Here is a 57,671-nt window from a genome sequence, read left to right as displayed (position 1 = left end):
CTACCCGCCGGCACCTACGGCTTGTTCACCATCCCCGGCCCCACCGAGTGGACCATCGTGTTCAACAAAACCGCCAAGCAGTGGGGGGCCTTCAAGTATGATGCGGCCCAGGATGCGCTGCGCGTGAAAGTGAAGCCCAAAACCCTCGCTACGCCCGTCGAGCAGTTCACCATCACCGCCGATAAATCTGGCAAAGTAGCCCTGCTATGGGCGAAGACGGAAGCCGACTTTATGGTGAAGTAAGCAACACTGAGTTAGTAGCTAAAAAAGCTCCGACCACACTTGGTTGGAGCTTTTTTAGCTACTAACAGGTAGGCAGCAGTTATAACGGAGTGGCTTTATTCAATGTTGAACCTCCTGCCGAACCGGTCGAAGTACTTCTGCCGAATTTTATTGCTCACGCTTTGCAGAACGACTATCCTAGCTCCTCCAGTACCTTTTCAACCCAGCCCTTACCCCACTCCTCCAGCTCTTGGGCGCTCCAGAGCTGGGGATAGAAGATGCGGCGTTGAAACTTGGGCGGCAAGTAGTTGCGCCAGTTGGTGCCACCGGTAGCGGGCACATCGGTAGGGTCGCGCTGGAGGTAGCGCACGGCCGACTTGTAGTGCATAAGCGGCCAGTTGACATTCACGTTTACGTCGAGCTGCTTGAGGGCGCGCACCAGGCGCGGGTGGCGGCGGTCGGCCTCGGGTAGGCGCTGCACCACGGCCCAGGCGTTGCGGTGCTCGTAGTGGCGGGCGTGGGCCACGAGCTGGCCGGTGTACTTGCGCTCAAACTCAACCAAGGTCAAGGCTTTGGCGCCGGTTTCCTCCACGGTAGCGCCAGCCTGCCAGTAGATGCAGCCCATAAATTCTTCGTGGGTAGGGGCATCGCCGAGCAGGCGGCGCTTTTCTTCGGGCACCAGGTTTTCAAGGGCTGTGCTGGCTATTTCAATAAAGCGATACTGCACGCTTTGGAAGCCGGAAGCCGGCATTAAACTCAGCCGAAACTGTAGAAACTGCTGCTTGTCCATGCCGTCCACCATCACATCGAACGAGTCGATGAGGTTTTCGAAATAGCGGTTTACGCGGCCCAGGCGCAGCACTACTTCGCCCAGCGTGGGTTGCTCCAGGGAGCCCAACTGCTCGTATTCATGCAAGCAAAGCTTAAAATATAACTCCGTGATTTGGTGGTAAATGATGAATATCTTCTCGTCCGCAAACTTGGTGAGTGGGCGCTGCAAGCTCAGCAGCGTGTCGAGTTCGATGTAGTCCCAGTAGTTGACGTAGTCGGCGTGGTAGAGGCCTTCGAGGTAAGCGCTCAGGTCTTGGCCATCGGCGGTGTAGCGGGCTTGCAAGCGGCGCAGCTGGGCCAGCACGGCAGGCGAAAATTCGGCGTCGGGAGCAGGAGGGGGGGTAGGCAAATCGGCCATGAGGCGGGGAAGATGGGCGGGGCAAATATCGGCAGCCGGCTGCCGCTATTCGGGCATTGGCGCCCTACCCCCTACTTTTAGCCCCGCTAAACCGCCCGCCGGGCCGAAGGTTGGCAACTTACCCGTAACAATGGCCGAAAAATCCAGTATTTTTGATATGATTGGGCCCGTGATGATTGGGCCCAGCTCGTCGCACACGGCGGGGGTAGTGCGCATTGCACGGGCGGCCATCCGCATTTTGGGGGCCCTGCCCACCGAGGCCGTTATTACCTTCTACAACTCGTTTGCGCGTACCTACGAGGGGCACGGTTCGGACCGTGCCATTGTGGCCGGGCTGCTGGGCTACGCCCCCGATGATGTGCGCATCCGCACGGCCTTCGAGCACGCCGCTGAGGCGGGGCTGAAGTACACGTTTCAGAGTGTGGGCAATGCTTCGACGCTGCACCCCAACACGATAAAGCTCAACCTGACCGGCTCCGACGGCTACCGCGTCGAGGTTATTGGCCAGAGCCGGGGCGGCGGCGTCATCCGCATAGTGGAGGTCGATGGCTTCGGCTGCGACTTCTCGGGCTCGCTCCACACGCTGGTGGTAGATGCCGACGATGTGCCGGGCTCTATTGCCTTTATTGCCTCGGTTATTGCGCACGCCGACACCAACATCGCCACCATGTTTGTGTCGCGCAAGGGCAAAAACGAAGCGGCCCGCCAGTTTATCGAAATGGACAGCCCCATTGATGAAATCACCCTGGCCTACTTGCGGCACCTCAACTGGGTGCACCGCATCACTTACATTCCCACCTTGGAGTAAGCCGCTGGGCGGGGGGTAGGGCAAGTGAAGTCTTGCGCTGCACCTTGTAATGTCCTGGCCTACTTTTCGATAAAAAGAATGCACCTTTTAAAAGTAACTAGCCCGTGCTAAAATATCGGTGCGTTTCCCGCGTTTTTTGCGTGGCTACTTCTGTCTAAAATCTGAGTTTCTAGTCTTCTTTACCCACATTATGACTGCAAAAACTACCCGTCACTTGCGCGTTGCCGCTGGGGTGGCTTGCCTGCTAGCCGCGGGGCCACTGGCCGCCCAGCCTACGCAGCCAGCGCGCCCGGCCGCGCCCCCAGCGGCGGCCCTGTCTACTCCAGCGGCGGCCGCCACCGGCCCCTGGTCGCTGCAACGGGCCATCGACTACGCCCTGGCCAACAACTTGGGCGTGCGCCTCAACCAGTTGCAAGCCCAAAACAACGAGCAGGTGCTGCGCCAAAGCAAGGCCGCCCTGTTGCCCACGGCCAACATCAACGCTACGCAGGCTTGGCAGTACGGCACCAGCGTAAACCCGCTCACGTTTGAGTTTCAGAGCCAAACGGTGCGGGCAAACAACTTTTCGGGTGTCTCGCAGCTGGTGTTGTTTCAGGGCTTTCAGTTGCGCAACACCATTAAGCGCAACGTGCTCGACTATCAAGCCAGCGTGCAGGACATTGAGAAGTCTAAAAACGACTTGAGTTTGAACGTAGCGTCGGCCTTCTTGCAGCTGGTACTGGCCCAGGAATTGGTGCGCGCCAACCAAACGCGCGTGGCCAGCGACCAGGCCCAAATAGAGCGCTCGAAGCTGCTGCTGAAGGCGGGCAGTATCCCGGAGAGTACGCTGCTCGATAGTGAATCGCAGCTGGCGACCGACGAGCTGAACGTGACCACCGCCCAAAACCAGGCCGACCTGGCGCGCCTCAGCCTGCTGCAACTCATGAACATCGACCCGGCCACGGCGCAGGGCTTTGCCATTGAGGTGCCCGTGCTGCCCGACCCCGACGACGAGGCGCCCTACGTCATCGACCTCAACCAAACCTTCCAAACCGCTGCGGCTCGGCTGCCCGAAATCACGGCCGCCGAGCTGCGCGTGCAAAGCGCCCGCCGTAGCATCGACTTGGCACGCGGCGCCTACTACCCCCGCTTCGCCCTGACGGGCCAAATTTTTACGGGTTACTCGTCCTCGTCGGTGTCGCGCGTGGTTACCGGTACGTCGGCGGGCACCAACTACCCCCTCACTGTCATCGACCCATCGGGCGCCACCGTGAACACGGGCTATACGGTCATCCTGCCGGGGCAGCCCACCTACGATGCGCTGCCTGTGCGCTTCTTCGACCAGCTGAATAACAACCTGGGTAAGTCCATCCAGTTTGGCTTGTCGGTGCCGATTCTCAACGGCTTGCAGGTGCGCACCAGCGTGCAGCGCGCCATCATCAACGAGCAGGCCAGCAGCGTACGCGCCGACCAGGCCCGCCTTACCCTGCGTCAAAGCATCGAGCAAGCCTACGCCGATGCCCGTGCCGCCCAGTTGCAATACTCGGCCGCTAAGCGCCAGGTAGCAGCCCTCACGCTCACGCAGCGCAACTCCGAAATCCGCTTCAACAATGGCTTGCTCAGCGGCACGGAGTTTAATATTGCCAAAAACAACCTCAATTTCGCGGTTTCTAACCAGCTTCAGGCTAAATACACGTTCATTTTCCGGCGCAAAGTGCTGGACTTTTACCAGGGCCGCCCGCTGGCACTTTAATCCGATTGGGCGGTAGGTGGTAGGAGTTATAAGCTGGCCGTTCGGCCATTTTGCAACTCCTACCGCCTGCCGCACAATTCCTAATTCTTTTATGAAGAACAATCGTTTACTCTACATCTTGCTGGCTGTGGCCGTTGTGCTCATTGGCGGTTTTGCGTTGGGCAAAAAGAAGGGCTGGTTTGGCAAGCCCACGGGCACCGAAGTGACTGCTGCCCAGGCCGGACCGGCCACCATTGTCGAAAAAGTAAGTGCGTCGGGCAAAGTGCAGCCCGAAACCGAGGTGAAGATTTCGCCCGACGTATCGGGCGAAATCACCGAGCTGTACGTGCAGGAGGGTGACTCCGTGAAGAAAGGCCAATTGCTGCTGCGCATTCGCCCCGATAACTACCTGGCGATGGTCAACCAACAGTCGGCCGCCGTGGGCACCCAGCGCGCCAACGTGGGCCAGGCCGAAGCGCAGCTTCAGCAGCAAACCGCCAACGCCCGCCAAACCGAACTGACGTACCGCCGGCAAGCCTCGCTGTTTAAGCAAAAAGTGATTTCGCAGGCCGACTACGAAGCTGCCCAGGCTGCTTACAACGCCTCGCAGGAGCAGCTGAAGGCCATTCGGGCTCAAATCACGGCCGCCCAAAGCACCGTGCGCAGTGCCCAGGCTGGCTTGCAGGAAGCCCAGAAAAACTTGAACAAGACCACCATCTACGCCCCGGTAAGCGGCACTATTAGCAAGCTGAACGTGAAAAAAGGTGAGCGCGTGGTGGGCACCACCCAAATGGCGGGCACCGAAATCATGCGCATTGCCAACCTCAACAACATGGAGGTGCGGGTGAGCGTGAACGAAAACGACATTATTCGGGTGCAGCTCGGCGACTCGGCCGACGTGGAAGTGGATTCCTACACCACGCAGAACGAGAAGTTTAAGGGCATCGTCACGGCCATTGCCAACACGGCCAAAGACGCCCTCACGGCCGAGGCCGTAACCGAGTTTGAGGTGCGCGTGCGCCTGCTGCCGACCTCGTACCAGCACCTGGTGAAAACGGCCGCTAATGGCCGCGCCACCGTGCCGTTCCGCCCCGGCATGACGGCCTCGGTTGATATCATTGCCGAGCGCAAGGCCGGCGTGCTGAGCGTGCCGCTCGCCGCCGTGACGACCCGCTCCGACTCGGCCAGCGTCAAGGCCAATGGCCAGAACGGCTCCAATGTGGGGGGTAGCGGCCGGCGCGGCGGCTCGGCCGAGGTAGTGGACCAAACTAAGCCCGCTCCCAAAGCCAAAATTGAAGAAGTCGTTTTTGTCATCAAAGACGGCAAAGCCGTCATGACGCCCGTAAAAACCGGCATCAGCGATTTTCAAAATATCGAAATCTTGAGCGGTATCCCCAGCGGGGCGCAGGTGGCCAGCGGCCCATTCCGGGCCGTTTCCAAAACCCTTAAAGACGGCGCGTTAGTCGTGGTGAAAGACGCAGCCAGCCTCAGTAAAGAAGCGTTAGCCGAGGCTAAATAACTGAGTTGGCGTTTGCAGCGTTTACGTACAGAATTGCCACAACGGGCGAGCGCAGGCTCGCCCGTTTTCTTTATAGCACGATGGCTTATTTTTCTCTCTCTTTTTGGCGGGCGCCGCTGCTTGCTGCAAGCTTGCTGCTAGTCCCCGCGCTGCCAAGCCGCGCCCAGCAGGCTACCCCCCCCGCACCCGCCGACACCACCCTGCGCAAGTACCAAACGCCGCCTGGCACGCCCAAAAAGGCCTGGTACAAGGGCAAGTTGGTGCGCGCTAGTATTGTGCCCGCCGTGCTCATTGGCTACGGCATCAGCGTGGTGGATGGGCACGGGTTTTATTCGTCCTACGATGCCAAGCGCGACATTCAGCGCAACTTCCCAAACTTCAACAACCACCTCGACAACTACCTCCAGTGGTCGCCCTACCTGGAGCTAGGCGGCGTGCTGCTGGCCGGCGTCGATAGCCGCAACGACCGCGTGAACCTGGCCCTTATTCTGGTCAAGTCGGAGGCCCTGATGCTGGGGTCGGTCTACCTCATCAAAACGGCCACCCAGCACGAGCGTCCCGATGGTTCCGACAAGCTTTCCTTCCCATCGGGCCATACGGCGCAAGCCTTTCTGGCCGCTAGCATTGTGCACACCGAGCTGCGCGAAAAAAGCCAGTGGTACGGCATTGGCGCCTACACGCTGGCCACCACGGTAGGAGCTTTTAGAATGCTGAATAACAAGCACTGGGAATCCGATGTCTTCGCCGGAGCGGGGGTAGGCATACTATCGGCGCACTTGGCCTACCTGTCGCACCGCCACCGCTGGGGCCGCCACCCCGCCGACCGCGGGGGGGTAGGGCTAGCCGTGCCTAAGCCAGCCAAGGCCGACTGGCAGTTTAGCCCTACCCTGATGCCCGGCGGCGGGCTCGGCGTATTCGTAAGCTGGCGCGCCAAGTAGTCCGCTCGCAGGAGCAACGCGTGCCCTATCGCTTAGCCAAATATCTTTACCTGCTCGCCCTTGCGCTTGGTGCGCACGTACTGGCGGATAATCTGCTGCACGTCCTTGTTATCGGCGTAGGGCTTAACTGCCTGCCGAAAATCGGCCAGCTTGCGCGCCGTAAATGTCTCGTCAACGTAGCCAAAGCCTACGTAACGCCCATTCTCTACCACCACTAGCGACTTCTCGTCGGCGCGGCGGCCGGGGCCGATGACCACGAATGATTCATGCTCGTAGGTGATGCTATCGATGGCCTCGTCTACGCGCTGGTTGTAGGTTTCGGGGGCTTCCTGGCCCACGCAGGCACCCTGGCACTGGTGCACTTGGTAGGCAAAGCACGAGCCCTCTGTTTTGTACAAGCCACAAAGCTTTTGGCACAGATTGTACTTGGCAACTTTATGGTACAGAAAGCCTTGCGCCTTGTATTGGTTGCCGAGTGCAATAATCGGAATCTCCGAATTGCGGGCATCGGCGCGGCCGTAGTAGAGGCGTTTGTAGCCCTGCTCGTCGGTTTTGAGGTAAATACCGGCCGGAAACACCGAGCGCCGCTGCGCGCGGTTATATGCCGGTTTCAACTGCTTGATTAAGTGCGACTCATACAGCAGCGCCACCAGCTCCGAGCCCATCAACTCGTAGGTAATATCGGCAATGGAATTTTTGAAATCCAGGCTCTTGCGCGACTTCACATCCACTGCGAAGTGCTGCTGAATCCGCTTGTAAATGTTAATGCTCTTCCCCACGTAAATGACCTCGCCCGCCTCGTTGTGGAAGTAGTATACCCCCGTTTCCTGGGGTAGCGAGGCAACTTTCTCCGGCGTAATAAGGGGGGGTAGGAGGGCCGTTTTAATGGCCTGCGCCATCGAGGCTACGCGGCGCGGACTGGGTTTTTTTTCGCCGCTGGGCGTTCGGCCGGCGGGCGCTAGCGCATCTACACGAGCCAGGGCGTCGGCCGCGGTGGCTTCCTGAGCATCACTTTCCTGCGTGATTTTTAGCAGGCGGCCAAATAGGATGGCCGTGGCCTCGGCGTCGCCGGCAGCGCGGTGGCGGCCTTCGAGCGGAATGCCGATATTCTGACACAGCTTGCCCAAGCTATAGCTTGGCTGGCCCGGAATAAGGGAGCGTGACAGACGCACGGTGCACAGCGTTTTGCGCGAGTAGTTATAACCCAGGTCGGCAAATTCCTTCTTGAGAAAGGAATAGTCAAACCGCACATTGTGAGCTACAAACACGCAGCCTTCCGTCATCTCCACTACCTTGCGGGCTACCTCGTGGAAGCGCGGTGCACCGGCCACCATGTCGTTTGTAATACCAGTGAGCTGCGTGATAAAAGGCGGGATAGCCCGGCCCGGATTGACCAGCGTAGTGTAAGAATCGATGACCCGCTCCCCGTCGTGCACAAAAATGGCAAGCTCGGTGATGCGGTCGTTAGCGGGCTGGCCGCCAGTAGTTTCAAGGTCAATTATAGCGTACAAAGCAGCATAGTTTCGAGGAGCGGAATGCTAACAAAGTTAGGGCCGCGGTTGGTTGCCTGTCGAGCATAAAAAAGCCCGCCGGATATTTCCGGCGGGCTTTTTTAGCAGTTAGTCTGAAAAACTACTACTTGTTTTTGTTTTGCGTCAGCCAGTTTTTGGCTTGCAAAATAGCGTCGTGCTGCTGCTGGAATACCGACTTGGCACCGGCCGGAATATCCTGGGCCGAGAGGGCAGTTTCGTAAGCTTTCAGGGCCGTAGCTTCACCGGTTTCGGCCGCTTCGAGCACGGCCGAATCGTCTTGGCCCGTGATAGCCGACTTAATGTTAATCCAGCCGCGGTGTACTGCTGCGGCCGCGTCCGTGGCTAGGCTTTCTACCGTGTTGGTTTCGCTGGCATCAATGCCATATTGTTTGGCATAGCCTTCCAGGTCCGATACGAAGCCGGCGCGCTGCTGCGAAAACTGGCTGAGTTTCGATTTCAAGTCAACGCTTTTTACTTCTTCGGCAGCTTCCTGATAGCCTTTTACCGACGTGCGGTTGAGGTTGAGGATATCGGTAAGGGCGCGGGCGATGGTTTCGTTTGCCATGATTTCTAAGTTTGTGCGGTGAGTTAGCGTGAGGAGCAGCCGGTTGCTAATGCGGTGGCTGCTTGCCTGCATTGTACGGCGGGGGGTAGGGCAAGGGTTGCAAAAAAACTGCTAGTGTTCCTTGCTTACCTCACCCGCGGCGCGTCGTTGACATTGAGGGCAGCTTGGGCTCGGGGGCCAGTGGTGGGCGCTTGCCGCGCATTTGGTCCCAGAACTTGGCCAGAAAGCCGCGGTCGTCGCTGGGGTCTTTTTTGGTGGCTTCGCCATCACTTACGTCGCCGAGCAAAAAGCCCCACGGCTCGGTAGACTTGTTGGCATCGAGCACTACCTTGATAACCGCCGACAGTGGTACACTCAGAATCATGCCCGGTGTGCCCCACAACTGCGCGCCCAGGATAAGCGCGATGATGGCCGTGAGCGGGTTGAGGCTGACCTTGGAAGCCGTAATGAGCGGTGCCAGAATGTTATCCGAAATAAATTGCACCAACATAAACACCCCCACTACCAGCAGCCCGTGGGTGAGTGAGCCAGTCTCGACGTAGGTGATAAGCGCCGGGATAATAGAGCCCACAATAATGCCGATATAAGGAATAACGGCCAACACCGAAGCGAAAATGGCGAAGAAAATGGCGTATTTCACGCCAAGCGCCAGTAGGCCGATGGCGTTCATGATGGACACTACCACGATAACCGTAAACAGGCCCGACATATAACCCTGCACCACATTTTGGATATTATCCACGGTGTGCAGCACTACCGTACGCTTATCGGGCTCCACGAAGCGGAACATGAACTGCCGCAAGTGGTCGCGGTAATACAGAAAGCAGAAAATGTAGATGGGCACCAGCGTCACGGTGCTCAGCACGCCTAGCGTAGTATTGAGGGTCGAGCCCAGGTACTTGCTTGATTGTGCCTGAATGGCTGTGAGCGACGAGTCGATTACCTCATCGTGGCTCATGGGCTGGAAGTGAAACCGTTGGCTCAGCGCTTGTTGCTGTTGGTCGAAAAGAACTACCAACTTGCTTTGGATGAGGGGTAACTCACTGCGCAGGCTGATAATCTGCGAACCAAAAAAAGTAAACAACCCCGCAATAGCTAGAAAAACCAGTAGGATAGAGACTGCAATGGCCAGCATGCGCGGCCAGCGCCATTTTTCGAGCCGCGTCACGAGTGGCATTAGCAGCAAACTCAGCAGGATGGCGTAGACGAGCGGCAGCAGCAAATCGTCGAGCTTGTGCAGCACAAACACGAGCAGCGACAGCCCCACGAGCAGGAAGGTGTAGTGCACCACCGGCGACTGCTTTATCTCGGTCGGGGCATGGTTGAACGACTGGCCCGGCAAGTTGCGGGGTTGGTTGAACTGGTTAGGAGGGGGTAGCATTTTCAGAATGATAGGTTATTGAAGGTTGCGATTTGAGGACTGAAATCTGGCCGGTTGCGACTGAACCTTGGCGCGCCGCCTAGGGTTAAAAAACCAACGGCATTGGCACACCCGGCTAAAAAAGCTGGCACGCCTGCCATTGATTTAACGCAGTTTACTGCGTTATTTTACTCCCAAACTGCCCCGCATACGGATTTTTTCTAATGAACGACGAACTACAAGCCCTTGCTCCCGCCCACGGCTACACCGAAGACAGCATTCGCTCGCTCGACTGGCGCGAGCATATCCGCCTGCGGCCGGGGATGTACATTGGCAAGCTCGGCGACGGCTCGAGCTACGACGACGGTATCTATGTGCTGGTCAAGGAGGTAATTGATAACTGCATCGACGAACACGTAATGGGCTACGGCCGCACCATCGAAATCAAAATCTCGGATAGCAAGGTGCAGGTGCGTGATTACGGCCGCGGCATTCCACTGGGCAAAGTGGTGGATGTGGTAAGCAAAATCAACACCGGGGGCAAATACGACAGCAAGGTTTTCCAGAAGTCGGTGGGGTTGAATGGGGTAGGGACCAAGGCCGTGAATGCGCTCAGCAGCTACTTCGTGGTGCAGAGCGTGCGCGAAGGCCAGCTCAAGTCGGCCGAGTTTTCGCAGGGCCAACTGGTGCAAGACCCCAAGCCCCAAAAAACCAGCCAGCGCAACGGCACGCTTATTACGTTTCAGCCCGACGACACAATTTTCAAGAACTACCGCTTCATTCCGGAGTACCTCGAAAATCAGATGTGGAATTACGCCTACCTCAACGCGGGGCTGACGATTCACTTCAACGGGCAGAAGTTTTTTTCGGAGCACGGCTTGCTCGATTTGCTAGCCCGCAAAACCGACCCCGACACGCAACGCTACCCCATCATTCACCTCAAAGGGGATGACATTGAGTTGGCCCTCACCCACGGCAACGACTACGGCGAGGAGTACTATTCGTTCGTCAATGGCCAGTATACTACGCAGGGTGGCACGCACTTAGCCGCTTTTCGCGAAGCCGTGGTGAAGACCGTGCGCGAATTTTACGCTAAGACGAATAAGACCAAAGAGTACGACGCGGCCGACATCAGGGCCAGCATTATTGGCGCCATTTCGGTGCGGGTGCAGGAGCCGGTATTTGAGTCGCAGACCAAGACCAAGCTCGGTAGCATCAACATGGGCGAGGACGGCCCCTCGGTGCGCGGCTTCATCCTAGACTTCGTGAAGGAGCACCTGGATAATTACTTGCACAAGAACCCCGCAGTGGCCGAGGCGCTTAAAAAGCGCATTGAGCAAAGCGAGCGCGAGCGCAAGGACATGGCCGGCGTGAAAAAGCTGGCCAACCAGCGCGCCAAAAAAGCCAACCTGCACAACCGCAAGCTGCGCGACTGCCGCTTCCACCTGGGCGAAAACGCCAAGGACGGCGCCGAGAAGGAACCCCTTACCACCCTCTTCATTACGGAGGGCGACTCGGCGAGCGGTAGCATCACCAAGAGCCGCAACGTGGAACTGGAAGCCGTGTTCAGCCTACGCGGCAAGCCGCTCAACTGCTTTGGCCTCAAGAAGAAAGTTGTGTACGAAAACGAGGAGTTTAACTTGTTGCAACACGCCCTCAACATCGAGGAAGGCCTTGAAGGCCTGCGCTACAACCGCGTAGTCGTGGCCACCGATGCCGACGTAGATGGCATGCACATTCGATTGTTGTTACTCACGTTTTTCCTCCAGTTTTTCCCCGATTTGGTACGCAACGGCCACGTGTTTATCCTCGAAACACCGCTGTTTCGGGTGCGCAACAAGAAGGAAACCATCTATTGCTACTCCGAGCAGGAAAAGCAGGATGCTATGCGCAAGCTGGGCCGCAACCCCGAAGTGACGCGCTTCAAAGGCCTAGGTGAGATTTCGCCCGACGAGTTTGGCCGCTTTATCGGCGAAAACATCAAGCTGGAGCCCGTCATTTTGCAGTCAGACCGCAGCATTCAACAAGTGCTGGCCTACTACATGGGTAAGAATACGCCTGCCCGCCAAGAGTTTATCATCGACAACCTGCGGCTGGAAAAGGATTTAGTCACGAGCGACGTGCTGCCGGTGGCCGAAATCGCGCTAGCCTAGGGTAGATAGGGTAGCGACAGAATAAAACACCAAAACCAAGCCTGCCGTAAATACCCAACATGCAGCTTCATCACCTCATATACGAAAGCCGGGCTACTCATCCTTTTACGGAAGCCGAGCTAGCGGATTTACTACGCCAAGCGCGCGCGCACAACGAGGCAAATGGCCTCACCGGCCTACTGCTTTATGCGCAGGACGGCCGTTTTGTGCAGGTGCTGGAAGGCGCAGTAGATGCCATCCACAACCTCTACTTCCTGCACATTGCCCGCGACCCGCGCCACCACCGCTTGCAACTGCTGGCCGATGGTACCCTCAACCATCGCCGCTTCGGCGATTGGCGCATGGGCTACCGCCCCGCTACCCCCGAAGCGCTGGTGGAGCTAACCGGGCATTTTAGCACTGCCGATGCTACATTCTTGCTGCCGGTGTTGCCCAATTTACCAAGCCCGCTGCTCGATAAACTGCTCGATTATGTGCAGTATACTACTGCTAATCCGGTGTTGGAGGAAGCTGCCGGTTAGCCTTATCCAAACCTTGCCTACCTTGCCCTCATCCGCCCGCCGGATGGGGGCTTTTGTTTGGGTGTGTTATTCATTTGCCAGTCAGATTAGTGGCGGGGTTTTGCGGGCTGGCTAATATTATTGGGAACTTTCTGGGGAGGCCAAGCTTTTTAAAAAAGGCGTTTTGCCCCATTTTTACGGTACTTTTGACGGCTGATTGCCGATTATTACGTTTTCTCCCGTGGCTCTTTTTGATACTCCTGCTTCCGACGCTTCCGAACCTGACTACTTGCAGCCCGGCGATTCGCTGGATTTTGACCTCGGTAGCGGCGTCAATTCGACGCTAGATGCGGCGGCCGAAATGCCAACCGTTGAAGTTGATGCCGAGGCCCTGCAAGCGGTCACGGCCACGCTATTTGGAGTTGAAGCCGAAGACAGTGACGATGCCGACCTAGCGGAAGAGACGGTAGAAACAGAGCCCGACTCGCCCGTTGAGGTGGAGGAAGATGATGCCAAATTTGCGCCGGGCGAGGTTATTCACGACGTGAATAACGTGCGGGGCATGTACCAGAACTGGTTTCTGGATTACGCTAGCTACGTGATTTTGGAGCGCGCCGTGCCCGCCGTGGAGGATGGCCTCAAGCCCGTGCAGCGCCGCATCTTGCACGCCATGAAGGAGATGGACGATGGCCGCTTCAACAAAGTAGCCAACGTCATCGGCCAAACCATGCAGTACCACCCGCACGGCGATGCCAGCATTGGCGATGCCATGGTAAACCTGGGCCAGAAAGACCTGCTCATCGAAACGCAGGGCAACTGGGGCGACGTGCGCACCGGCGACTCGGCCGCCGCGCCGCGCTACATCGAGGCTCGCCTCTCGAAGTTTGCCCTCGAAGTCGTGTTCAACCCCGACATCACGGAGTGGCAGATGAGCTACGACGGCCGCAAGCGCGAGCCCACCACGCTACCCGTCAAGTTTCCCTTGTTGCTGGCGCAGGGGGTAGAGGGCATTGCCGTGGGCCTGAGCACCAAGATTATGCCGCACAACTTTCGTGAGTTGTGCCAGGCAAGTATCTCCGTGCTGCGCAACCGCGAGTTTCAACTCTTTCCCGACTTTCCGACCGGTGGCCTGGCCGACATCAGCAATTACCAGAACGGGCAGCGCGGCGGCCGCATCCGGCTGCGGGCCACGATTGAAAAGGTCGATAAGACGCTGCTCGTCATCCGCGACATTCCGTACGGCACCACCACTACGGCGCTCATGGAGAGCATCGTAAAGGCTAGTGAAGCCAATAAAATCAAGATTAAGAAGGTAGTAGACAATACGGCCGCCGACGTCGAGATTCAGGTGCAGCTACCTCCCGGTATCAGCCCCGACCTCACGATTGACGCGCTCTACGCCTTCACGGACTGCGAAATTTCGATTTCACCTAACACCTGCGTCATCATCGACGACAAGCCGCGCTTTGTGGGGGTAGAAGAAATGCTGCGCCTGAGCACCGGCAAAACCGTGCGCCTGCTGGAGCGCGAACTCGAAATCAGGCAGGATGAGCTGCAAGAAAAGTGGCATTCGGCTTCTCTGGAAAAGATTTTCATCGAAAACCGCATTTACCGCAAAATTGAGGAGTGTGAAACCTGGGAGCAGATTCTGGAAACCATCGACGCTGGCCTCAAGAAATTTGTGCGGGTAGAAGGGGAGAAGCTGAAAAAGGATGACACGCGCCTAGTGCTGCGCCGCCCCATCAACGAAGACGACCTCACGCGCCTGACCGAAATTCGCATCAAGCGCATCTCGAAATACGATGGTTTTAAGGCCGAAGAATACATTCAAAAGCTCGATGCCGAGCTGGCCGAAGTAGCCGACAACCTGGCTAACCTCACGCGCTATGCCATCAATTACTTTGAAGGCTTGCTGAAAAAGTATGGGGTAGGGCGCGAGCGCAAAACGCAGCTACGCACCTTCGATGTAGTTACGGCTCAAAAAGTTGCGGTAGCCAACCAGAAGCTCTACGTGAACTACCAGGACGGCTTCGTGGGCTACGGCTTAAAGAAGGACGAGCAAGCCAAAGCGGTGGCCGACTGCTCGGACTTGGACGACGTGATTGCCATTCGGCGTGATGGCACATTTGTGGTATGGCGCATCGCCGAGAAGACCTTCGTGGGCAAGGACATCCTGCACGTGGGTGTGTACAACAAGAACGACGACCGGCTGGTGTACAACATGGTGTACGTGGATGGCGCTAGTGGCATCAGCTTCGCCAAGCGCTTCTTGGTCACGGGTATTACCCGCGACAAAAGCTACGACCTCACCAAGGGCACCAAGGGCACGAAAGTGTTATATCTCACGGCCAACCCAAACTCGGAAAGCGAAACGGTTACCATTCAACTCTCCGACAAGGCGCCGGCCCGGGTCAAGCAGTTTGAATTTGACTTTGCCGAGCTAGCCATCAAGGGCAAAGGCTCGATGGGCAACATCGTGACCAAGCAGCCGATTAAGAAAATCACCCAGAAGTCGGTGGGCGACAGTACACTGGGCGGCCGGGAGGTATTCTTCGACAACGTAGTGGGCCGCCTCAACCATGCTGGCCACGGCCGCTACCTAGGCGCCTTCGACACCGAGCACTTGGTGCTGGTAGTGTACAAAGACGGCACTTATGAACTGAAGTCGCCGAGCCCAACGCTGCACTTCGACGTGCCCAACATCGTGCTGCTGCGTAAGCTGGAACCCGACACCGTGGTGAGCGCCGTGTACGTAGATGGCGAAACCAAGCTGCACTACGTCAAGCGTTTCCACATCGAAACCACCACGCTCGACAAGCCTTTTACCTTTATTGCCGAAACCAAGGGTTCGAAGCTACTGGCCGCTACGGCCTTTGCGGAGCCCGAAGTGGAAGTGAAGCTGCAACGCGATAAAAAGGCCGACAAGGAAACCGAAACCATCCGCCTCGACCAGTTTATCGAGGTAAAAGGCTGGAAGGCAATGGGCAACAAGCTTAACTACTTCAAAATCCACGCCCTCACGCTGCTCACGGATGAAGGCCCTGAGCCCGCGCGCCGCGAAGCCAAGCGGCGCGGTGCAGCGGCTACCCCCGCCCAGCCGGAGGAGGCCGTTGTGGCGGAAACGCCCCCGATGGTAGACGTGACGGACGAGGAAGTAGCGCAGTCGCAAGCGCTATTGCGTCGGCCCAAAGCGCAACTAGGTCTTTTTTAGCTGCCGATGTTTTACTAATTCATCACCCATGCCCGCGCTGCGCCCCCCGCTTAAGCCATTGCTGCTGACGCTGGCCCTGGCTGGCGCGGGCTGCGGCATGGCACGGGCTCAGCAAACAACTACCTCGCAGCCCTCGCCCCCGGCTACGCCGGATGCCGCCGCGCCTACCCCCCAACAAAAAGCTAAGGCTTCGCCTGCGCCTGACTCGGTGGCCCTGCGCGTGCACCTGCGCCAAGCCGCTACGCTCCAAAGCAAGTACAAAGACTCGGAGGCGCTGGCCGAGTACCAGGTAGCCCTCAAGCTAAACCCGCAGCACTACGAAAGCCTGTGGCGCGCCGCCGTGCTGAGTGTGAGCATCGGCAATCGCTACTCCGACGAGACCCGTAAGAGCGCCTACTTTGCCGCCGCCCACCAGTACGCCGACCGGGCGCTGGCCATTCAGCCCGAAGGCGGTGAAAGCAATTATGCCATGGCCTTGGCTCTATTTAGCGAGGCTGGGTTGATGACCGCCCGCAGCCGTTTAGCCATTTTCAAGCAACTGCGTTCGCACGTGTACCTAGCCGCCGAGCGCCGCCCCGACATGCCCGAAGCTTGGCAATTGCTGGGCCGCTGGTACTACCGCGTGGCACACTACAACGTGTTAGAAAAAGCTTTTTCGCGGGTTGTGCTGGGCGGCTACCCCCAGGGCGCAAGCTCAAAAAAAGCAATGGAAGCCCTCGAAAAGGCCCGCCAGCTCGACCCCACCCGGATTCAGTACTACTACGACTTAGCCCGGATGTACAAGTACCAAGGGCGCCGGCGCCGCGCCATTGCCGTGCTGCAAGAAGCCATTAAGCTGCCCACCTACACTAGCGAGGACTTGACTGTAAACCGCCTCTGCCAGCAACTACTACCCCCCCTGGTGCGGGCCGCCGCCCGGCGCGACCGCTTGCACGCCCGTTGGTATAGCCAGCTGAAAATGGATAGCAGTAAGCCGCCATCGGCAAAAGAAAACGGTACGGACTAATCTGGTTTGGCTTACTTTTAAAAGAAATTGAAGCTGCTCCCCATGGCTGCGTCTGTATTTACCAAGCTCATGCGCCGCTGGCTCCTTGGCTCTTTGCCGCTGCTGGCTGCTTGCCACGCTACCCCGCCCGAGCGGCCCGACACCTTTGTAAACCTGGCGACCGTGCAAAGCGGCCCCCGCGTGCAGGCCGATGAGCTAGACGGCGCCATTCGCCAGCAGCCGCAGAATACGGCGTTGCTGGCCCGCCGCGCTACCCTGCGCCTGGCTGCCGGCCAGCCCACCGCCGCCCTGCGCGATGTTGAGGCAGCACTGGAAATTGATGACCAAGAGGGCGAGCTGTACTTTTTGCAGGCGCGGGCGCTGCGCGCGCTGGGGCGCCTACCCCAGGCGCTGGCCGCCGCCCGCCAGGCAGCTGACAAAGGCTTTAACTCGCCCGAACTGCCGTTGCTGGAAGGCGAAACTCACCTTGCTGCTCGGCAGTACGATGCCGCGCTCGAGAGCCTCGACCGCACCCTGCGCCTCGACCCTAATCAGCCCGCCGCCCTCTTTTACAAAGGGCTGGCGTACGCCGCCACCGCCGATACGGCACAGGCCCTCGACTACTTGCAGGCGGCACGGGCGCGCGACCCGCATCAGCCCGAAATCCTGCACCAGTTGGCTTTCCTGCTTAATGCCTACCGCGTGCCGGCTGAAGCGGCCACTTATGCCACCCAGGGCCTGCGCCTCGATTCGACTTCGGGCGCGCTAGCCTACGATTATGGCCGCCAACTAGAGCTGCTTGGCCGCCCCGACAGCGCCTTGCGCTACTACCGACGCGCCCTGCGCCTCGACACCACGCAGTATCGGGCCGACTACCGCCTGGCCCTAGCAGCCGGTACGCAGGGGCGCCGCCCGGCCGTTCTCATTCCGCATTTGCAGCGGGCTTTACGCCGCAACCCGCGCCTGCCCCAGGCGCGGGCTCTGCTTGCCGAAGCGCTCGAAGCCCAGCAGCGCCTGCCTGAGGCGCTCGCCCAGTATCGCCTGCTCGTGGCCGAAAACCCTGGCAACCAACACTGGACCTATAAAGCCTGGAAAACCAGCGGCCAGGTACAAGCCCTGCTGCTCGACAGTCTGCGCACTTCACCGCGCTACTACTACCACCGGCCTGCCCCAGCCACCCGGCCCGTAGAGGCCGTGCGCCCGCTTCCCATGCGGCCCCTGGGGCAGTAGCCGCGAGTGTGCATTGCTTATGAAGTCTGCTTGCTTGGCGTGTTTAATTGATTATGGTGCTCGCTAACTGCGCTAATAGCCCTCTTAATCAAAAAAATAACGCAGTAGTTTACTTGCGTGAGCTGGCCTGGGTGGTAGCTTGCAGGTTCGTTGTCAGTGCCAGCCCCCGTGCCCATTCAGCTTGCTATTATTGAAGACCAACCCATCGTTCGCAAGGTGCTCAGCACATACTTTTGCGAACAACCCGAATTCATTTGTGGGCTGGTAACTAGCTCAGTAGAGGAATTATTAGCTGCCTTAGCCAATGGGGCTGCTCCGCCCCGGCTGGTGCTTTCTGACATCAACCTGCCGGGCGGCCGGTCGGGCATTGCGGGTATTGCCCTCATTCGCGAGCAAGTACCCCAGGCTGATGTAGTGCTGCTCACTATCTACCAAGAACCCGAGTTGGTATTTCAGGCCTTGTGTGCTGGCGCAGTGGGTTACTTGCTCAAAACTACCCCGTTGCCGGGTATCAAGCAGGCGTTGCTCGATGTACTAAGTGGGGGGGCACCCATGTCGCCGGCCGTGGCCCGGCACGTCGTGCGCTACTTCCGGCCAGCCGAGCCTCAAACTGCGCTCACTGCCCGCGAGCAGCAGGTCGTCGAAGGTATTGAGCAGGGCCTGAGCTACAAGCAGATTGCCGAGCACCTAGGCGTGTCGCTCAACACGGTGCGGGCCCACATCCGCGCCGTGTACGAAAAGCTGCAAGTCAACTCTAAATCGGCCCTCATGAAGCGCACTTGGACGAAATAAGCCGCAGGCTTAGCACGCCAAGTGGGGGTAGGAGCAGGCCCCACTTCTTTCTTCCTCATGCGCCGAAGCGTAACTTGCACCTGCTTTGCGCTCATCGCAGGCACTAGTTATGCTCCACATTACCCTCCCCGATGGCTCCGTCCGCCAGGTCGAGCCCGGCACGACTGGCTACGACCTCGCCGCCAGCATCAGCGAAGGCCTGGCTCGCAATGCCTTGGCCGTAAAAGTAAACGGCGAAATTCGCGACCTGCACCGTCCCCTCACCGAAGACGCTGCCCTCGAAATCCTGACCTGGAATGACGCGGGCGGCAAGTCAACCTACTGGCACTCCTCGGCTCACCTCATGGCTGAGGCGCTCGAAGCACTCTATCCCGGCGTAAAGCTAGCTATTGGCCCGGCCGTCGAAAATGGCTTCTACTACGACGTGGACCTCGGCGAAGGCCGTACCATCAGCTCCGACGACTTTCCTGCCATCGAGAAAAAAATGCTCGAGCTGGCCAAAAATAAAAGCCGTTACGAGCGTCGCGAAGTTCCGAAGGCCGAAGCCATTGCGTACTTCACCGAAAAGCAAGACCCCTACAAGCTGGAGCTGATTGATGGCCTCGAAGACGGCCAAATCACGTTCTACACGCAGGGTAATTTTACCGACCTCTGCCGCGGGCCGCACATCCCCGATACCAGCACCATCAAGGCCGCCAAACTCATGAACGTGGCGGGCGCCTACTGGCGCGGCGACGAAAAAAATAAGCAACTGACGCGCCTCTACGGCATCACCTTCCCTAAAGCCAAGGAGCTCACCGAATACCTTGAACGCCTCGAGGAAGCCAAGCGCCGCGACCACCGCAAGCTGGGTAAGGAGTTGGAGCTGTTTGCCTTTTCAGAGCGGGTAGGCGCGGGCCTACCACTCTGGCTACCTAAGGGCACGGCCCTGCGCGAGCGCTTAGAGCAATTCCTGCGCAAAGCCCAAGTAAAGGCTGGCTACCAACCGGTTGTGACGCCCCACATCGGTTCTAAAGAGCTGTACGTAACCAGCGGGCACTACGAGAAGTACGGCGCTGATTCGTTTCAGCCCATCAAGACGCCGAACCCCGGTGAGGAGTTTTTCCTCAAGCCGATGAACTGCCCGCACCACTGCGAAATCTACCGCACCAAGCCGCGCTCCTACCGCGACTTGCCAGTGCGTCTAGCCGAGTTTGGCACTGTGTACCGCTACGAGCAATCGGGCGAGCTGCACGGCCTCACCCGCGTGCGCGGCTTCACCCAAGACGATGCCCATATCTTCTGCCGCCCCGACCAAGTGAAGGAGGAATTCCAGAAGGTAATCGACTTGGTGCTCTACGTATTTAAGGCACTAGGTTTTGTCGATTTCACAGCGCAGATTTCGCTCCGCGACCCCGACAACAAAGCCAAATACATCGGTACCGACGAAAATTGGGCCCTGGCCGAAAGCGCTATCCAAGAAGCTACCGCCGAAAAAGGCCTCACCACGGTAACCGAGTTGGGCGAAGCGGCCTTCTACGGCCCCAAGCTCGACTTCATGGTACGCGATGCCCTAGGCCGCCGCTGGCAGCTCGGCACCATCCAAGTAGACTACAACCTGCCCGAGCGCTTTGACCTGGAGTACGTAGCGCCCGACAACACCAAACAACGTCCGGTGATGATTCACCGCGCCCCCTTTGGTTCTTTGGAGCGCTTTGTGGCCGTACTCATCGAGCACACAGCCGGTAACTTCCCGCTGTGGCTCTCGCCCGAGCAGTTTACGGTGCTGCCCATCTCGGATAAGTTTGCCGACTACGCCTACGAAGTCAAAGCTCGCCTCGAAGCTGCTGACCTGCGCGGCACCGTTGATGCCCGCGACGAGCGCATTGGCCGCAAAATTCGCGATGCCGAATTGGCTAAAACGCCTTACTTATTGGTAGTTGGCGAAAAAGAAGCGCAGGATGGCCTCATCAGTGTGCGCCGTCACGGCGAAGGAGACATTGGCTCGATGCCGATTGATAGCTTCATCCAAAGCGTCAATACTCAAGTGGCCGAAGCAATGGGGTAGGAGGGCCCAGTTTCTACGGCTTTACCCCCTTCATGCATAACAAGCGAGCCGGCTGTCAACAAAAGTTGTGGGCCGGCTCGCCTTATTTGCGAGGGGTAGTAAGCTTCAGAGAGAGCCCTTTAAAGCTTTCTGTATCGCTTACTTGGCAAATGATTTTGATTTGCCAATAAAATAACCGATATTTGCCCCCCGAACGCGTGGTCAAAACCTGCGTGTTCAACCCAACAGACTCATATTCCGCCACTTTTAGCAGGAGGACTTTCGCCATAGCTACCCCGAATCGTCGGTACGTGCCCCGCCAGCAGGTGGAGGAGCCGTTCAAAATCAACCAGAAAATTACCGCCCGCGAGGTTCGTCTCGTCGGCGACAACGTCGAGCAGGGTATTTACCCTACCGACCAGGCGCGCAAAATGGCCCAGGACCAAAACCTGGACTTGGTGGAGATTTCGCCCACTGCCACCCCGCCCGTCTGCCGCGTCATCGACTACTCGAAATTCAAGTACGAGCAGAAGAAAAAGACGCGCGAGCTGAAGGCTAAACAAACTAAAGTTGTCATCAAGGAAATCCGTTTCGGCCCCAATACTGATGACCACGACTTTGAGTTCAAGCTGAAGCATGCCCGCGAATTCCTTAAAGAAGGCGCTAAGATTAAAAGCTATGTGCACTTTGTAGGTCGTAGCATCGTCTTCAAAGAGCGTGGCGAAATCTTGCTACTCAAGTTCGCCCAGGCCTTGGAAGACATTGCCAAAGTAGAGCAGTTGCCTAAGCTTGAAGGCAAGCGGATGTTCCTCTACCTAGCACCTAAAGCTGCTGTTGTAGCTCCCAAGCCTACTCCTAAGCCTGCTAGCGACAAGCCAGCTGCCCCCAAGGAGAATAAGGCTCCCAAAGAAAAAGAAGAGGCTCCGGCCGCTACTGAATAGCTCAACCCCGTTTGTTGATGGCTGCCGTTGCCGACTAAACCAGTCGTTCAGCGTCAGTACCTAACAATCAATAATCAACCACAACCCATGCCCAAAGTAAAAACCAAGTCGGGTGCCAAAAAGCGTTTCAAGCTGACTGGCACTGGCAAAGTGAAGCGTAAGCACGCTTTTAAGTCGCACATTCTGACCAAGAAGAGCACCAAGCGTAAGCGCGCGCTCACCCACAGCGGCCTTGTTAGCTCAGCTGACATGAACCGGGTAAGCCAAATGCTGAATATCTAAATTATCACCAGGCTTCCGGCTTAAGCTTCAGTATTTTATTGAGCGCCGGCTGCCAAAAACAACTTAGGTTATGCCAAGGAGTGTAAACCACGTGGCCTCGCGCCACCGCCGTAAAAAAATAATGCGCCTCGCCAAAGGCTACTATGGCCGGCGCAAGAATGTTTGGACCGTTGCTAAGAACGCCGTAGAAAAGGGCTTGCTCTATGCCTACCGCGACCGCAAGGTGAAAAAGCGCGAATTCCGCGCCCTCTGGATTCAGCGTATTAACGCTGGTGCCCGTGAGCACGGTCTTTCGTATTCGCAATTGATGGGTGGCCTAAAGCGGGCTGGCATCGACCTCAACCGCAAAGTTTTGGCCGACTTGGCCTTGAACCACCCCGCTGCTTTTGCGGGCATCGTTGAGAAAGCGAAGTAATGTAGGCGGAGGCTACTAGTTGCTTCCACCAGTCGACTGAACCTGAAAAGCGCTTGCCCCCATTATGGAGGCAAGCGCTTTGTCGTTTAGGCACAAATAATCTGATTAAAAATCTACTCCGACGGCAGGCTACAAAAAAACCGTTCCAGCCAAGGCCAGAACGGTTTTTCCAAGTAGCGGGGACGAGAGTTGAACTCGTGACCTCAGGGTTATGAATCCTGTGCTCTAACCAACTGAGCTACCCCGCCAAGTCGGTTTGGGAGTGCAAAGGTAGCAAAAAACTGCTTCTTTGCAAATCTCACTGCAAAAAAATGTTGTTCTCTTGCCCGCGGAGCCGCTTTTAACCAGCGGTTGGCTCGGGCTCATCCACCCTATGTACTTATGGCTGTGCCCACTGCCAGCGCCAAGCGGCGCTTCGAGATGGAATACTCGATAAACGCTTCTCCCAAGTTACTGTTTCCCTACATCGCTTCAGCTTCCGGCTTGTCGCAATGGTTCTGTGATGATGTACGCCTCGACCCCGAACATCGCTTCAATATGGTGTGGGACAAGCAGAACCACTACGCTGAGGTGGCTATACAGCGCCCCGGTCGTTCTATTCGCTACGTTTTCCTGGACGAGCATAAACGCCCGCAGCTTGATGCTAACTACTTGGATTTCACACTGGAGTATTCGCGAATTACGGATGAGGTTTTTCTGCGCGTAACAGATTATTCGGACCATACCGACACAAAGGAGCAGCAGGAACTTTGGGAAGGGCTAGTGAGCAAGCTTCGGGAGCAGGTAGGGGGGTAGGCCCTGCGCACTATCGCGCCCTAATTAGCGTTAGCAGCTCAGCTTTAACAGCAGGCTAGGTATGATAAAGAAACTTGACAAGCTTATTCTCAAGGCCTTTGCGGGACCATTTTTGCTCACGTTTGCAGTAGTAGAATTTATTCTGCTTACGCATACGCTGCTGAAATACCTCGATGATATCGTGGGCAAAGACTTGGGGGCGGCTGTGCTGCTCCAATTGCTGTTTTATTTCAGCATTCTCATTGTGCCCATCTCGCTGCCGCTGGCCGTGCTGCTGTCCTCGTTGATGACATATGGCAACCTAGGCGAGCACCACGAATTAACGGCCATCAAAGCATCGGGGGTAGCGCTGACGCGGATTTTGCGGCCGGTGTGGATAGTGAGCATGTTACTGGCTGGGGCCGCATTTTGGTTTAATGGTCACATCGTGCCTAAGGCCAACCTTAACGCGTACAGCCTTCTGTGGGATGTGCGTCAGAAAAAACTGGCTTTGGACATCCGAGAAGGCGTTTTCTACAACGGTATTCCCGGTTACACTATTAAGGTTGATAAGAAAGTAGGTCCTAATAAAGATATCCTCATGGGTATCATGATTTATGACCACACGCAGAAATCAGGTAACGCCACCGTGATGCTGGCCGATTCTGGCCGGATGTTCATGCGTTTTGGGGGCCAATACCTGGGGCTCGAGTTGTTTCGGGGGCACAACTACGTGGAGCAGCCTGACTCGCGCGACCGTTCAGCTGCTTCCTTTATTCGGCAGGCTTTTAAACGTAATATGATAACTTTCTCGTTATCATCGTTTAACATGAATAAAACGAAGCGGGAGCTGTTTCAGCAGAACCGCATGATGCTGAATATCCCGCAACTGTTTCACGGCACCGACTCCATTCAGCGAACACTACGCCGCGAGCGCAACCTATTGCCAGTTCGCCTTGGTGGCTACTATACCTACATGCGCCTCGATACCACGACCCGGGCGCTCAACCGCCGGGTGGCTGCCCTGCAAATTCCGCCATCGCGCCTACCCCCCCTAACCTCGGCGCACGCCGAGCAAGCCCTCAACCGAGCCCGCAACGTAAGCACGTTTATCACTTCTAGCTCGCAGCGGCTTTTCGAGATTGCGCGTGACTCAGCCGAATTCCGCATTGAAGTGTACCGCAAGTACACGCAGTCAGTAGCCGTATTGCTAATGTTTTTGATTGGGGCTCCACTCGGCGCTATTATTAAAAAAGGCGGTTTGGGCGTCCCTATTCTCATTTCCATCCTGTTCTTTATTATTTTCTACGTATTCGATACGATGGGTTCGAAATACGGCCGCGAGTTTGTGCTACCCGTGGGGGTAGGCATGTGGCTGTCTAATCTTATTCTACTGCCAGCGGGCCTATTCTTCCTCTATCAAGCTTACAATGATTCGGGCCTGCTCGAAACTGACTTTTGGCGGCGGCTGGCGCAGCGCCTACCCCGCTTTCCCCGCTTAAGGCAGCTAGCGGCGCCTACCCCAGAGGCAAGCTTGTAATTCCGCTAAAAATCACGTACCTTTGCACCCGCCCCGCGGTGTGGGGTATTCTTTTTCTCATTTTTTTAATCAAAGACGGGTTCTCCCTATCTGCCGATGAAACTCTCGACCGAGGCCAAACAGGCCATCTTCGAAAAGAACAGCCTTCAAAAAGTAAATACCGACACGGGCTCCGCGGAGTCGCAAATCGCCCTGTTTACGCACCGCATCCAGCACCTGACGGAGCACCTGAAGGTGAACAAAAAAGACCACAGCACCCGCTTGGGTCTGCTGAAGCTGGTTGGTAAGCGCCGCCGGATGCTCGACTTCCTACAGCACCGCGAAATCAACCGCTACCGCGCCATTATCAAGGAGTTGGGCATCCGTAAGTAAGCCCATCTGCTGAGAGTAGGGAGCCTTCTAGCGAAGGTTCCCTACTCTTTTTTTTGCCCATTTTCTGCTGCTTCGACATGAGACGTTAGCCAGGTGACCGCTAAAGCTTTATGCTTGCGGGGCTTGTTCTAATCAGGGTTGTACTTCTTCTCATGTCTCCTAATCTAACGTCTCTAGTCTAACCCTCCCAAATGCCCGCTCCCCACGCGATTACTAAAACGCTGGCGCTGCCCGACGGCCGCCAGATTTCAATTGAAACCGGCAAACTCGCCAAATTTGCTGATGGTGCTGTTGTAGTGCGCCTTGGCGACACAATGCTGCTTGCCACGGTGGTATCAGCTCCCAGCCAACGCGAAGGCGTAGATTTTTTGCCTTTATCAGTTGACTATCAAGAAAAATTTGGCTCAGCTGGCAAGATTCCGGGCTCGTTTCAGCGCCGCGAAGGCCGCTTGTCAGACTACGAAATCTTGATTTGTCGCCTCGTTGACCGTATTCTGCGGCCAATGTTCCCTAAGGACTACCACTATGAGGTGCAGGTAATGATTACCCTCATCTCGGCCGATAAAGAAGTGCAACCCGATGCCTTGGCTGCTTTGGCTGCCTCAGCTGCTCTATCAATTTCGGATATCCCATTCGCTGGCCCAATTTCGGAGGTGCGCGTGGCGCGTATCGACGGCCAGTTCCAGATTAATCCTAAAACCAGCGACTTGCAACGCGCCGATATGGACCTCATCGTAGGTGCCACAGCCGACTCGGTAGCCATGGTGGAAGGCGAAATGAACGAAGTAAGCGAGGAGGAAATGGTGGCAGCCATTGCTTTCGGCCACGAAGCCATTAAGGCCCAGGTTCAGTTGCAGAAAGACTTGGCCGAAGCCGTAGGCCGCACGCCAGAGTCAGCACCGCGTGAATATCCGAAATATGAGGAAAACGAGGCGTTGAAAAAGCTTATCCACGAAGGCATCTACCAAGGTGCTTACGAGGTAGCCCGTTCGGGCAACACCAGCAAAGCCGGCCGCAAGGAAGGTTTTACGAGTGTGAAGAAAGCTTTCTTGGATAAGCTAATAGCTGAGCAGCCCGAGCTTGATACCAAGCAGTTCAGCCGCTATTATTCGTCGGCGGAGAAAAAAGCTATCCGCGACATGATGGTGAAGGAGCGCGTGCGCCTCGATGGCCGCCAGCTCACCGAAATTCGGCCTATCTGGTCGGAAATCAACTACTTGCCTGGTGCTCACGGCTCGGCCATCTTCACCCGCGGTGAAACCCAGAGCCTAACTACCGCTACCCTCGGCACGAAGCTCGATGAGCAAATCATCGACCAGCCGCTAACCAAGGGCTATTCGAAGTTCATGCTGCACTATAACTTCCCCGGTTTCTCAACTGGAGAAGTAAAGCCAAACCGTGGGGCTGGTCGCCGCGAAATCGGCCACGGCAACCTGGCTGCTCGCTCGCTCAAGCGCGTCCTACCCCCCGATGAAGAGAACCCCTACACTATCCGTATTGTGTCGGACATCTTAGAGTCGAACGGCTCTAGTTCGATGGCTACCGTTTGCGCCGGTTCATTGGCGCTAATGGATGCTGGCGTAAAAGTGCGTGCCGCCGTGGCGGGTATCGCCATGGGCCTCGTGCAGGATAAGGAAACCGGTGAATATGCTGTACTCTCGGATATCCTAGGCGACGAGGACCACCTCGGCGACATGGATTTCAAGGTAACAGGCACGGAGAAAGGTATCTGCGCTTGCCAGATGGATATCAAAATCCAGGGTTTGAGCAATGAGATTTTGACCGCCGCGCTGCACCAGGCCCGCGAAGGCCGCCTGCATATCCTGCGCGAGATGGCCAAGACTATCGCCGCTCCGGCTGCCGAGTTGAAGGCTCACACTCCGCGTTCGCACAAAATGTTGATTGATAAAGAATTTATCGGTGCCATTATCGGGCCAGGTGGTAAAGTCATTCAGCAGATTCAAAAGGATACTAACGCGACCGTTATCATCGAGGAAAAGGATGAGAAGGGCCACGTGAGCATTTATGCTTCCAACCAGACCGACATGCAGGGCGCCATCGACCGCATTCGGGCTATTGCGGCTCAGCCCGAAGTAGGTGAAACTTACAAAGGCAAAGTGCGCTCGATTCAGCCTTATGGCGCGTTCGTGGAGATTATGCCGGGCAAAGATGGCCTACTGCACATCTCGGAAGTAACCCACGACCGGATTGCCTCGCTTGAAGGCGTGCTGGAAGTAGGGCAGGAGATTGACGTGAAGCTGGTGGACATCGACAAAAAGACTGGCAAATACCGCCTCTCCCGCAAAGTGCTGCTGGAAAAGCCGGCTTAGTTCTAGTAGTGAAGCAGGGGTAGCAAAGTCGCAGGAAAATCGAGACAACGTTTCGAACTTTCTTACGACTTTGCTACCCAATGCTTAATTATCCCAAAAGAACTTTCGCCCGTATAGTCGTGTTGTTTTCCATTGAACCGGCCGGGGCTCGGCCGCCGCGTATGTTTTCCTCTAACTCCTTTACAACTATTTAATTAGCGCCGTTACCGATGAGACAGCTAAAAATCAGCAAGCAGATTACTAACCGCGAAAGCCAGTCGCTGGATAAATACCTCCAGGAGATTGGTAAAGTGGACCTGCTGACGCCCGACGAAGAGGTAACCTTGGCCCAGCGCATCCGCGATGGAGACCAAAAAGCGCTAGAAAAACTGACTAAAGCCAACCTGCGCTTCGTAGTGTCGGTAGCAAAACAGTATCAGAATCAAGGTCTTAGCTTGGGTGACCTCATCAATGAAGGTAACCTAGGTCTTATCAAAGCAGCAAAGCGCTTTGATGAAACTCGAGGCTTTAAATTTATCTCTTACGCTGTTTGGTGGATTCGCCAGAGCATTCTGCAGGCTTTGGCTGAGCAGAGCCGCATTGTGCGTTTGCCCCTAAATCGGGTAGGTTCGTTGAATAAAATCAGCAAATCGTTTTCGGAGCTTGAGCAAAAATTTGAGCGGGAGCCCTCGCCCGAGGAAATTGCTGAAGTACTGGAACTGACTACTTCAGAGGTGGTTGATACCCTGAAAATTTCGGGTCGTCACGTATCGGTAGATGCTCCCTTTGTGCAAGGTGAGGAAAACCGTCTGCTCGACGTACTCGAAAACGAAGACGAAGAAACGCCTGATTCAGGTCTGATGAATGATTCGCTACGCAAAGAAGTGCAGCGGGCTCTTTCTACCTTGACTAAGCGTGAGGCCGACGTGATTACGCTCTATTTTGGGCTGAATGGCGAGGCGGCACTGACGCTCGAAGAGATTGGTGAGAAGTTTAACCTGACTCGCGAGCGGGTGCGTCAGATTAAAGAGAAAGCCATTCGGCGCTTGCGCCATACCTCGCGCTCGAAGGCCCTGAAGCCTTATCTGGGCTAGTTTTTACGTAATTTTGTACAACTCAAAACCCCGACTGTAAGGTTGGGGTTTTTTGTAGACGAAAGCGCGACTTTTGCGAAGGAAACGCGCATTTTTGGTTTAATCTCTTACAGTTTGGAGACGCGAGTTATTGCAATCGCGTTGCTGTTTTATGGAACATATTCATTGCTTGATAATTGGTTCGGGGCCGGCGGGCTATACGGCCGCGATATATGCAGCGCGCGCCGGCTTGAAGCCCGTTATGTACATGGGCTTGCAGCCCGGCGGACAGCTCACCATCACCAATGATGTAGAGAATTTTCCGGGGTACCCTGACGGCGTGATGGGGCCTGAAATGATGGAAGACCTGAAAAAGCAGGCTACGCGCTTTGGCACCGACATCCGCTACGGCATCGCTACGAAAGTTGACTTCTCGGGGCATCCGCACAAAATCACGATTGATGAGACGATTGAGCTAACGGCTGATGCTGTTATCATCGCTACCGGCGCTTCGGCTAAGTGGTTGGGTTTGCCTTCGGAAGCGCGCCTGAATGGCTCGGGGGTATCGGCCTGCGCCGTGTGCGACGGCTTCTTTTACCGGGGTAAGGAAGTGGCCATTGTGGGAGCTGGCGACACGGCGGCTGAAGAAGCTAGCTACCTCGCCAACTTGTGCTCGAAGGTGTACATGCTGGTGCGCAAAGACGCCATGCGCGCTTCAAAAATTATGCAGAAGCGCGTGCTCGACAACCCTAAAATTGAGGTGTTATTCGATACGGCGACCGAAGAAATCCTGGGGGAGCACGGAGTGGAAGGGGTGCGGGTGAAAAATCTGTTAACCCACGAGACGCGTGAGATTGCAATTGACGGGTTCTTTGTGGCTATTGGCCACGAACCTAATTCCAAGATTTTTCAGAATTACTTGCACCACGACGAGCAGGGCTACCTCAAAACCCTACCCGGCACTTCTAAGACGAATGTAGACGGCGTGTTTGCCTGCGGCGATGTGCAGGACTTCACCTACCGGCAAGCCGTGACGGCGGCTGGTAGTGGCTGTATGGCCGCGCTCGATGCCGAGCGCTACCTTGCGGGCCTTGCGGGTTAGCCTGTACTCCGCAGCTAGCCAACGGGCTCGTCGTATTCTTTTAACCTACCCCGCAGCAGTGGCTCGCGCACCGGGCCACTGCTGCCATTTTAGGCTTCATTTGACTTTCCCCAAGCTTTTTTATCGACTGCCTGCGCTACTTCTCCTACTAGCCTGTTGGCTGGGAGCCGGGACGCCCGCGCAGGCGCAACGCCGCAAAGTGCCCGGTCCTAAAGCCAAGGCTGGTACTCCGCGCAGCCGGGATTTTTTCCGCATTCGCACCCCCAAAATGCGCTATGTGCGGCCCGACACCACCACAATTATTGAGACGGAGGAACTGCCAGACGATAGGTCTGACGCCGCCAAGTCTATCTTCAATCCGGCCCGCAAGCTGAGTATTGTGAGCGAAGACACGACCACCCTTAATGAGGGCGGCCAAGAAATTGTGGAGATGTCGGACGAAGTGCTTATTGACTCGTCGTGGGTGAAAGTGGCGGGCTATTATGCCATCTGGGATACGCACAATATCAATCCCTACCGGGTAGATGGCCGCCGCATTCGCGATACACTCACGTTGAAGCTCACGGACCCCGCGCGGCAGCACTTTTCCCGCATGCCACTGGGCAAAACGCCTATTACCTCCGGCTTTACGTTTCGGTGGGGCCGCTGGCACTTTGGCGTTGATTTGGACCTGGATACTGGTGACTCGGTACGAGCGGTGTTCGATGGCGTTATCCGCATTAGTAAGTGGGATGGCGGTGGCTACGGCAATTACCTGCTTGTGCGCCACTACAATGGCCTCGAGACCCTCTACGGACACTTGAGCAAGCCACTGGTGCCGGTGGGCACGTTTGTGAAAGCCGGGCAGGTGATTGGCTTGGGGGGTAGTACGGGGCGTAGCACGGGCTCGCATTTGCACTTTGAAGTGCGCTACGAGGGCAACCCCATCAATCCGACCTACGTGTATGACTTTCCTGATTATAAGCTGCGTGGGGATACCTTCACTATCACTTCGGCACTCTTCAGTTACTACAACCGAGCGGTGCAGCGCAGCCGCCGGGGTAGTAGTTCTAGCCATAATAACGAGCCCACGGCGGCGCGGCGCGTAGCCACCCATAAAGTGCGTTCGGGCGATACCCTCTCCGAAATTGCCGACCGCTACGGGGTGCGCGTAAGCACACTTAAGAAGCTGAATCCGGGGTTGCGCAACACGCTGCAGCCCGGCAAAAAGCTGCGAGTTAAATAAACCACGGATTAACGGGGATTTTAGCGGATTTCACAAATTTTGTGGACGGCTTATTTTCTATTGAACTGAAGAGACAAGAGGTAATTGAACGGCCAATTACTGAGGTATGAAATAAAGGCGAAAAAACAGGGGGTAATCGCCCACTAAATCCGTGAAATCCGCTAAAATTTCCGTTAATCCGTGATGAAGTTAGATGTTTTGGCCCTGGGTGCTCACCCCGATGACGTGGAAATGTCGTGCTCCGGTACGCTGCTGGCGGCTGTGGCCATTGGCAAAAAAGTGGGCATCGTCGATTTTACGCGCGGCGAACTGGGTACGCGTGGCACGCCGGAGATTCGAGCGGCCGAAGCGGTGGCGGCCGGCCAGATTTTGCAGCTTAGCGTCCGCGAGAATCTGGGCCTACCCGACGGTTTTTTTAAGAATGACCGTGAACACCAATTGCCGCTCATTGCTGCCATTCGGCGCTATCAGCCCGAAGTGGTGTTGTGCAATGCCATCAGCGACCGGCACCCCGACCACGGGCGTGGCGCGCAGCTGGCCACCGAAGCTTGCTTCTTGAGTGGTTTGCGCATGATAGAAACGCTGGGCAAGGATGGGCAGCCGCAAGCCGCCTGGCGGCCCAAGCACGTGTACCACTACATCCAAGACCGGCAGATTCCGGCCGACTTTGTGGTGGACATCACGCCGCACTGGGCTGGTAAATGGGCTTCTATCAACGCCTACGGCACGCAGTTCTTCAACGCCAATGCCGACCCCACGGCGCCGGCTACCTACCTCTCAGGCCAAACTTTTGCGCACTTTATGGAGGCCCGCGCCCGCGAGTTTGGCCACCTCATCGGGGCCGAGTTTGGCGAAGGCTTCACGGTGGAGCGGCCGATAGGTGTGCGCGAGATTGGCGATTTGATTTAGATTTTAGCTTCAGCAATTGGCCACAACCAATCGAACGAGCTCCCTCGGGCTGAACTAGCTAGTTCAGCCCGAGGGAGCTCGTTCGATTTAGCAGGGGTAGGGGCTTGCGCGTTTTATAGCCCCAGCAGCTGGTCGGCATTGTGGTAGGCCAGCTTGGCGATGTCGGCGGGGGGCAGCTGCAAGTTGGCCAGGAACTCATGGCCGGGCTTGTTGGGCGCGTAGGGATAATCGACGGAAAATAGTACGTTATCTAGCCCAAAGGTGGCCAGCGCGGCCTCTAGCGGCGGGCGCGTAAAGATGCCGCTGGTGGTGATGTACACTTGGTCGCGCAGGGTCTGGCTGATGCTGCGGGGCAGCTGGGTCTGGTCGGCGGCGATGGTCATGTCGGCGCGGGCCATCATCACGGGCAACATTTCGCCCATGTGGCCGATGATGAGCCGGAGGCGCGGGTACTTTTCGAGGGTGCCGCTCAGTACGAGGCGCAGCACATGGATAGCCGTTTCGGCGTGCCAGCCGAAACCAGCCATGCTCAGGCGCTCGCCTAGGCCGTGGGGCAGGTTGTCGTAGTACACGGCCCGCACGGGGGCAGGCGGCACGCCGGGGTGCAGGTATAGCGGCACGTTTAGCTCCTCGGCGCGGGCCAGCAGCGACGCAAACTGCGGGTCGTCGAGAAACAGGCTATTGGTGGTGCCATTAATCATGGCGCCCAGAAATTGGTAGTCGCGCACGGTGCGCGCTAGCTCGTCGGCGGCTGCCTCGGGGTTGGTCATGGGCAGGTGAGCAAACCCCCGGAAGCGGTCGGGGTACTTTGCGATGGCCGCGGCCAGCCGGTCGTTGTACTCGCGGGCGAAGGTCGGGCCTTCGTCGGGGGGTAGGAGCTCGGCGCCCGGCCCCGATATCGACAACACCTGCATGGTGATGCCGGCCTCGTCCATAAGACGCAGGCGTTCGGGGCCTACTTCGGCCAGTTGGCCTTCGTACTCGGCCACCGGCGAGTGAGGGTCTTGCTTCGAGGGCCAGCCGGCCCGCTGCCGCACGGCCGCCGGAATCCGGTTGGCCATATCGGGGTAAGAAACGTGTTCTTCGAGCGCTATAATGCGCCGCGGGAGAGGTTGGTTTGGCATAGCTAAGGAAAGTGGAAAAGGAGCTTGACCCAACGCAGATACTCGGCTTGAGTTTAGTTCAGCTTACTTCGGCGATAGGCCGCCATTGGGGCCGTATGCCGGTGCGGGGCCCCCAATCGGCCCTAACTTGCCGACCGAAAACGGCCCGCTGCCGCTGCCTTCGCGGCAATTTCCCCCTCTTTTCTTGCTATGCCTTCTCCCAAATACTTAACCCTCTTGCTACTAGCGGCTGGCCTGCAAGCCTCCGCGCAGGGCCGCCACGAATACTTGCTCGATACGGGTTGGAAATTTACCAAAGGCGACGTGCCTAATGCCGCTGCGCCCACCTTCAACGATGCCAAATGGCAGGCAGTGCGCGTGCCGCACGACTGGGCCATCAGCGGGCCGTTTGATGGCAACAACGACTTGCAATCAGTTAAGATTGAGCAGAATGGTGAAAAGGCGGCCTCCCTCAAGGCCGGGCGCACGGGCGGGCTGCCCTTCATTGGCACGGGCTGGTACCGGCGGCGGCTCTCGGTGCCGCAGCAGGGGGTAGGGCAGCGGGTGGCGCTGCTCTTTGATGGGGCCATGAGCGATGCGCACGTCTTTATTAATGGCAAAGAAGTGGGCTTCTGGCCCTACGGCTACAACTCGTTTTACTTCGACATTACGTCCTTTCTAAAGCCGGCCGGCGACAACGTGCTGGCCGTGCGCCTGCAAAACCAGCCCGAAGCCTCGCGCTGGTACCCCGGCGCCGGCCTCTACCGCAACGTACACTTGCTGGTGACCGACGACGTGCACATCCCCGTGTGGGGCACCTACCTCACTACTCCCACCATCACGGCCGAGCTGGCCAAGGTCAGCCTCAAAACCAAGGTCGAAACGCCTAGCGGTGCCTTCCAGCCGCTGCGCTTGGTGACTGAAATCCGCGACGCGGCCGGGCAAGTAGTAGCCACGACCAACACCACGCTGGCTGCCACCGACGGCCTCGAATTCGACCAAAACCTGGTGGTGCCGCAGCCCAAGCTGTGGTCGCCCGAAACGCCGGTGCTCTACACGGCTTCCTCGAAGCTCTACGCCGGCGACGTGCTGAAGGACACGTATAGCACGCGGTTTGGCATTCGGTCCTTTAAGTTTGAAGCGGGCAAGGGCTTCTCGCTCAATGGGCAGCCGCGCAAGTTTAAGGGCGTGTGCAACCACCACGACTTGGGCCCGCTGGGCGCCGCCGTGAACGTGGCCGCGCTGCGCCGCCAGCTTACCCTGCTGAAGGATTTGGGCTGCGACGCCATCCGCACCTCGCACAACATGCCGGCACCCGAGCTGGTGAGCCTCGCCGATGAGATGGGTTTTATGCTCATGTGCGAGTCGTTTGACGAGTGGAAAACGCCCAAAGTCAAGAACGGCTACAGCCAGTATTTCGACCAGTGGGCCGAGAAGGATTTGACCAACCTCGTGCGCCGCGATCGCAACCACCCGTCGGTGATAATGTGGAGCATTGGCAACGAAGTGCCCGACCAGGGCGCGCCCGGCGGCAACAAGATTCTCAAGCGCCTGCAAGACCTGGTGCACCGCGAAGACCCTACCCGCCCCGTGACGATGGGCATGGACCAGTTCGACTCCGACATCAAAAACAACTTTGCCTCGGTGCTCGATATTCCGGGTTTCAATTACAAGCCCCACCGCTACGCCGAGGCCAACGGCAAGCTGCCGCAGGGCTTCTTGCTGGGCTCCGAAACGGCCTCCACCGTTAGCTCGCGGGGCGTGTATAAGTTTCCGGCCGAGCAGGTTAAAGAGAAGAAATACGACGACAACCAAACGTCGTCGTACGACTTGGAGGCGTGCAGCTGGTCGCAGATTCCGGACGATGAGTTTGTTATGCAGGACGACCTGCCCTACGTAGCCGGCGAGTTTGTGTGGACCGGTTTCGACTACCTCGGCGAGCCTACCCCCTACGATGCCAAGTGGCCCTCGCACAGCTCGTACTTCGGCATTATCGACCTGGCCGGCATGCCCAAGGACCGCTACTACTTGTACCGCGCGCGCTGGAATACCACCCAAGCTACCCTGCACCTGCTGCCCCATTGGACGTGGCCCGGCCGCGAAGGCCAAACCACGCCCGTGTACTGCTACACGAATTATCCGTCGGCTGAGCTGTTTATCAACGGCAAAAGCCAGGGCCGTCAAACCAAGAGCAACGCCACCAACCTCACCCGCTACCGCCTGATGTGGCCCGAGGCGAAGTATGAGCCCGGCACCCTCAAAGTAGTGGCCTACGACGCCGCCGGCAAGCAAGTAGCCACCGAAGAAGTGCACACCGCCGGCAAGCCCGACCACCTGCGCTTGGTAGCCGACCCAGCCGCCTTCACCGCCGACGGCCAGGACCTGGCCTACGTGACGGTGCGCGTCGAAGACGCCCAGGGCAACCTCTGCCCCGATGCCGCCCAAGAAGTGCAGTTCAGCGTGAAAGGCCAGGGCACCTTCCACGCCGTGGCCAACGGCGATGCCACCAACCTGGAGTCGTTTCAAAAGCCGCAGATGCGAGCCTTTCATGGGCAGCTCGTGGCCCTTGTGCAGGCGTCGGGCCAGGCAGGTACGGTGCAGCTAACAGCCAGCGGCAAAGGGCTGAAGAGTGGCCAACTGACGCTGAAAACGACCGCTGCGCCGAAAGAAACTGCGGCTCGCTAAGCATGTCTAGATTTTATTAAAAACTCGAAAAAGCGCTTTAAGCAACAGATAAGTGCTTTCTGAAGGGGGTAGGAAGGGAGCTAAGCTCCCTTCCTACCCCCTTGTTTTGGGCCGAACTGACGGTTGAGCGGCGACTGCTGGTCTGCCGGGCCGGAACAAAAAGGAAAAGTTTCTGTTTCTTAGGGAAATATTTCCCACCTTTGGGGATAAAGTCACGTTATTACTGTCCATGCTCACCGCATCTATCCATTCCGTCAGTGCCTATCCCGCCGCCCTTGCCAACCTGGAGGCCGTGGTAACCGATGCGTTTGCCCTGGTGATGCAGGCGCGCACGGGTGTGCCGGCCAAAACGGCTTTTGCCGTAGCCAACCTGCTGCTGCTGAGCGTAGATGAATTGGCCGACCTGCTGCACACCACCACCAAAACCCTGCGCACCTACCGCGACGCCAACAAGCGCCTGGCCCCCACGGCCAGCGAGCAGGTGCTCAAGCTGCTGGCCCTGGCCCAGCAGGGTAGGGAGGTATTTGGCGATGCCACGGCTTTCCGCCGCTGGCTCAGCAAGCCCGCTTACGGCCTCAGCGACCAAGCTCCGCTGGCGCTGCTGCAAACCAGCGGGGGCATCGACCTGGTGGCCGAAGAGGTGAGCCGCATCGCCTACGGTGATTTTGCCTAGCACCCGTGCTTCCGTAGCAACAACGTGGAAATCTACCGCATCTGCCTGGCCAAGTATGCCGGTGAACTAGTAGCCTCCGGCAATCCTGGCCGCTGGAATCTGCGTGGCCAATTGGTGATTTACGCCGCTGGCAGCCGCGCCCTGGCCTGCCTCGAAAACGTGGTGCACCGCAGCGGCGAAGGCCTCATTAGCCTGTTCAAAGTCATTCGCATTGACGTGCCCGACGCGCTAGCCATCGAAGAACTGACCCTTGACCAGCTGCCGGCCGACTGGCAGCAGCCCAGCCACTACGCCCGCTGCCAGCCGCTGGGCGCCGACTGGTACCGCCGCCAAGCGGCGGCGGTGCTGCGCGTGCCCTCGTCCATCATCGCCCACGAGCACAACTACGTGCTCAACACCCGCCACCCCGATTTTGCGCAAATCCGCATCGCAGGCTGGGAGGATTTTGCCTTTGACCCCCGCATTAAAGAAGGGGGGTAGGAAGAAACATCAGGCGTGGCGCAGCAGCGGCAGCGCCCAGTCGAGCAGCAGCACGCCCGCAAGGCCCACCACCGACACGATGGTTTCCATCATCGACCACGAGCGGAAGGTGTCTTTGATGGAGAGGTTGAAGTATTCTTTAAACAGCCAAAACCCGCCGTCGTTGACGTGCGAAAACAGCAGGCTACCCGCCCCAATGGCCAGCACCATCAGGTTGGGGTCGGCGGGCGAGTGGGCCAGCGTGGGCAGCATGATGCCGGCCGCCGTGAGCCCCGCCACCGTGGCCGAGCCCAGGCACACCCGAATAATACCCGCAATTGCCCAGCCCAGCACCAGCGGCGGCAGGCCGGTGCCGCTGAGCCCGGCCGCAATTTGCCCGCTGGCGCCGCTGGCCAGCAGCACTTCTTTAAGCGCGCCCGCCCCGCCGATGATGAGCAGAATGGGGGCCACGTCGCGCACGGCCGCGGCGTAGGTTTCCATCACATCGCCGCGGCTTTTGCCCTGCGCCGTGCCCAGGCTGAACGTGGCCACCACCACCGACAGCAGCATCACCACGCCCGGCTCGGCCAAAAAAGCGAGGGTAGGGGCCAGCGGCCCCCGCGCCGGCAGCACTGCCTGCAGCCCGAGCACCACGGCCAGCACCAGCACCGGCAGCAGCGACGATAAGAAGCTGTTGGCCCGCCCCGGCAGCTCGCCGGCCGGCCGCAACTCGGCCACAAAGCTGGCCAGCGGCCGCGACACAATGCCCTTCAGCGTGCGCGTATACAGTGGCCCGGCGATGACGATGGCCGGTACCGCTACCAGCAGCCCATACAGAAAAGTCAGCCCCATATCGGCGTGAAACTGCACCACCAGCGCCGTCGGCGCCGGGTGGGGGGGTAGGAACCCGTGCAGCACCGACAGCGACGCCAGCATCGGCAGGCCCACGTACACAGCCGGCAGTCCGTACTGCCGCACCACCGAAAATATCAGCGGCAGCATCAGCAAAAAACCGACGTTGTAGAACAGCGGAATGCCCACCACGAAGCCCGTAGCCATCAGCGTCCACTGGATGTTTTTGGTGCCGAAGGCGCCAATCATCGTGCTGGCAATTTGCTGGGCGGCGCCGCTGTCGGCCACCAGCTTGCCCAGCATCGCGCCCAGCACCACCACCAGCGCCACCGAACCCAGCGTGTCACCCAGGCCCTTTTGCACCGCGCTCAGCACCTGCGTGGGGGGTAGGCCCAGCGCAAACCCCACCGGAATCGTCACCAGCAAAAACGCCACAAACGTATTCACCTTTCCCCAACTGATGAGCACAATGAGCGCCAGCACCGCCAGCAGAATGATGAGGAGCGTCATGCAAAAAAAGCGGGCTGGATAGGGAAGAAGAAGGGAAGAACTACACTGGCCTACACACCAGCGCGCATGTAGGGCCGCGTCACTCGTGTCAGCTTTTCAGGCGCGGCCATGCCTTGGTTAGCATAACCTGCGCCCACGGTTACAGGCCCAGCTGGCTGGCCGCTCGCACGGCCCGAATGACGCGGCCCTAAAGGCACGCTAGCGGGAGGGCCTATACCAAGCCGGTTGCTTACTAATTATCCTACCCCCATCCGATTGCGGCGCCACGCCGAGGCTGGCGCGCCGGCCGTTTCGGCCGTGGTAGCGGGGGTAGCCGGCTTTTTCTCGCTGAGTAGCATAGCTACCAGCGCGGCGGCCACTTGAGCGGTGCCTTCGTCGGGCGTGGTGGGCGCCAGCGCGGCGGCGCTGAAGTGGTCGCGCACAAAATTGGTGTCGAAGTGGCCGCTCACGAAGGCCGGGTGCTTCAATACAAAAGTGCCGAAGGGTAGCGTAGTTTCGATGCCCGTAATCTGGTATTCGGCAATGGCGCGCAGCATGCGGTCGATGGCTTCCGCACGGGTGGCGCCGTAGGCTACCAGCTTGGCAATCATGGGGTCGTAGTAAATCGGAATGTCCATGCCCTGCTCGAAGCCATCATCGACGCGCACGCCGGGGCCCTGGGGCCGCACGTAGGTGCTGAGGCGCCCGATGTCGGGTAGGAAGTTGTTTTGTGGGTCTTCCGCATAAACCCGTAATTCGAGCGCGTGGCCATTTATCGCCAAATCTTCCTGGCGGAAGGGCAGGGGTTGGCCCTCGGCCACCCGAATCTGCTCCTTCACCAAGTCGAGGCCCGTAATCATCTCCGTGACGGGGTGCTCGACTTGCAGGCGGGTATTCATTTCGAGGAAATAGAAGCGGTGCTGGTCGTCGAGCAAAAACTCGACGGTGCCCGCGCCCGCGTATTGGCAGGCGCGGGCCACTTCCACGGCGCAGCGGCCCATCTCGGCCCGCAGCTCGGGGGTAAGCACCGACGACGGCGCTTCCTCAATCACCTTCTGGTGGCGGCGCTGAATCGAGCATTCGCGCTCAAACAGGTGCACGATGTTGCCGTGCTCATCACCCAGCACCTGAATTTCAATGTGGCGCGGGCCCGTCACAAACTTTTCAATAAACACTGCCCCGTCGCCAAACGCCGATACAGCTTCGTTAATAGCCAGCTGCATTTGCTCCTCAAATTCAGCGGCGCTGTGCACCAGGCGCATGCCCTTGCCGCCGCCGCCCGCCGAGGCTTTTATCAAAATCGGAAACCCTACCCCCTCCGCAATGCGCTTGGCCTCCTCCACGTCGGCAATGGCCTCGTCGGTACCCGGCACCAGCGGAATGTTATAGGCTTTCACGGCCTGCTTGGCCGAGAGCTTGTCGCCCATTAGCTCCATCGCCTCGGGGCTGGGCCCCACAAAAATTAGCCCCGCCTCGCGCACGGCGCGGGCAAAACCGGCATTCTCCGATAAAAAGCCGTAGCCCGGATGAATGGCATCGACGCCCAACTCGTGGCAGATTTCAATAATCTTATCACCCCGCAAATAGCTCTGGGCCGAAGCGGGCGGGCCCACGCACACGGCCTCGTCGGCGTAGCGCACGTGCGGCGACAGGCGGTCGGCCTCCGAGTAGATGGCCACGGTGGCAATACCCATTTCTTTGGCCGAGCGCAGCACGCGCAGGGCAATTTCGCCGCGATTGGCAACTAGAAGCTTAGCTATTTTTTTCATGCAAGGGTGGGCGGTGGTAGGAGCGCAGCGCTTTTGCTGCGCGAACGTAAGAACGAGGCGGGCTAGTGAACGCAAGCGGCGCGCGGCGCGCAAGCTGTGCGCTGCTTTCAGCCACAAAGAAAACCTTAAACTGCCGCCTTACGATAAAGAGCGATTGGCCCGCCCCCGTGCTACGCCCAAATTATGTACAACGGCGGGGCCGGCCTATCTTTGTCGTTTAACCGTATTTGCCGGGCGAGCCGCTGCGGTTCGCACTTCTCGCACTTCTACTCTTATTCCCCCAGTTTTTCAGTGGATATTTTTGACCGCGTTTCCGCCAATCGGGGCCCGCTGGGCTCGCACTCGCACTACGCCCACGGCTACTTCACGTTTCCCAAGCTCGAAGGCGAGATTAAGCCCCGCATGCAGTTTCGCGGGAAAGAGGTCCTGACTTGGAGCCTGAATAACTACCTCGGCCTGGCCAACCACCCCGAAGTACGGCAAGCCGACATCGACGGGGCCACCGACTACGGCATGGCCTACCCCATGGGTGCCCGCATCATGAGTGGCAACTCGACCTTGCACGAGCAGCTCGAAAATGAGCTGGCCGACTTCGTGAAGAAGCCCGCCGCGCTGCTGCTCAACTTTGGCTACCAAGGCGTAGTGAGCATTATCGACGCGCTGGTGAGCCGCCACGATGCCATCGTGTACGACGCCGAGTCGCACGCCTGCATCATCGACGGTGTGCGCCTGCACCAGGGCAAGCGCTTCGTGTTTTCGCACAACGACATGGAGAGCCTCGAAAAGCAGCTGGAGCGTGCCAAGCGCCTCACCGACGAAACTGGCGGCGGCATCCTGGTCATCACCGAAGGCATGTTTGGCATGTCGGGCAACCTGGGCAAGCTGCCCGAAATCGTGAAGCTGAAGGAGAAATACAACTTCCGCATCTTCGTCGACGATGCCCACGGCTTCGGCACGCTGGGGGAAACGGGCGCGGGTACGGCCGAGCATTTAGGCTGCCAGGAGGGCGTAGACCTAATTTTTTACACCTTCGCCAAGAGCATGGCCAGCATTGGCGCGTTCGTGGCGGGCCAAGAAAGCGTTATTGAATATTTGCGCTACAACATGCGCAGCCAAATTTTCGCCAAATCCCTACCCATGCCCCTGGTCGTGGGCGCGCTAAAGCGTTTGGAGCTGATTCGCACCCACCCCGAGTACCGTGAAAACCTCTGGACCATCGTGCGGGCCCTGCAAAGCGGGCTGCGCGAAAAAGGCTTCAACATCGGCACCACCGAGTCGCCGGTGACGCCGGTGTTCCTCAACGGTCAAATCCCGGATGCCACGGCGCTCACCTTCGATTTGCGTGAGAATCACGGAGTTTTCTGCTCTATTGTGGTATATCCGGTGGTGCCAAAGGGCGTTATTATGCTGCGCCTCATCCCTACGGCTGTTCATACGCTAGAAGATGTGCGCCAAACGATTACAGCATTTGAAGTCATTGCTTCTAAGCTCGACAAAGGGCTCTACAGCAAGCAGCCCGCTACTGCTTAAGGCAGTGGTTACTACGTAGCCAAAAACGACTCGGCCGATTACCCTGCAAGGTAATCGGCCGAGTCGTTTTTGTACTTTACGAAGATATGCAGACGAGTTAGAATTCAGTAAAAGTACATATTCACCAAAAAAATGCCTCTGCAAGGCCGGAAATGAGGTTTTGAAAAAAACTTGGAAACCTTGCTTGCTTAGAAAGTCCCTGTATATTAGGGCCGCGTAAGCACAATTGGCTTTTTCTCACCCCTTTTTCCACCACCCTACATGGCAAACCCTTTCAATAAACTAAAAGACCTCATTACTTCGCTGGAAGATGACTTCGAAAAGTCGTACGACAAGCAGAATGCCGCCGCTGGCACCCGCGTACGCAAGGGCATGCAGGAACTGAAAAACCACGCCCAAGCCATCCGCCTGGAAGTGCAGAACATGAAGAACACGTCGAAAGACGGTGCTGCTGCTCCGGCTGCTAAGAAAGCCGCTCCTGCTGCCGCCAAAAAGGCTGCCCCAGCCGCTGCTAAGAAAGCCGCTCCCGCCGCTAAGAAGAAGTAAGACTACACATTAGTACGGATTTTAGCGGCTTGCACGAATTCCGTGGCCGGCTGCTGAGCCATAAAGTAAAAAAGCCCTGCCAACCGGCAGGGCTTTTCGTTTTTGGGGCCTTGGGCTTTAGTGGGGGGGGTAGGGCGGCGCGCTAGCTCAGCTCTACGAGGTAGTAATTCTTTTTGCCGCGCTGCACCACCAAGTACTTATCCAGTAGCAGCGGCAACTCGGCCACGAGGGTATCGGGAGAGGTAGCCTTCTGGCCGTTCAAGCTTAAGCCATTGGCCTGCACCAGCTTGCGGACTTCGCCGCGCGAAGGCAGAATCTGCTTGTCGGTAGCTTCGCTCAGCAGCACGGCGAGGGGTAGGGCGGTGGCTTCGGTGCGGGGCACGCGCAGGTGCGGCACGCCCGCAAACACATCGAGCAGCGTGGCTTCGTCGAGGGCCGCGAGGTCGCCGCCGCCAAACAGCACCTGTGAAGCCGCTACGGCCGCTTCATAAGCGGCCTGCGAATGCACGCGGATGGTCACGTCCTTGGCCAGGGCCTTCTGCAGCGTTTTCAGGCCGGGGTTTTGGGCGTGCTCAGCTTCGAGGGCTTCGATTTCAGGCTGGCTAAGCAGCGTGAACACGCGAATGAGGCGGGGCGCGTCGGCGTCTTCGGCGCGCAGAAAAAACTGGTAAAACTGATAGGGCGACGTTAGGGCCGGGTCGAGCCACACGGTGCCGGTTTCGCTCTTGCCATACTTGGTGCCGTCGGCCTTGGTGATGAGCTGGCCGGTGAGCGCGTAGGCTTTATCATCGGGGCCGCCGAGGCGGCGAATCAGCTCGGTGCCGGTGGTAATGTTGCCCCACTGGTCGCTGGCGCCCATTTGCAGGGTGCAGTTCAGGTTTTTGTAGAGGTGAAAAAAGTCGTAGCCCTGTAGCAGCTGGTAACTAAATTCGGTGTAGCTGATGCCTTCGCTACCCCCGCTGCCGGCGCCCTCCTCGCTGCCACCGATGCGGCGCTTTACCGAGTCTTTCGCCATCATGTAGTTCACGGTGAGATGCTTGCCCACATCGCGCAGAAAGCCCAGGAAGTTAAAGCCCTTAAACCAGTCGTAGTTATTGACGAGCACCGCGCCGGTGGGCGCATCGTTAAACTCCAAAAACTTTTCGAGCTGGGCCCGAATACCGGCCTGGTTCGCGCGCAAGGTGCTTTCGTCGAGCAGGTTGCGCTCGGCTGACTTGCCGCTGGGGTCGCCAATCATGCCGGTGGCCCCGCCTACCAGCGCCACCGGGCGGTGGCCGGCGCGCTGCAAGTGCACAAGCAGCATAATGGTGGCCAAGTTGCCAATGTGCAGCGAGGCGGCCGTGGGGTCGAAGCCGATGTAGCCCGATACGGGCGCGGCGCTGGCCAAGTGCTCGGCGGTGCCGGGCATGGCGTCGTGGTACATGCCGCGCCACTTTAGCTCGGCGAGCAGGTCGTGGGTAACGGGCTGGGGGGTAGGAATCTCAGGGGACATACACAAAAAGACGGCGGCCTCAACTGGCCGCAAAACAGGCGGCAAAGGTAGCCGGGCGGTAGCTTTGTAAGGCGCAAGGTGCGGGACCAGCCCTACTGGGTACAGCCCCACGCTTTATTCTACTATGGCTACCAGCACTCCCGAAGACATTCTCAAGCACGTGCAGCAGCGGCAGTTTCAGCCGGTGTATTTTTTGCAGGGCGACGAGCCTTATTTTATTGATACGGTGGCCGATGCGCTCGAAAACTCGGTGCTGCCCGAGGCCGAGCGCAGCTTCAACCAGACGGTACTCTACGGCAAGGATACCGATACGGCGGGCATCCTGGGGCAGGCCAAACGCTTTCCGATGATGAGCGACTACTCGGTCGTCCTGGTGAAGGAAGCGCAGGCAGTAGCCGATTTGGAGAGCGAAAAAGCCTGGCCGTTCCTCGAAGCCTACCTCAAAAACCCGCTCGCCAGCACTGTGCTGGTGTTTTGCTACAAGCACAAAACGCTCGATAGCCGCAAAAAACTTGGTAAGCTGCTGGCGGGCAAAGACGCGCCCGGCGTGGTGCTGATGACCACTAAAAAGCTCTACGACAGCCAAGTGCCGCAGTGGCTAACGGCCTACGTGCGCAGCCGCAAGCAGCAGATAACGGGCGGGGCCACCGCCCTGCTGGCCGAATACATTGGCGCCGACCTCGGCCGGCTGGCCAACGAAGTAAACAAGCTGCTGCTTAACGTGAAGGCTGGCCAGGCCATTGATGAAGACCTGGTGCAGCGCATGGTGGGCATCAGCAAGGAATACAACATATTTGAGCTGCAACGCGCTTTGGTGCAGCGCGATGTGCTGAAAGCGAACCGCATTCTTACGCACTTTGCCGCCAACCCCAAGGCCAACCCGCTCATTCCGAACCTGACGCTGCTCTTCAATTTCTTTACGCGCCTGCTCATGCTGCACCAAGCCGGTCCCAACCCATCGGACGCCGATATGCAGAAAATGGGCATCAACAAATTTGCCCAGAAAGAATACCAGCAGGCCCAGCGTCAGTTTAGCCCCGAGCGCACCATCGACCTCATTCACCTCATTCGCCGGGCCGATGCCCAGAGCAAGGGCATCGAGAGCGGCAGCATGGACGAGGGCGAAATCCTGCGCGAACTTGTGTGGCTGATTTTGCACCCCGTGCCGGTGGCGGCGGTGGGGTAGGGCCTGCGCCCTACCCCCGCTAAATACCTGGCCTATTGGAAAGCGTGCCTACTGCCCGGCGGCGCGGCGCAACTCCTCTTCGGCGCCGGCGGCGCGCTTGCGGGCGGCCGCCACTTTGCTGTTGCCGAAGCGGTAGGTGAGGGCAGCCGTGACGACGCGCAAATCTTGGCGGCGGTAGAAGCGCTCGGTGAAGTTGGCGAAGGTATAGGTGGAGTTGATGGGCGTGGTGTAAAAAATATCGGCCACGTTCAGGCGAAAAGTGCCTTTTTGGCTCCACAGGCTTTTTTGCAGGCCCGCCGCCACTTGCCCCCGTGCGCGAAGCGCCTCAAAGCCATATACTTCGCGCGATTCGTAAAAGCCGTTTAGCTCGGCCGACCACCCCTTGGGCAGCGTGAAGCTGCTGTTGAGCGTGAGGTTGCAGGCCACTTGGCCGCGGTCGAGGTCGGTGCCATTGAGCTGGCCTAAAAAGCGGTTGTAGTAGAAAAAGCCGGTGGCGTAGAGCTCCCACCACTTGGTGAGGGTAACCGGCGCGGTGAGCGTGAGCGTGTAAAAATGCTGGGTACGCAAGTTCACGTCTTGGTTCACGACCAAGTGGTTGCCGTCGGGCGAGGGCTGCACCACGTTCACGATGGGCTGGTCGGTGCGGGCATAGGCCAGGGCGGTGCTGAATTTCTGCCGATACGTATGCGTCAGCTCGAAATTGTAGCTGGTGGCGGGCATTAGGTAGGGGTTGCCGGCGCTGTAAGACGTGGCGTTGAGGTAAGCGCGCAGCGGGTTCACCTGCACGTAGCTCGGCCGGTCGATGCGGCGGGTCAGCGACAAAGCCAGCGCGTGCCGGTCGTTGAGGGTGCGCTCGGCCACCACGCTCGGAAAGAGCTGGAAATAATGCTGCGTGCGCGAGGCCGCATCGGAAGGCGCAGCCAGGGTATTGGATTGCTCGGCGCGCAGGCCGGCTTGCAGCGTGGTTTTGAAGGCCGACCCGTGCAGGTTGACGTAGGCCGCATTTACGTTCTCCTCGTACCGAAACTGGTTGGAAATGGCCAGGTCGATGGTGCGCGGGCCGTTGGCCGTATTCGCAAACACTACCTCGTTGTCGGAGGTGATGCGGGTAACCTTGGCACCTGCCTCGAGGCGGGCCCGGTGGCGTAGGGGCCGGCTATAATCGGCGCGGGCCGTGCCAATGCTGAGGGTGCTGCGCTGGTCGCCGGTGAGCAGGGTAGGCGCCTGGGCCGGGGCGTCGAAATACGTAGTTAAATCCAGCAGGCGGGTGGTGCGGTAGCGGGCGTAGTCGGCATCGGCGGTGAGCGTGGCAGCATTGGCCGAATCGGCGAAGGGGTGGCGCAGGTTGAGGTTGGCGCTGCCGCTGGGCCGGTTAATGTCCTGGGCAACCTCGGAAGCATAGCGGTCCGCGGGCGCGCCATTGGCCCCGTAAAGCTGCGTTTGGTTGGTGGTAGTGGCCTGCGTTTGGCTGGCCAGCCCGGTTACCGATACGCCCAGCAATGTGCGCTTGGTTAGGTTCAGGTCGAGGCCCAGCTTGGCCGCGTGCGAGCGCAGCTGCGATACCTGGTTGTTGGTCAGCACGCTGCTGGCGGCCGGCAGGCTCGGCGTGGCCACGAACTGCCGCTCGTCGTCGATGCGCGTGAAGTAGCGGCGGTCGGTGTAGGTATAGTTGCCGTAGGCGTTGAGGTTTTTGCGGCGGTGGTTGAGCGTCAGGCCCCCCGTAAATTTGCCGTATTCGCCACGGCCGTAGCTGGCGTTGGCGCTGCCGTTGGTGCCCAGGCGCTGGTCTTTTTTGAGATTGATAGCGATAACGCCCGCCCCGCCCTGGGCATCGTAGCTGGCGGGCGGGTTGGTTATCAGCTCGATGCTCTGCAACTGCTCGGCGGGTAGGGCCCGCAGGTAGTCGGCTAGCTCGGCGCCCGTGAGGGGCACGCGCTTGCCATCGAGAATAAGGAGCAGGCCCTGGCGGCCACGCAAGCCTAGGTTGTCGCCATCGACGGTCACACCCGGCGCGCGGCCCAGCACGTCGAGCGTGGTGGCGCCGGCCGCGAGCGGGCTGTCGGCCACGTTCATGATGGTGCGGTCGGGTCGGTGCTCGAAGAGTGGCCGGCGGGCCGTCACGGTCACGTCCTTCAGCGAAGCAGCCTGGCTAGGCACTAAGATGATGGCGGGCAGCGTCAGCACGCCGCCGGGCAGCTCAAACGCCGGGCTCCAGTAGCGCCCAAACCCCACCTGTGCCACCGATACGCGGTAGCGCCTGCCCGCTACCGCTTCGAGGCGAAAGGCCCCCTGTTTGTCGCTAAACTCGGTTTTGACCGCCACCGAATCGGTGGCGCGGTGCAGCGTAACGGTGGCCAGCTCCAGGGCAGGGCTGCTGCCACTGCCCACCGTGCCGCGCACTGCGGCGCGCACCTGCGCCCGCCCGGCCAGCGGTAGGGCCAGCAACCCGCTGACCAGCAATGCCCATTTTAGTTGATAAAGCGCAAAATCGGACCGAAATAGTGTAACGTGTACTACCATAAAGTGGACAAATGCCAGACGGGTTGCCACACCCGCCGCTAGGCCCCGGTAAGCAAAGCAAGCTGCAAATGCTGGCGGCAAATGCAGCACTTGTGCAGCAACATGTAAATATGTGGCATTGCGCGTTAGCGCCCACCATATTTGCTAACAATACGTTAAAATGGGGGTAGCCGAGCCGCTGGCATCCGCTAGTAGTTGTCCGGCGTACAGGGCCGCCCCTTGGGCCATACCGGCCGAGGGCAGGCGCCCGTGCACGGGGCAACTAAGCCAACGCCTGCCCGGCGGCCAGCACCCACGAAAAAGGGCGCCGAAACTAAACTCCTCTTAATGCACTGACTGTAAAAGACGTAAGCATAGGTTGTTTCACCCGTGCTTTTTGAGGATGAGTAAGTCTACAATTCTTTTCGTCGCTGCTGCCAAATCAGCCAAGGTCTTCGGCCACGCCCAGTACCCGTTTGCCGAAGGCGCTTGGAGTGAAATGCTGAGACAGGGACCTGGGACCCTAAAAAAGGGGTAGCAAAAAAGTAGCGCGCGGCGCGCTGTTCGCCCTTGGCGGGGCATATTCGCTCACTTGCCCAAAGAACAGCCAGTCTACTGCATCGGCCCCAGCCCGGGCCGAGCTATTGTATTTTGTCAATGAGCGCCTTGCGGCCTACCCGCGTGCCGTAACCGGTGGCCACGGCCCGGGGCTGCGCGGTAACTGTCGGCCGCGGGTGAGCCAAAACCAGCAGTTTGCCACTGGTCCGGCCCAGGCAGGCAGTGAGTGCCAGGCCAGCACCCACGTGAGTGCTTCCCCCTCGGGGGGGTAGGCGCCCTTCAAAATCCACTCTAGTGCAGTGCGCTTGTGGAAAAAGAAACACGCATTCAGAAAAAACGCTATTTGCCAGTTTTGCCTAGCCTTACCCGTGCAACTGGCCGTATACAGCTTTATTTCCCAGTAACTTATTTCCAGTACCTATGAACCAGCCCAGCGCTCCCGCTACCCCCGAACCTAAGAATTTGCTTGACCAAGCGCAACAAGCTCTTACCAACGGCACTGTGCCCGACCTGCTTAGCAAAGTACCCGACACCCTTAAGGATGCCAGCGACAAAACTGTTAGTGCCTTCAACAAGCTCACTACCACCCAGAAAGTAGTGGGCGGCGCCCTGCTGGCAGCGGGCCTAGCCCTGCTGATAACTCCCAAGAAAAAAGGCAAAGCCAAGCGCGAGGCCGCTGCCCTAGACCGCCTATTGCTCTTCGTCAACGACCGTATTGAGGGCTACAAACGCGCCGTGGCCGAAAGCAAGGACGCGCAATTGAAGAGCTACTACCAGCAGCTAGTGAGCCAAAGCCAGCAGTTTGCTAGCAGCCTTAACGGCTACCTCACCGCTAAAGGGGGCGACCGCGAAACCGGTACTACCCTCAAAGGCAAGCTCTACCGCAAGCTGATGGACGCCCAGGCCGTGGTTGTTGCCCGCGACGAAAAGGCTATCCTGGCCGCCAACGTTTACGGCGAGCGCTGGGCCATCAAAGCCTACAAAAAAGCTTTGCGTCGCAACGCCTTGAAAGGCCAGGCGCGCGAGGCAGTAGAAAAGCAGTTTGCTACCTCGAAGCAAACGTATAAGAGGCTGAAAGAACTTACCGCGCAGCAAGCGTAGCGTAAGCCTGCCAGTTTAAGAAAAAAGCCCCGTTGGGAGTGGCCTTTAGGTCACTCCCAACGGGGCTTTTTTAGGGGGGTAGGGCTGTGGCGGCGCCCTACTGGCTGCTGGCAGGTGCGCCGATCCTGGTGTGGCGCGTCAAATAAAAGCTACTGGGGGCGGCTTTTCTCGCGGGTGGCTCGGAACTCGGAACTGCCTTTCCACTGCGGGAAGGTAGTTTCGCTCGCCAGCTTTTGGCCGATGCGGAACAGCAGGCGGGCATCTTGGGCGGCCCCGCGCAGGTCCCACTGGGGGTTGTACTGGTCGGAAGGCTGGTGGTAGTTGTTGGCCTCGAAGTCTTTACGCTCTTTTTCGGCAAAGGCTTTGCCGTGCAAGCGGCTCTCGAAGGCCCCGCTGGCATAGAGCGCGGGAATGCCCACCTTGGCAAAGCTGAAGTGGTCGGAGCGATAGAAGCTGCCGGTTTCGGGGTGCTGGTAGGGAATGACGTAGCGGTTTTGCTCCTTGGCTGCGGTGCGGGCGTAGTCGTCCAGGTCCGACTGCCCGTAGCCAGTGATGGTGAGGTCGCGCATGGGGCCAAACGCCAGCAACTCGTCCATGTTGATGTCCGCCACCGTGTTTTTGACCGGGAAAAGCGGGTGCTGGGCGTAGTAATCAGAGCCAAGTAGGCCTTGCTCTTCGCCCGTCACGGCCAGGAAAACGATGCTGCGCTGGGGCTTTTCTTTAGCTTGCACGAAACCGTTGGCAATAGCCAGGAGGCCGGCGCAGCCGCTGGCGTTGTCGAGCGCGCCGTTGTAAATCGAGTCGCCGGCCACGGCCGGCCCAATGCCGAGGTGGTCCCAGTGCGCCGAGTAGATGATGTACTCTTGGGGCCGAACGGTGCCGGGCAGCACGGCCACCACGTTTTTGGAAGACTTGTAGGTGATTTTGTTGTGGAGCGTGGTCGTCAGGCTCAAGCCCAGGTCTTTGCCGCGGAAGCCCGGCTTGTTGGCGGCGGCGTAGAGCGCGTCGTAGTTCTGGCCGGCGGCGCTGAAGAGGCGCTTCGCCGCGTCAAGGGTCATCCAGCCTTCGAGGGCCACTTTGCTGGCGCCGTGGTCGGGCGTTTGGGGGTGCAGCTTGGCGCCGCCATTGCTGCTTTGCACCACCGTCCAGGGGTAGGAGGCGGGCTTGGTATCGTGGATGATGACCAGGCCGGTGGCGCCGTGGCGGGCGGCTTCCTCGTACTTGTAGCCCCAGCGGCCGTAGTACGTCATGGCGTTGCCTTTGAAAAGCGTGGTATCGTTGCCTGCGTTGCCGGGGTCGTTGATGAGCACCACCACGGTTTTGCCCTTCACGTCGAGGCCAGCGTAGTCGTCCCACTTATACTCGGGCGCCGTGACGCCGTAGCCGGCAAATACCAGCGGCGAATTTTTGATTTCGACCGTGGGCTTTTCGCGCTCAGTCAAAAACATGTAGTCGGTGCGGTAGTGCAGCGTCAGGCTTTTGCCCTGGCCCGCGATGGTAGCCGTTGAGTCGGGCTTACCAGCAATTTCCACCAACGGCACCGCTTGGAAGTAGCTGCCATTGGGGCCCGGTTTCAACCCCAGCTTCTTAAACTCGCTGGCCAGGTAGCTCGTAGCCTTTTCTTCGCCCGCCGTAAATGGCCGCCTACCCTGAAACTCATCCGAAGCCAGCACCTTGATGTGCTGGGCAATGAGCGCGGGCGTAATGCCATCGGCGGGGGTAGGCACGCTGGCCGTGTCGGTGGGGGCTGCCTCGGCCGGCTGGCCAGTAGCAGCGGTTTCGGAGGACGTGGATTGGCCCTGGCAACTCGCCAGCAAAAGGCCCGCCGCAACGGGGGCTAGCCAGTGGCGCATCGTAACGGAACGCATCAGCAAATAAGGATTGAGGGTGGACTAGAGCCGCGCAATGAGCCCGGCTCTCCTTCGCCCAAGGCGAAGGCCGCGAATGTAGCGTAGGAAAAGCGGCGAGATACGGAAAACCCGTGGCGAGGAGCTCACCCCAAAGGCCGCCCAAAGCCGGCCCTGGCCCGGCCAGCCGTGGGCTGTGAGCCGTAGCGATGGCCGTTTTTAACAACGGTGGCTTGGGGTGCTGTGCGGTTTAGCTGGCCGCTACCTTAGCAGCCGGGCTTATCAGTACAGCCCTTAAGAGACGCAATGAAATACCTGGCGACGCTACTTTTTGCTTTAAGCCTCCTACCCGCCCTGGCGCAGCAACGGTTCACTACCCGCAATTTATTGCTCCCCAAAGAGCTGGAATTCTACGATAACCAGTTCTCGGGCCTCGCCGTCAGCAAGGACAAGCTGCTTCTCATGACCGAGTGCCGGCTTCAGGACAACGCGGAGGCCAAGCTCTATGCCATAAAGCTCACGGACCTCGACCGCCAGCTAACCGACAGTACCTACGTATTGCCCTACCAGAAACTACGGCTCCCAAACCTGCCAGTATTGCGCGCTAAAATCGACGCCTTGGGGCAGCGCTACGAGGGGCTGGAGGCCCTGCTGATTGACAAAGACGTCGTCTATCTCTCGGTCGAAACGGCTACCCCCTCCGCCAATTGCTACCTGCTTAAGGGGCGCCTCCATGCTGCCACAATCGACCTAGATACTGCCTTTTTAGTGCCGCTAACTAAGCCACTGGCGGCAGATGGCTCGCATATTTACAATGCGGGCTTTGAGGCACTAGCTAAATCGCACAAGCAGCTTTTTGCCTTTTTCGAATTTAACTATTTCCCCGCTAAGAACTACGCCTACGCATTCGAGCGCCCACCCCTGCGCAGCACCAGTACTGCCACTAAAGTGCTTTTCGAGAAGCTGCCTTTTCGCATCACGGATGTCACGGCCACGGGTAGCAACCACTTCACGGCCATCAACTATTTCTTTAAAGGGGAAGGCGAAGACGCCGTGTACCGAACCCCTACGGCCGATGTCGGCAATGCCCACCTCATTGCCGACAAGGGCGTCTTTAAAAACTATTGTAGGCTGATAACCATCGAGTTTAAAGGAGACAGCTTTAGCTGGAAACCAGTTTGGGAGTTTCCTGAGCAGTACAGGGGCTACAACTGGGAGGGCATAGCTGCCTATAAGCAGGGGTATTTTATTATCAACGATAAATACACCCCAACCCGCCCGTACCGAAGCACGCTCTTGTACTTGCAGCAAGCCAACTGAGAGGGCAACCCTGTGGGATAACGCCGGCCGTGCCGCCACCGTACTAAGCAGGTATTCCCCTTAAAACTGATTTCACCCATGAGCGATAACCAACCAAGCAACTCGCTGGGCGGCATGATTGCCAGCCTGTTTCGCGGCAAAACCACCGATGATGGCACGCCGAGCGGCGGCTTCACCTCCCAGCACAAAGTGCTGAGCGGCGCCCTACTGGCCGCTGGGGCCGCCTACCTCTACAAACGCAGTAAAAACAAGCAAGCGGCTATTAGCAGTAATAGCTAGGTCAGCCGATTTCTGCGCGTATCTATTTTCTGTATAAGCACTTATTGAAAGTTAGGCTCCGCCGAGAATAGAAACCGAAAAGCCACAGTGCACCCTGTGGCTTTTCGGTTTCTATCACTTTATACGACCAAGGGGGTAAGGAAAGTAGTCTGTTATTTCGCAGCCCTACCCCCCATTACAAACTCCAGCGTGCCGCCCTGCAGCACCTCGCTCACGGGCAGAAATGGCCGCGTCAGCAGCTTGCCATTCAGGCGGGCCGACTGCACGTAGACGTTCTTATCGCTTTGGTTTTTGACGCTCACGGTGAAGGTTTTGCCCTGGCCGACTTGCAGCACGGCACCGTGCACGGCGGGGCTACCCAGCGCGTACTCGCCCGAGGAGGGAGCGACGGGGTAGAAGCCCAGGGCCGAGAAAATGTACCAAGCCGACATCTGGCCGCAGTCGTCGTTGCCGCCCAGGCCATCGGGACCCTGGTGATACATCTTGTTCAGAATCATGCGAATGCGGGGCTGAGTTTTCCAGGGCTGGTCGGTCCAGTTGTAGAGGTAGGCGGCGTGGTGGGCAGGCTCGTTGCCGTGCACGTAGTTGCCGATGATGCCGTCGCGGGTGATGTCTTCGGTTTCGGCGAAGAACTTGTCGGGCAGGTTCATCGTGAAGAGCGAGTCGAGGTGGGGCACGAAGCGCGGGCTACCCCCCATTTTGGCGATGAGGGCGGCGGGGTCGTGGGGCACGTAGAGGCTGTAGTTCCAGGCGTTGCCCTCGATGTAGGCAGGGTCGCTGGTGGTGAGCACGTCAAACTTCGGGCGGAACGAGCCATCGGCGAGGCGCGGGCGCATAAAGCCAATGCGGGCGTCGTACACGTTTTGCCAGTTGGTGGCGCGCTGGCGGAATTCTTGCTCCAGGTCGGGGCGGCCTAGCTTCTTGGCCGCCTGCGCAATGCAGTAATCGTCGAAGGCGTATTCGAGGGTTTTGGACACGGATGCGCCATTCTTGTCCTCGGGCACGTAGCCTTTGTCGATGTAGAGGCCCAGGCCGTCGTACCAGCGCTGGCGGGCGGTGGTTGCGCAGGCATCGAGGGCTTTGTTTTGGTCGAAGGGCGCGTTGCCGAGCACGATGGCCTCGCACACCACGGGCACCGAGTGGTAGCCAATCATGCACCAATTTTCGTTGGCGTAGTGGCTCCACACGGGCAGCATGTGCTCAGCGCTCTGGTCGAAGTGCGCGAGCATACTCTGCACCATGTCGGCGTTGCGGCGGGGCTGCACGAGGTTGTAGAGCGGGTGCAGCGCCCGGTAAGTATCCCAGAGCGAGAAGGTAGTGTAGTTAGTGAAATCCTTGGCGGTGTGATTGTTCTGGTCGAGGCCGCGGTACTGCCCATCCACATCTTGGTAGATGGTGGTACCGGTGAAGGCGTGGTACATGGCCGTGTAGAAATTCTCCTTATCGACCCGGCGCGGCGAGCGGATGGTGATTTTGCTCAGCTCCTGCTGCCACTGGGCCTGGCCCTGGCGCTTGTAGTCGGCGAAATTCCAGCCGGGGGCTTCGGCGCGCAAGTTGGCGCGCGCGCCGGCCGTGCTCACGGGCGAGAGGGCCAGCTTCAGCTTGATTTGCTGGCCGGAGGTAGTCGGCCCAAAGTCAAAATGCAGGCGCAGCTGGTGGCCGGCGAGGTCGGGCCAGTTGTGGGCTTGGTCGAAGCGGCCCCAGAAGCCCCGGTAGGGCTGCTTCTGGTCGTAGTTGCGGCTGCCGTATTGCTTGAAGGGCTTCGAAAAACTCAGGGCAAAGTACACCGTGCGGGTGCGGCCCCAGCCGTTGGTTTGGCGGTAGCCGGTCACGAGCGAGTCGTTTTCAACCCGCACGAAGGTCCAGGTATTTTTGCCGGGGTAGTTGTAAATTCCGGCCATCAAATCGAGGATAAGGTGCGACTCGTCGGCCTGCGGGAAGGTGTACTGGTGAATCCCTACCCGCGTGGTGGCCGTCAACTCGGCTAGGATATTGTGGTCGGCCAGCCGCACTTTATAGTAGGCCGGCTCAGCTACTTCCGTGGCGTGCGAGTAGGCCGAGCGGTAGCCGCTTTGCGGCTTATCGGCGGTGCCAGGGTTGAGTTGCAGCGGCCCGGTAGTGGGCATTACCAAAAAATCGCCCAAATCGGAGTGGCCCGTGCCGCTAAAATGCGTGTGGCTGAAGCCCACGATGGTAGGGTCTTTGTATTGATACCCCGCGCAGTAGCTGTATATCTCCGGGTTGTACTTGCCGTTTTGCTCGTAGCTGAGAGTGTCGGTATCGGGCGAGAGCTGCACCGCGCCAAAGGGCACCGTGGCCCCAGGGTAGGTGTGGCCCATTTTGGCCGTGCCCACCAGCGGGTGGGCGTATTGCACGAGGTTTTCGGGGGGGGTAGGGGCCGGGCGTTGGGCCACTGCCACACAGGGGAATAGGAGGAGAGCCGGGAGCAAATGCTTCATGCAGCAAAGTAAAGCGGCTGGGCTTATCGTGGACTTTTATAAAACAGCGGGGCCCACCGTGGCTCGCCGGCCTGCTACCAGGCCGGCGAGCCACGGTGGGCCCCGCTGTTTCACTTGCGTAAGGGGCTAGTTGCGCTGCACTTTATAGAACTTCGCCCCGTACAGAAATACCACCACGTAGCAGATAATGGGCAAATAATAGGCGTGCGCCACGCTCACATCGGCCACGGGGCCCATCACGAAGCGTGGAAAAAGCGCCGCGCCCACTACCCCCATCACAATGAACGACGAAGCCAGCTGCTTGTGCCGGCCCAAATCTTTGAGCCCCAAGCTGTAGATGGTGGGGAACATGATGCTGAAAAAGAAATTGAGCGCAATAAGCGCCCCAAACGATACCCAGCCCCAGTGCTGGGCTACGAGCAGGCACATGCCGATATTAGCCACGGCCACGGTGGCCAGCAGGCGGTTGGGGGCGATAAACTTCATAAGGTAAGTACCCAAAAAGCGTCCCAGCATCATGCCTACTAGGCTGAGCGAGAAGAAGTAGGCCGCTACGTCGTTGGCCAGGTGCGGCAGGCCGGGCACCAGGCCCACGGTGCGGCTAAAGAGGGTGCCGGCCTGCCAAAATCCCTGGATGGCCGGCCCCGGCTTCAGGCCCATATAGTCGGTGCCGTAGTTGATGAAGTACGCCCAGGTACCGCCTTGCGCCGCCGTGTTGAAGAGCTGGGCCACGCAGGCCCACACAAAATGCGTGTGCTGAAACAGCTTTTTGTCGGCTGCTAAGTCGGTAGGGTCCTCGGCGGTGCCCAACGCGGGCTCGTCGATGAGCGGGGGCACTTTCACAAAGAAAAATGCCAGCCCAATGCTGCCTACTACCGCCCCAATGAGGCCGTAGAGCACTTTCACCGACGTAAGGTCGCCGGTAGCGTGGGTGCCGCGCAGCACAAAGTAGCCGCCAATGAGCGGCCCCGACACCGCCCCGATGCCGTTGATGGCGTGGGCGAAGTTGATGCGGCGGTCGGAGCTGTGCAAGTTGCCGAGGCCATCGAGGAAGGGGTGTGCCACGGCCTCCAGCGTAGCCAGCCCGCAGGCAAGTACGAATAGGGCAATGCGCAGGTAGCCAAAGGATAAGGCAGTGGCGGCGGGCACCATCAGGAAGGCGCCGGCCGCGTAGAGGCCCAGCCCGAGCAGCACGCCCTTCTGGTAGCCAAAGCGCTTCATAAACCAGCCGGCGGGCAGGCCCATAACGAAGTACGCCCCAAAAATGGACAATTGCACCAGTGCCGAATCGGCCTTGCTCACGTGCAGCACCTCCTGAAAGTGCTTGTTGAGGATGTCGCCCATCGTCACGCCCACGCCCCAGAGCATAAACAGCGAGGTGACAAAAATGAGCGTGAGCACGTAGCGGCGCTCGGTAAAAGGGGGCGGCCCGGTAGCGGGGGCAGAGATAGAAGTTTGGGTAAGCATGGAAGGCAAGTGGGTGAGGGCTAGGTGAGCACGACTGAAAGCTACGCTGCACAAGCCCAACCACGCCCGGTAAGTTTAGCCTGGCACCGCCAAAATAGCCGGAGCTGCCCCGCGCGTGCCAAGCGGCCAAATACCTCAGCAGTAAGCAGAAAATCAACCAGAAAGGGCCAGCGGGAAAGGATGGGTGCTTTCCTTCATTCAATTAATTCTTTATAACTTGCTACTGGCAAGTTGTGCGCAGTGCACAGCTACCCCATGCTGTGCAGCTTATTAGCGGCTTGGTTTGCTATCGACTTATAGGCTGCCGCCAGCAGCGGCCAGCCTCCTCTTTTACCCCTGGCGCATGGCGTTATTTTACCTCGTAGGAAAGCAGGATTGGGTGGGCTATTTAGGACTAGGAGCTTGGTATGCGGTGCAGGGCTACGTACTGCTATTTTGCGCTTACGTGCTAGCGCCGGCGGTGCTGTACGTGGTGCGTGGGGCGGCCCCCAGCCGCCGGCCACGGCGCCCCGCGCCCGCGCCCCAAACCAATTTTGTGCTGCTGGTGCCGGCCCACAACGAGCAGGAACTGCTGCCCGGCCTACTAGCCAGCATCGCCAAGCTGAACTATCCGGCGGCCCGTTTTCGGACGGTGGTGGTGGCCGACAACTGCACCGACCGCACCGCGCGCCTGGCTCGGCAGGCGGGCGCCGAGTGCCTGGTGCGCACCACGCCTTACCCCTCCAATAAGTCGCAGGCCCTGGCCTACGCGGCCACCGAGCTACGCCTGGTGGAGCACCACCCCGCGGCCGTGGTGTGCGTGCTCGACGCCGATTGCCGCCTCGACGCGCAGTTTCTGGCCGCGCTCGACCGGCAGTTTGCCCGGCCCGGCGCGGCCCCGGTGGTGCAGAGCAGCCGCCGCGTGGCCAACGCCTTCGAGTCGGACGTGACGGTGCTCGATGCCGCTGCCGAAGCCCTGCGGCAGCAAGTGGGGGCCGGTGGGCGCCGGCGCCTGGGGCTCGAAGCTTTTATTTTTGGGCTCGGCTGCTGCCTGCGCGCGCCGGTATTTACCGAGCTTATGGCCCTGCCTATCACCTCCCTGGCCGAAGACAAAGAGTGGAAAGCTTACCTGGCCAGCCGCCGCATTCCGGTGGCCTACTGCCCCGAGGCGCTGCTCAGCTACCAGGCCGTGGGTACGGGGGCCGCCTTCGCGCAGCAGCGCAAGCGCTGGCTGTCGGGGCACGTAGCTACCGTAAAAGCCCACGGGCTGGCCATGCTCGGCCAGGGGCTGGGGCGGGGCAACCTCTCACAGGTCGATTTTGCCTGCGACCTGCTGCAGGTGCCGCGCTCGTGCCTGCTGGTGGCGGCGCTCGTGTTTGCGGCCGTGGCGAGTTGGGCGGGGCAGTGGTCGCTGCTCAGCAGTTGGGGCTGGCTGGCGGTGGCGGCGGGCCTGCTGGCCTACGCCGGGCTGGGCCTGCGCCTGATTGGGGCCGCGCCGCGGCACTGGCTGGCGCTGCTTTCTGGTGTGGGGCTGGTGGTGGGAGTAGCCAAATCATTGGCCCTCATTGTGGTGGGGTATAAAGATAAGGACTGGAAAGCCACGCGCCCAGTGGCCATAGAGGGGGTAGGGCTGAAAAAGCAAAAAGTGTAAGCCAACCTACCACTTTACAACTTCTCTTTTTATAATGCCTCTGT

43 protein-coding genes, 1 tRNA gene and 2 pseudogenes (1 of these 46 only partly in view) are annotated in these 57,671 nt (G+C 58.6%); 33 read left to right on the top strand and 13 right to left on the bottom strand.

Annotated features, from left to right (window positions below; translation table 11 throughout):
• Window positions 1–243, top strand: the 3' end of a protein-coding gene (locus tag GO988_RS05520; protein ID WP_232341370.1) for a DUF2911 domain-containing protein. The gene continues 312 nt to the left of window position 1, outside the view; 243 of the gene's 555 nt are visible here — the last part of the coding sequence; its start codon lies off the left edge, out of view; it ends in the stop codon at window positions 241–243.
• Between the two features lie 172 nt (window positions 244–415).
• Here GO988_RS05520 and GO988_RS05515 read toward each other — a convergent pair whose 3' ends face one another.
• Complete coding sequence (locus GO988_RS05515; RefSeq protein WP_157562518.1) at window positions 416–1,411, bottom strand: tryptophan 2,3-dioxygenase family protein; 996 nt, start codon at window positions 1,409–1,411, stop codon at window positions 416–418.
• Between the two features lie 130 nt (window positions 1,412–1,541).
• Between GO988_RS05515 and sdaAB the strand changes: the two genes are divergently transcribed.
• From sdaAB to GO988_RS05495, 4 genes are all read left to right on the top strand, one after another.
• Complete coding sequence (gene sdaAB, locus GO988_RS05510) at window positions 1,542–2,219, top strand: L-serine ammonia-lyase, iron-sulfur-dependent subunit beta (protein WP_157562516.1); 678 nt, start codon at window positions 1,542–1,544, stop codon at window positions 2,217–2,219.
• A gap of 190 nt (window positions 2,220–2,409) precedes the next feature.
• Window positions 2,410–3,951 carry a TolC family protein gene (locus GO988_RS05505; protein ID WP_157562514.1) on the top strand — a complete coding sequence of 514 codons (1,542 nt, stop codon included), beginning with the start codon at window positions 2,410–2,412 and terminating at the stop codon, window positions 3,949–3,951.
• A gap of 91 nt (window positions 3,952–4,042) precedes the next feature.
• Entirely contained in the window at window positions 4,043–5,449 is a 1,407-nt protein-coding gene (locus tag GO988_RS05500) for an efflux RND transporter periplasmic adaptor subunit (RefSeq protein ID WP_157562512.1), read from the top strand.
• An 80-nt stretch (window positions 5,450–5,529) separates the two neighbouring features.
• Window positions 5,530–6,387, top strand: coding sequence for a phosphatase PAP2 family protein (locus GO988_RS05495; protein ID WP_157562510.1), 858 nt, complete (start codon window positions 5,530–5,532; stop codon window positions 6,385–6,387).
• Between the two features lie 32 nt (window positions 6,388–6,419).
• On the opposite strand, the gene GO988_RS05490 is transcribed toward GO988_RS05495, so the two are convergent.
• From GO988_RS05490 to GO988_RS05480, 3 genes are all read right to left on the bottom strand, one after another.
• Window positions 6,420–7,898 (bottom strand): exonuclease domain-containing protein, encoded by a 1,479-nt coding sequence (locus tag GO988_RS05490; protein ID WP_157562508.1) that lies wholly within the window; start codon window positions 7,896–7,898, stop codon window positions 6,420–6,422.
• A 124-nt stretch (window positions 7,899–8,022) separates the two neighbouring features.
• Window positions 8,023–8,484, bottom strand: coding sequence for a ferritin-like domain-containing protein (locus GO988_RS05485; protein WP_198172511.1), 462 nt, complete (start codon window positions 8,482–8,484; stop codon window positions 8,023–8,025).
• Between the two features lie 130 nt (window positions 8,485–8,614).
• A complete protein-coding gene (locus tag GO988_RS05480) occupies window positions 8,615–9,865 on the bottom strand; it encodes an AI-2E family transporter (RefSeq protein ID WP_157562502.1) in 1,251 nt (416 codons plus the stop codon).
• Between the two features lie 203 nt (window positions 9,866–10,068).
• On the opposite strand from GO988_RS05480, the gene GO988_RS05475 reads away from it, so the two are divergent.
• The 10 genes and pseudogenes from GO988_RS05475 (at window position 10,069) to rplT (ending at window position 22,379) form a co-directional block, all read left to right on the top strand.
• On the top strand, window positions 10,069–11,997 hold the full coding sequence (locus GO988_RS05475) for a DNA topoisomerase IV subunit B (protein ID WP_157562500.1): 1,929 nt from the start codon (window positions 10,069–10,071) through the stop codon (window positions 11,995–11,997).
• A 59-nt stretch (window positions 11,998–12,056) separates the two neighbouring features.
• Window positions 12,057–12,518 (top strand): BLUF domain-containing protein, encoded by a 462-nt coding sequence (locus tag GO988_RS05470; RefSeq protein ID WP_157562497.1) that lies wholly within the window; start codon window positions 12,057–12,059, stop codon window positions 12,516–12,518.
• A 340-nt stretch (window positions 12,519–12,858) separates the two neighbouring features.
• Window positions 12,859–15,708 (top strand): DNA gyrase/topoisomerase IV subunit A, encoded by a 2,850-nt coding sequence (locus GO988_RS05465; protein WP_232341423.1) that lies wholly within the window; start codon window positions 12,859–12,861, stop codon window positions 15,706–15,708.
• A 28-nt stretch (window positions 15,709–15,736) separates the two neighbouring features.
• A complete protein-coding gene (locus GO988_RS05460; protein ID WP_157562491.1) occupies window positions 15,737–16,714 on the top strand; it encodes a tetratricopeptide repeat protein in 978 nt (325 codons plus the stop codon).
• A 42-nt stretch (window positions 16,715–16,756) separates the two neighbouring features.
• Window positions 16,757–17,923, top strand: coding sequence for a tetratricopeptide repeat protein (locus GO988_RS05455; protein WP_157562489.1), 1,167 nt, complete (start codon window positions 16,757–16,759; stop codon window positions 17,921–17,923).
• Between the two features lie 168 nt (window positions 17,924–18,091).
• Window positions 18,092–18,715: a response regulator gene (locus GO988_RS05450; RefSeq protein ID WP_198172509.1), complete on the top strand. Its 624-nt coding sequence runs from the start codon at window positions 18,092–18,094 to the stop codon at window positions 18,713–18,715.
• A gap of 109 nt (window positions 18,716–18,824) precedes the next feature.
• On the top strand, window positions 18,825–20,762 hold the full coding sequence (thrS, locus tag GO988_RS05445; protein ID WP_157562484.1) for a threonine--tRNA ligase: 1,938 nt from the start codon (window positions 18,825–18,827) through the stop codon (window positions 20,760–20,762).
• 266 nt (window positions 20,763–21,028) lie between these two features.
• Window positions 21,029–21,589 (top strand): annotated as a pseudogene (gene infC / locus GO988_RS05440) (translation initiation factor IF-3); the annotation flags it as partial.
• Window positions 21,590–21,769: 180 nt separating this feature from the next.
• On the top strand, window positions 21,770–21,964 hold the full coding sequence (gene rpmI / locus GO988_RS05435; protein WP_068333789.1) for a 50S ribosomal protein L35: 195 nt from the start codon (window positions 21,770–21,772) through the stop codon (window positions 21,962–21,964).
• Window positions 21,965–22,034: 70 nt separating this feature from the next.
• Window positions 22,035–22,379 carry a 50S ribosomal protein L20 gene (gene rplT / locus GO988_RS05430; protein WP_157562482.1) on the top strand — a complete coding sequence of 115 codons (345 nt, stop codon included), beginning with the start codon at window positions 22,035–22,037 and terminating at the stop codon, window positions 22,377–22,379.
• 174 nt (window positions 22,380–22,553) lie between these two features.
• On the opposite strand, the gene GO988_RS05425 is transcribed toward rplT, so the two are convergent.
• Window positions 22,554–22,627 (bottom strand) — tRNA-Met (locus tag GO988_RS05425).
• 133 nt (window positions 22,628–22,760) lie between these two features.
• Between GO988_RS05425 and GO988_RS05420 the strand changes: the two genes are divergently transcribed.
• The 8 genes from GO988_RS05420 to bshB1 all read left to right on the top strand — a co-directional run bounded on the left by GO988_RS05420 (window position 22,761) and on the right by bshB1 (window position 31,683).
• Window positions 22,761–23,174: an START-like domain-containing protein gene (locus tag GO988_RS05420; protein WP_232341369.1), complete on the top strand. Its 414-nt coding sequence runs from the start codon at window positions 22,761–22,763 to the stop codon at window positions 23,172–23,174.
• Window positions 23,175–23,235: 61 nt separating this feature from the next.
• Entirely contained in the window at window positions 23,236–24,693 is a 1,458-nt protein-coding gene (locus GO988_RS05415) for an LptF/LptG family permease (protein ID WP_157562480.1), read from the top strand.
• Window positions 24,694–24,789: 96 nt separating this feature from the next.
• Window positions 24,790–25,065, top strand: coding sequence for a 30S ribosomal protein S15 (rpsO, locus tag GO988_RS05410; RefSeq protein WP_157562478.1), 276 nt, complete (start codon window positions 24,790–24,792; stop codon window positions 25,063–25,065).
• 191 nt (window positions 25,066–25,256) lie between these two features.
• Entirely contained in the window at window positions 25,257–27,395 is a 2,139-nt protein-coding gene (gene pnp, locus GO988_RS05405; RefSeq protein WP_157562476.1) for a polyribonucleotide nucleotidyltransferase, read from the top strand.
• 209 nt (window positions 27,396–27,604) lie between these two features.
• Window positions 27,605–28,468 carry a sigma-70 family RNA polymerase sigma factor gene (locus tag GO988_RS05400; RefSeq protein ID WP_144842942.1) on the top strand — a complete coding sequence of 288 codons (864 nt, stop codon included), beginning with the start codon at window positions 27,605–27,607 and terminating at the stop codon, window positions 28,466–28,468.
• Window positions 28,469–28,619: 151 nt separating this feature from the next.
• Window positions 28,620–29,549, top strand: a complete 930-nt coding sequence (trxB, locus tag GO988_RS05395; RefSeq protein ID WP_157562473.1) for a thioredoxin-disulfide reductase — start codon at window positions 28,620–28,622, stop codon at window positions 29,547–29,549.
• A 199-nt stretch (window positions 29,550–29,748) separates the two neighbouring features.
• Entirely contained in the window at window positions 29,749–30,774 is a 1,026-nt protein-coding gene (locus GO988_RS24555; protein WP_317164793.1) for a peptidoglycan DD-metalloendopeptidase family protein, read from the top strand.
• A 183-nt stretch (window positions 30,775–30,957) separates the two neighbouring features.
• Window positions 30,958–31,683, top strand: coding sequence for a bacillithiol biosynthesis deacetylase BshB1 (gene bshB1, locus GO988_RS05385; protein WP_157562471.1), 726 nt, complete (start codon window positions 30,958–30,960; stop codon window positions 31,681–31,683).
• 113 nt (window positions 31,684–31,796) lie between these two features.
• Here bshB1 and GO988_RS05380 read toward each other — a convergent pair whose 3' ends face one another.
• Window positions 31,797–32,807, bottom strand: coding sequence for an amidohydrolase family protein (locus tag GO988_RS05380; protein WP_157562470.1), 1,011 nt, complete (start codon window positions 32,805–32,807; stop codon window positions 31,797–31,799).
• Window positions 32,808–32,996: 189 nt separating this feature from the next.
• Here GO988_RS05380 and galB point away from each other — a divergent pair, with 189 nt between their 5' ends.
• From galB to GO988_RS05365, 3 genes are all read left to right on the top strand, one after another.
• Window positions 32,997–35,471, top strand: a complete 2,475-nt coding sequence (galB, locus tag GO988_RS05375) for a beta-galactosidase GalB (protein WP_157562469.1) — start codon at window positions 32,997–32,999, stop codon at window positions 35,469–35,471.
• 229 nt (window positions 35,472–35,700) lie between these two features.
• Window positions 35,701–36,144, top strand: coding sequence for a type II RES/Xre toxin-antitoxin system antitoxin (parS, locus tag GO988_RS05370; protein ID WP_157562468.1), 444 nt, complete (start codon window positions 35,701–35,703; stop codon window positions 36,142–36,144).
• A gap of 24 nt (window positions 36,145–36,168) precedes the next feature.
• The gene (locus GO988_RS05365; protein WP_317164792.1) at window positions 36,169–36,624 is read left to right on the top strand and encodes an RES family NAD+ phosphorylase; all 456 of its coding nucleotides are present in this window, start codon (window positions 36,169–36,171) and stop codon (window positions 36,622–36,624) included.
• A gap of 9 nt (window positions 36,625–36,633) precedes the next feature.
• On the opposite strand, the gene GO988_RS05360 is transcribed toward GO988_RS05365, so the two are convergent.
• Both GO988_RS05360 and accC read right to left on the bottom strand, forming a co-directional pair.
• Window positions 36,634–37,965 carry a gluconate:H+ symporter gene (locus GO988_RS05360; protein WP_157562467.1) on the bottom strand — a complete coding sequence of 444 codons (1,332 nt, stop codon included), beginning with the start codon at window positions 37,963–37,965 and terminating at the stop codon, window positions 36,634–36,636.
• A 236-nt stretch (window positions 37,966–38,201) separates the two neighbouring features.
• A complete protein-coding gene (accC, locus tag GO988_RS05355; protein ID WP_157562466.1) occupies window positions 38,202–39,713 on the bottom strand; it encodes an acetyl-CoA carboxylase biotin carboxylase subunit in 1,512 nt (503 codons plus the stop codon).
• A 291-nt stretch (window positions 39,714–40,004) separates the two neighbouring features.
• Between accC and GO988_RS05350 the strand changes: the two genes are divergently transcribed.
• Both GO988_RS05350 and GO988_RS24550 read left to right on the top strand, forming a co-directional pair.
• Window positions 40,005–41,243 (top strand): aminotransferase class I/II-fold pyridoxal phosphate-dependent enzyme, encoded by a 1,239-nt coding sequence (locus tag GO988_RS05350; RefSeq protein ID WP_317164791.1) that lies wholly within the window; start codon window positions 40,005–40,007, stop codon window positions 41,241–41,243.
• 261 nt (window positions 41,244–41,504) lie between these two features.
• Window positions 41,505–41,681 (top strand): annotated as a pseudogene (locus GO988_RS24550) (histone H1); the annotation flags it as partial.
• A gap of 250 nt (window positions 41,682–41,931) precedes the next feature.
• Here GO988_RS24550 and tyrS read toward each other — a convergent pair.
• Complete coding sequence (tyrS, locus tag GO988_RS05340; RefSeq protein ID WP_157562463.1) at window positions 41,932–43,281, bottom strand: tyrosine--tRNA ligase; 1,350 nt, start codon at window positions 43,279–43,281, stop codon at window positions 41,932–41,934.
• Between the two features lie 124 nt (window positions 43,282–43,405).
• On the opposite strand from tyrS, the gene holA reads away from it, so the two are divergent.
• Window positions 43,406–44,467, top strand: coding sequence for a DNA polymerase III subunit delta (gene holA, locus GO988_RS05335; RefSeq protein ID WP_157562462.1), 1,062 nt, complete (start codon window positions 43,406–43,408; stop codon window positions 44,465–44,467).
• 48 nt (window positions 44,468–44,515) lie between these two features.
• Here holA and GO988_RS05330 read toward each other — a convergent pair whose 3' ends face one another.
• On the bottom strand, window positions 44,516–46,987 hold the full coding sequence (locus tag GO988_RS05330; RefSeq protein WP_157562461.1) for an outer membrane beta-barrel protein: 2,472 nt from the start codon (window positions 46,985–46,987) through the stop codon (window positions 44,516–44,518).
• 957 nt (window positions 46,988–47,944) lie between these two features.
• Here GO988_RS05330 and GO988_RS05325 point away from each other — a divergent pair.
• Entirely contained in the window at window positions 47,945–48,625 is a 681-nt protein-coding gene (locus GO988_RS05325; protein WP_157562460.1) for a PA2169 family four-helix-bundle protein, read from the top strand.
• A 149-nt stretch (window positions 48,626–48,774) separates the two neighbouring features.
• On the opposite strand, the gene GO988_RS05320 is transcribed toward GO988_RS05325, so the two are convergent.
• Entirely contained in the window at window positions 48,775–50,493 is a 1,719-nt protein-coding gene (locus tag GO988_RS05320; protein WP_157562459.1) for a M28 family metallopeptidase, read from the bottom strand.
• Window positions 50,494–50,778: 285 nt separating this feature from the next.
• Here GO988_RS05320 and GO988_RS05315 point away from each other — a divergent pair, with 285 nt between their 5' ends.
• Entirely contained in the window at window positions 50,779–51,792 is a 1,014-nt protein-coding gene (locus GO988_RS05315) for a hypothetical protein (protein ID WP_157562458.1), read from the top strand.
• A gap of 78 nt (window positions 51,793–51,870) precedes the next feature.
• Window positions 51,871–52,071 (top strand): hypothetical protein, encoded by a 201-nt coding sequence (locus GO988_RS05310; RefSeq protein WP_157562457.1) that lies wholly within the window; start codon window positions 51,871–51,873, stop codon window positions 52,069–52,071.
• Window positions 52,072–52,223: 152 nt separating this feature from the next.
• On the opposite strand, the gene GO988_RS05305 is transcribed toward GO988_RS05310, so the two are convergent.
• Together GO988_RS05305 and GO988_RS05300 are read right to left on the bottom strand one after the other, a co-directional pair.
• Window positions 52,224–54,491, bottom strand: coding sequence for a GH92 family glycosyl hydrolase (locus tag GO988_RS05305; RefSeq protein ID WP_317164790.1), 2,268 nt, complete (start codon window positions 54,489–54,491; stop codon window positions 52,224–52,226).
• 165 nt (window positions 54,492–54,656) lie between these two features.
• Complete coding sequence (locus tag GO988_RS05300; protein WP_157562455.1) at window positions 54,657–55,997, bottom strand: MFS transporter; 1,341 nt, start codon at window positions 55,995–55,997, stop codon at window positions 54,657–54,659.
• Between the two features lie 343 nt (window positions 55,998–56,340).
• Between GO988_RS05300 and GO988_RS05295 the strand changes: the two genes are divergently transcribed.
• The gene (locus GO988_RS05295; protein ID WP_157562454.1) at window positions 56,341–57,627 is read left to right on the top strand and encodes a glycosyltransferase family 2 protein; all 1,287 of its coding nucleotides are present in this window, start codon (window positions 56,341–56,343) and stop codon (window positions 57,625–57,627) included.
• Window positions 57,628–57,671: the final 44 nt, after the last annotated feature.

The organism is Hymenobacter ginkgonis (assembly GCF_009755225.1).
GTDB lineage: Bacteria > Bacteroidota > Bacteroidia > Cytophagales > Hymenobacteraceae > Hymenobacter > Hymenobacter ginkgonis.
Note: the sequence above shows the minus strand (reverse complement) of the source record. Positions and strands in the feature narration are given on the sequence as shown.

Excerpts from the sequence above, each read along its gene's own strand:
- GO988_RS05515 (WP_157562518.1), bottom strand. The coding sequence starts at position 1,411 with ATGGCCGATTTGCCTACCCCCCCTCCTGCTCCCGACGCCGAATTTTCG.
- sdaAB (WP_157562516.1), top strand. The coding sequence starts at position 1,542 with ATGGCCGAAAAATCCAGTATTTTTGATATGATTGGGCCCGTGATGATT.
- GO988_RS05505 (WP_157562514.1), top strand. The coding sequence starts at position 2,410 with ATGACTGCAAAAACTACCCGTCACTTGCGCGTTGCCGCTGGGGTGGCT.
- GO988_RS05500 (WP_157562512.1), top strand. The coding sequence starts at position 4,043 with ATGAAGAACAATCGTTTACTCTACATCTTGCTGGCTGTGGCCGTTGTG.
- GO988_RS05495 (WP_157562510.1), top strand. The coding sequence starts at position 5,530 with ATGGCTTATTTTTCTCTCTCTTTTTGGCGGGCGCCGCTGCTTGCTGCA.
- GO988_RS05485 (WP_198172511.1), bottom strand. The coding sequence starts at position 8,484 with ATGGCAAACGAAACCATCGCCCGCGCCCTTACCGATATCCTCAACCTC.
- GO988_RS05480 (WP_157562502.1), bottom strand. The coding sequence starts at position 9,865 with ATGCTACCCCCTCCTAACCAGTTCAACCAACCCCGCAACTTGCCGGGC.
- GO988_RS05475 (WP_157562500.1), top strand. The coding sequence starts at position 10,069 with ATGAACGACGAACTACAAGCCCTTGCTCCCGCCCACGGCTACACCGAA.
- GO988_RS05470 (WP_157562497.1), top strand. The coding sequence starts at position 12,057 with ATGCAGCTTCATCACCTCATATACGAAAGCCGGGCTACTCATCCTTTT.
- GO988_RS05465 (WP_232341423.1), top strand. The coding sequence starts at position 12,859 with ATGCCAACCGTTGAAGTTGATGCCGAGGCCCTGCAAGCGGTCACGGCC.
- GO988_RS05460 (WP_157562491.1), top strand. The coding sequence starts at position 15,737 with ATGCCCGCGCTGCGCCCCCCGCTTAAGCCATTGCTGCTGACGCTGGCC.
- GO988_RS05455 (WP_157562489.1), top strand. The coding sequence starts at position 16,757 with ATGGCTGCGTCTGTATTTACCAAGCTCATGCGCCGCTGGCTCCTTGGC.
- thrS (WP_157562484.1), top strand. The coding sequence starts at position 18,825 with ATGCTCCACATTACCCTCCCCGATGGCTCCGTCCGCCAGGTCGAGCCC.
- rpmI (WP_068333789.1), top strand. The coding sequence starts at position 21,770 with ATGCCCAAAGTAAAAACCAAGTCGGGTGCCAAAAAGCGTTTCAAGCTG.
- rplT (WP_157562482.1), top strand. The coding sequence starts at position 22,035 with ATGCCAAGGAGTGTAAACCACGTGGCCTCGCGCCACCGCCGTAAAAAA.
- GO988_RS05420 (WP_232341369.1), top strand. The coding sequence starts at position 22,761 with ATGGCTGTGCCCACTGCCAGCGCCAAGCGGCGCTTCGAGATGGAATAC.
- GO988_RS05415 (WP_157562480.1), top strand. The coding sequence starts at position 23,236 with ATGATAAAGAAACTTGACAAGCTTATTCTCAAGGCCTTTGCGGGACCA.
- rpsO (WP_157562478.1), top strand. The coding sequence starts at position 24,790 with ATGAAACTCTCGACCGAGGCCAAACAGGCCATCTTCGAAAAGAACAGC.
- pnp (WP_157562476.1), top strand. The coding sequence starts at position 25,257 with ATGCCCGCTCCCCACGCGATTACTAAAACGCTGGCGCTGCCCGACGGC.
- GO988_RS05400 (WP_144842942.1), top strand. The coding sequence starts at position 27,605 with ATGAGACAGCTAAAAATCAGCAAGCAGATTACTAACCGCGAAAGCCAG.
- trxB (WP_157562473.1), top strand. The coding sequence starts at position 28,620 with ATGGAACATATTCATTGCTTGATAATTGGTTCGGGGCCGGCGGGCTAT.
- bshB1 (WP_157562471.1), top strand. The coding sequence starts at position 30,958 with ATGAAGTTAGATGTTTTGGCCCTGGGTGCTCACCCCGATGACGTGGAA.
- GO988_RS05380 (WP_157562470.1), bottom strand. The coding sequence starts at position 32,807 with ATGCCAAACCAACCTCTCCCGCGGCGCATTATAGCGCTCGAAGAACAC.
- galB (WP_157562469.1), top strand. The coding sequence starts at position 32,997 with ATGCCTTCTCCCAAATACTTAACCCTCTTGCTACTAGCGGCTGGCCTG.
- parS (WP_157562468.1), top strand. The coding sequence starts at position 35,701 with ATGCTCACCGCATCTATCCATTCCGTCAGTGCCTATCCCGCCGCCCTT.
- GO988_RS05360 (WP_157562467.1), bottom strand. The coding sequence starts at position 37,965 with ATGACGCTCCTCATCATTCTGCTGGCGGTGCTGGCGCTCATTGTGCTC.
- accC (WP_157562466.1), bottom strand. The coding sequence starts at position 39,713 with ATGAAAAAAATAGCTAAGCTTCTAGTTGCCAATCGCGGCGAAATTGCC.
- tyrS (WP_157562463.1), bottom strand. The coding sequence starts at position 43,281 with ATGTCCCCTGAGATTCCTACCCCCCAGCCCGTTACCCACGACCTGCTC.
- holA (WP_157562462.1), top strand. The coding sequence starts at position 43,406 with ATGGCTACCAGCACTCCCGAAGACATTCTCAAGCACGTGCAGCAGCGG.
- GO988_RS05330 (WP_157562461.1), bottom strand. The coding sequence starts at position 46,987 with ATGGTAGTACACGTTACACTATTTCGGTCCGATTTTGCGCTTTATCAA.
- GO988_RS05325 (WP_157562460.1), top strand. The coding sequence starts at position 47,945 with ATGAACCAGCCCAGCGCTCCCGCTACCCCCGAACCTAAGAATTTGCTT.
- GO988_RS05320 (WP_157562459.1), bottom strand. The coding sequence starts at position 50,493 with ATGCGTTCCGTTACGATGCGCCACTGGCTAGCCCCCGTTGCGGCGGGC.
- GO988_RS05315 (WP_157562458.1), top strand. The coding sequence starts at position 50,779 with ATGAAATACCTGGCGACGCTACTTTTTGCTTTAAGCCTCCTACCCGCC.
- GO988_RS05310 (WP_157562457.1), top strand. The coding sequence starts at position 51,871 with ATGAGCGATAACCAACCAAGCAACTCGCTGGGCGGCATGATTGCCAGC.
- GO988_RS05300 (WP_157562455.1), bottom strand. The coding sequence starts at position 55,997 with ATGCTTACCCAAACTTCTATCTCTGCCCCCGCTACCGGGCCGCCCCCT.
- GO988_RS05295 (WP_157562454.1), top strand. The coding sequence starts at position 56,341 with ATGGCGTTATTTTACCTCGTAGGAAAGCAGGATTGGGTGGGCTATTTA.